49 protein-coding genes and 8 pseudogenes (1 of these 57 running past the window's edge) are annotated in these 57,671 nt (G+C 60.5%); 31 read left to right on the top strand and 26 right to left on the bottom strand.

Annotated elements, in window-relative coordinates; genetic code table 11:
• Positions 1-297: 297 nt before the first annotated feature.
• Positions 298-2,200: pseudogene (locus QA637_RS21650) on the bottom strand (potassium transporter Kup).
• Between the two features lie 126 nt (positions 2,201-2,326).
• Here QA637_RS21650 and QA637_RS21645 point away from each other — a divergent pair.
• Positions 2,327-2,672: pseudogene (locus QA637_RS21645) on the top strand (response regulator transcription factor).
• 21 nt (positions 2,673-2,693) lie between these two features.
• Here the strand turns inward: QA637_RS21645 and QA637_RS21640 are convergent.
• From QA637_RS21640 to QA637_RS21630, 3 genes and pseudogenes are all read right to left on the bottom strand, one after another.
• A pseudogene (locus QA637_RS21640) lies at positions 2,694-2,909 on the bottom strand (integrase core domain-containing protein); the annotation flags it as partial.
• Between the two features lie 255 nt (positions 2,910-3,164).
• Entirely contained in the window at positions 3,165-3,935 is a 771-nt protein-coding gene (locus QA637_RS21635; protein WP_283066826.1) for a sensor histidine kinase, read from the bottom strand.
• On the bottom strand, positions 3,862-4,290 hold the full coding sequence (locus QA637_RS21630; RefSeq protein WP_283067297.1) for a PAS domain-containing protein: 429 nt from the start codon (positions 4,288-4,290) through the stop codon (positions 3,862-3,864). The genes QA637_RS21635 and QA637_RS21630 overlap by 74 nt, the downstream gene beginning before the upstream one ends.
• Between QA637_RS21630 and QA637_RS21625 the strand changes: the two genes are divergently transcribed.
• Positions 4,270-4,422 (top strand): hypothetical protein, encoded by a 153-nt coding sequence (locus QA637_RS21625; RefSeq protein ID WP_283067400.1) that lies wholly within the window; start codon positions 4,270-4,272, stop codon positions 4,420-4,422. The genes QA637_RS21630 and QA637_RS21625 overlap by 21 nt on opposite strands.
• On the opposite strand, the gene QA637_RS21620 is transcribed toward QA637_RS21625, so the two are convergent.
• From QA637_RS21620 to QA637_RS21610, 3 genes and pseudogenes are all read right to left on the bottom strand, one after another.
• Positions 4,401-5,231 (bottom strand): PAS domain-containing protein, encoded by an 831-nt coding sequence (locus QA637_RS21620; protein ID WP_283066824.1) that lies wholly within the window; start codon positions 5,229-5,231, stop codon positions 4,401-4,403. The two genes, QA637_RS21625 and QA637_RS21620, sit on opposite strands and share 22 nt — an antisense overlap.
• Positions 5,204-5,496, bottom strand: a pseudogene (locus tag QA637_RS21615) (type II toxin-antitoxin system RelE/ParE family toxin). Before QA637_RS21615 ends, QA637_RS21620 begins: the two are co-directional and overlap by 28 nt.
• Positions 5,493-5,801, bottom strand: a complete 309-nt coding sequence (locus QA637_RS21610) for a type II toxin-antitoxin system RelB/DinJ family antitoxin (protein ID WP_283066822.1) — start codon at positions 5,799-5,801, stop codon at positions 5,493-5,495. Before QA637_RS21610 ends, QA637_RS21615 begins: the two are co-directional and overlap by 4 nt.
• 379 nt (positions 5,802-6,180) lie before the next feature.
• Between QA637_RS21610 and QA637_RS21605 the strand changes: the two are divergent.
• Positions 6,181-6,431: pseudogene (locus QA637_RS21605) on the top strand (hypothetical protein); the annotation flags it as partial.
• Positions 6,432-6,514: 83 nt separating this feature from the next.
• A complete protein-coding gene (locus tag QA637_RS21600) occupies positions 6,515-7,156 on the top strand; it encodes a peroxiredoxin-like family protein (RefSeq protein ID WP_283066820.1) in 642 nt (213 codons plus the stop codon).
• Positions 7,157-7,603: 447 nt separating this feature from the next.
• Here QA637_RS21600 and QA637_RS21595 read toward each other — a convergent pair whose 3' ends face one another.
• Positions 7,604-8,245 carry an Isoquinoline 1-oxidoreductase subunit gene (locus QA637_RS21595; protein WP_153439773.1) on the bottom strand — a complete coding sequence of 214 codons (642 nt, stop codon included), beginning with the start codon at positions 8,243-8,245 and terminating at the stop codon, positions 7,604-7,606.
• 2 nt (positions 8,246-8,247) lie between these two features.
• Positions 8,248-10,032, bottom strand: a complete 1,785-nt coding sequence (locus tag QA637_RS21590; RefSeq protein ID WP_283066817.1) for a xanthine dehydrogenase family protein molybdopterin-binding subunit — start codon at positions 10,030-10,032, stop codon at positions 8,248-8,250.
• 89 nt (positions 10,033-10,121) lie between these two features.
• Between QA637_RS21590 and QA637_RS21585 the strand changes: the two genes are divergently transcribed.
• On the top strand, positions 10,122-11,360 hold the full coding sequence (locus QA637_RS21585; protein WP_283066815.1) for a PDDEXK nuclease domain-containing protein: 1,239 nt from the start codon (positions 10,122-10,124) through the stop codon (positions 11,358-11,360).
• A 376-nt stretch (positions 11,361-11,736) separates the two neighbouring features.
• On the opposite strand, the gene QA637_RS21580 is transcribed toward QA637_RS21585, so the two are convergent.
• Entirely contained in the window at positions 11,737-12,774 is a 1,038-nt protein-coding gene (locus QA637_RS21580; RefSeq protein ID WP_153439716.1) for an IS110 family RNA-guided transposase, read from the bottom strand.
• A gap of 726 nt (positions 12,775-13,500) precedes the next feature.
• Here QA637_RS21580 and QA637_RS21575 point away from each other — a divergent pair.
• A complete protein-coding gene (locus QA637_RS21575) occupies positions 13,501-14,151 on the top strand; it encodes a pyridoxamine 5'-phosphate oxidase family protein (RefSeq protein WP_283066813.1) in 651 nt (216 codons plus the stop codon).
• A gap of 572 nt (positions 14,152-14,723) precedes the next feature.
• Positions 14,724-16,136 (top strand): hypothetical protein, encoded by a 1,413-nt coding sequence (locus QA637_RS21570; RefSeq protein ID WP_283066811.1) that lies wholly within the window; start codon positions 14,724-14,726, stop codon positions 16,134-16,136.
• Positions 16,137-16,560: 424 nt separating this feature from the next.
• On the opposite strand, the gene QA637_RS21565 is transcribed toward QA637_RS21570, so the two are convergent.
• The gene (locus QA637_RS21565; protein WP_283066809.1) at positions 16,561-17,403 is read right to left on the bottom strand and encodes an SDR family NAD(P)-dependent oxidoreductase; all 843 of its coding nucleotides are present in this window, start codon (positions 17,401-17,403) and stop codon (positions 16,561-16,563) included.
• A 397-nt stretch (positions 17,404-17,800) separates the two neighbouring features.
• Here QA637_RS21565 and QA637_RS21560 point away from each other — a divergent pair, with 397 nt between their 5' ends.
• The 11 genes and pseudogenes from QA637_RS21560 to QA637_RS21505 all read left to right on the top strand — a co-directional run bounded on the left by QA637_RS21560 (position 17,801) and on the right by QA637_RS21505 (position 31,050).
• On the top strand, positions 17,801-19,384 hold the full coding sequence (locus tag QA637_RS21560) for an integrase catalytic domain-containing protein (protein ID WP_283066807.1): 1,584 nt from the start codon (positions 17,801-17,803) through the stop codon (positions 19,382-19,384).
• 510 nt (positions 19,385-19,894) lie between these two features.
• Complete coding sequence (locus QA637_RS21555) at positions 19,895-20,560, top strand: DUF1684 domain-containing protein (RefSeq protein ID WP_283066805.1); 666 nt, start codon at positions 19,895-19,897, stop codon at positions 20,558-20,560.
• A 489-nt stretch (positions 20,561-21,049) separates the two neighbouring features.
• Positions 21,050-21,211, top strand: a complete 162-nt coding sequence (locus QA637_RS21550; protein WP_283066804.1) for a hypothetical protein — start codon at positions 21,050-21,052, stop codon at positions 21,209-21,211.
• Positions 21,212-21,279: 68 nt separating this feature from the next.
• Complete coding sequence (locus tag QA637_RS21545) at positions 21,280-22,296, top strand: aldo/keto reductase (protein WP_283066803.1); 1,017 nt, start codon at positions 21,280-21,282, stop codon at positions 22,294-22,296.
• Positions 22,293-22,748, top strand: a complete 456-nt coding sequence (locus tag QA637_RS21540) for a carbohydrate ABC transporter permease (RefSeq protein ID WP_283066802.1) — start codon at positions 22,293-22,295, stop codon at positions 22,746-22,748. Before QA637_RS21545 ends, QA637_RS21540 begins: the two co-directional genes overlap by 4 nt.
• Positions 22,749-22,771: 23 nt before the next feature.
• A complete protein-coding gene (locus QA637_RS21535; RefSeq protein WP_283066800.1) occupies positions 22,772-23,233 on the top strand; it encodes a carbohydrate ABC transporter permease in 462 nt (153 codons plus the stop codon).
• A complete protein-coding gene (locus QA637_RS21530) occupies positions 23,230-24,045 on the top strand; it encodes a carbohydrate ABC transporter permease (protein WP_283066798.1) in 816 nt (271 codons plus the stop codon). The genes QA637_RS21535 and QA637_RS21530 overlap by 4 nt, the downstream gene beginning before the upstream one ends.
• 275 nt (positions 24,046-24,320) lie before the next feature.
• Entirely contained in the window at positions 24,321-25,334 is a 1,014-nt protein-coding gene (gene tauA / locus QA637_RS21525) for a taurine ABC transporter substrate-binding protein (protein WP_283066797.1), read from the top strand.
• A 55-nt stretch (positions 25,335-25,389) separates the two neighbouring features.
• Positions 25,390-26,178: a taurine ABC transporter ATP-binding protein gene (locus QA637_RS21520; RefSeq protein WP_283066795.1), complete on the top strand. Its 789-nt coding sequence runs from the start codon at positions 25,390-25,392 to the stop codon at positions 26,176-26,178.
• Positions 26,175-27,029, top strand: coding sequence for an ABC transporter permease subunit (locus QA637_RS21515; protein ID WP_283066794.1), 855 nt, complete (start codon positions 26,175-26,177; stop codon positions 27,027-27,029). The genes QA637_RS21520 and QA637_RS21515 overlap by 4 nt, the downstream gene beginning before the upstream one ends.
• A gap of 656 nt (positions 27,030-27,685) precedes the next feature.
• Positions 27,686-31,050 (top strand): annotated as a pseudogene (locus tag QA637_RS21505) (adenylate/guanylate cyclase domain-containing protein).
• A gap of 791 nt (positions 31,051-31,841) precedes the next feature.
• On the opposite strand, the gene QA637_RS21500 reads toward QA637_RS21505, so the two are convergent.
• On the bottom strand, positions 31,842-32,531 hold the full coding sequence (locus tag QA637_RS21500; protein ID WP_283066790.1) for an isochorismatase family protein: 690 nt from the start codon (positions 32,529-32,531) through the stop codon (positions 31,842-31,844).
• A 132-nt stretch (positions 32,532-32,663) separates the two neighbouring features.
• Here QA637_RS21500 and QA637_RS21495 point away from each other — a divergent pair, with 132 nt between their 5' ends.
• Both QA637_RS21495 and QA637_RS21490 read left to right on the top strand, forming a co-directional pair.
• Positions 32,664-33,569, top strand: coding sequence for a LysR family transcriptional regulator (locus tag QA637_RS21495; RefSeq protein WP_283066789.1), 906 nt, complete (start codon positions 32,664-32,666; stop codon positions 33,567-33,569).
• A 112-nt stretch (positions 33,570-33,681) separates the two neighbouring features.
• The gene (locus QA637_RS21490; RefSeq protein WP_283066788.1) at positions 33,682-33,843 is read left to right on the top strand and encodes a hypothetical protein; all 162 of its coding nucleotides are present in this window, start codon (positions 33,682-33,684) and stop codon (positions 33,841-33,843) included.
• A gap of 322 nt (positions 33,844-34,165) precedes the next feature.
• On the opposite strand, the gene QA637_RS21485 is transcribed toward QA637_RS21490, so the two are convergent.
• The 4 genes and pseudogenes from QA637_RS21485 to QA637_RS21470 form a co-directional block, all read right to left on the bottom strand.
• The gene (locus tag QA637_RS21485; RefSeq protein ID WP_283066786.1) at positions 34,166-35,197 is read right to left on the bottom strand and encodes an IS110 family RNA-guided transposase; all 1,032 of its coding nucleotides are present in this window, start codon (positions 35,195-35,197) and stop codon (positions 34,166-34,168) included.
• Positions 35,198-35,479: 282 nt separating this feature from the next.
• A pseudogene (gene tnpC / locus QA637_RS21480) lies at positions 35,480-36,542 on the bottom strand (IS66 family transposase); the annotation flags it as partial.
• Positions 36,543-36,598: 56 nt separating this feature from the next.
• Entirely contained in the window at positions 36,599-37,018 is a 420-nt protein-coding gene (locus QA637_RS21475) for an HK97 family phage prohead protease (RefSeq protein WP_283066784.1), read from the bottom strand.
• A gap of 313 nt (positions 37,019-37,331) precedes the next feature.
• Positions 37,332-37,544, bottom strand: coding sequence for a helix-turn-helix domain-containing protein (locus QA637_RS21470; RefSeq protein ID WP_346283779.1), 213 nt, complete (start codon positions 37,542-37,544; stop codon positions 37,332-37,334).
• Positions 37,545-37,624: 80 nt separating this feature from the next.
• Between QA637_RS21470 and QA637_RS21465 the strand changes: the two genes are divergently transcribed.
• Positions 37,625-37,753, top strand: coding sequence for a hypothetical protein (locus tag QA637_RS21465; protein WP_283066780.1), 129 nt, complete (start codon positions 37,625-37,627; stop codon positions 37,751-37,753).
• A gap of 335 nt (positions 37,754-38,088) precedes the next feature.
• Here the strand turns inward: QA637_RS21465 and QA637_RS21460 are convergent, their stop codons facing one another.
• The 3 genes from QA637_RS21460 to QA637_RS21450 are packed head-to-tail and all read right to left on the bottom strand — an operon-like array spanning position 38,089 to position 39,508.
• A complete protein-coding gene (locus QA637_RS21460) occupies positions 38,089-38,544 on the bottom strand; it encodes a DUF6283 family protein (RefSeq protein WP_283066778.1) in 456 nt (151 codons plus the stop codon).
• Complete coding sequence (locus QA637_RS21455; protein WP_283066776.1) at positions 38,532-38,822, bottom strand: hypothetical protein; 291 nt, start codon at positions 38,820-38,822, stop codon at positions 38,532-38,534. Before QA637_RS21455 ends, QA637_RS21460 begins: the two co-directional genes overlap by 13 nt.
• A complete protein-coding gene (locus tag QA637_RS21450) occupies positions 38,819-39,508 on the bottom strand; it encodes a hypothetical protein (RefSeq protein WP_283066774.1) in 690 nt (229 codons plus the stop codon). Before QA637_RS21450 ends, QA637_RS21455 begins: the two co-directional genes overlap by 4 nt.
• Positions 39,509-39,719: 211 nt before the next feature.
• Here QA637_RS21450 and QA637_RS21445 point away from each other — a divergent pair, with 211 nt between their 5' ends.
• The 3 genes from QA637_RS21445 (at position 39,720) to QA637_RS21435 (ending at position 41,050) form a co-directional block, all read left to right on the top strand.
• On the top strand, positions 39,720-39,893 hold the full coding sequence (locus tag QA637_RS21445; RefSeq protein ID WP_283066772.1) for a YlcI/YnfO family protein: 174 nt from the start codon (positions 39,720-39,722) through the stop codon (positions 39,891-39,893).
• Between the two features lie 117 nt (positions 39,894-40,010).
• Positions 40,011-40,166 (top strand): hypothetical protein, encoded by a 156-nt coding sequence (locus tag QA637_RS21440; RefSeq protein WP_283066771.1) that lies wholly within the window; start codon positions 40,011-40,013, stop codon positions 40,164-40,166.
• Between the two features lie 230 nt (positions 40,167-40,396).
• Entirely contained in the window at positions 40,397-41,050 is a 654-nt protein-coding gene (locus tag QA637_RS21435) for a DJ-1/PfpI family protein (protein WP_283066769.1), read from the top strand.
• A gap of 232 nt (positions 41,051-41,282) precedes the next feature.
• On the opposite strand, the gene QA637_RS21430 is transcribed toward QA637_RS21435, so the two are convergent.
• The 4 genes from QA637_RS21430 to QA637_RS30900 form a co-directional block, all read right to left on the bottom strand.
• On the bottom strand, positions 41,283-42,542 hold the full coding sequence (locus tag QA637_RS21430; protein ID WP_283066767.1) for an adenylate/guanylate cyclase domain-containing protein: 1,260 nt from the start codon (positions 42,540-42,542) through the stop codon (positions 41,283-41,285).
• A complete protein-coding gene (locus QA637_RS21425; protein WP_283066765.1) occupies positions 42,539-42,928 on the bottom strand; it encodes a response regulator in 390 nt (129 codons plus the stop codon). Before QA637_RS21425 ends, QA637_RS21430 begins: the two co-directional genes overlap by 4 nt.
• A complete protein-coding gene (locus QA637_RS21420) occupies positions 42,925-46,512 on the bottom strand; it encodes a GAF domain-containing protein (RefSeq protein ID WP_283066764.1) in 3,588 nt (1,195 codons plus the stop codon). Before QA637_RS21420 ends, QA637_RS21425 begins: the two co-directional genes overlap by 4 nt.
• A 317-nt stretch (positions 46,513-46,829) precedes the next feature.
• Positions 46,830-46,955, bottom strand: coding sequence for a BA14K family protein (locus tag QA637_RS30900; RefSeq protein WP_346283785.1), 126 nt, complete (start codon positions 46,953-46,955; stop codon positions 46,830-46,832).
• A gap of 141 nt (positions 46,956-47,096) precedes the next feature.
• Between QA637_RS30900 and QA637_RS21410 the strand changes: the two genes are divergently transcribed.
• On the top strand, positions 47,097-47,321 hold the full coding sequence (locus QA637_RS21410; protein ID WP_283067399.1) for a hypothetical protein: 225 nt from the start codon (positions 47,097-47,099) through the stop codon (positions 47,319-47,321).
• Positions 47,322-48,362: 1,041 nt separating this feature from the next.
• Here QA637_RS21410 and QA637_RS21405 read toward each other — a convergent pair.
• Positions 48,363-48,881, bottom strand: coding sequence for a hypothetical protein (locus QA637_RS21405; RefSeq protein ID WP_283066762.1), 519 nt, complete (start codon positions 48,879-48,881; stop codon positions 48,363-48,365).
• A 288-nt stretch (positions 48,882-49,169) separates the two neighbouring features.
• Between QA637_RS21405 and QA637_RS21400 the strand changes: the two genes are divergently transcribed.
• Together QA637_RS21400 and QA637_RS21395 are read left to right on the top strand one after the other, a co-directional pair.
• Positions 49,170-50,165, top strand: coding sequence for an AraC family transcriptional regulator (locus QA637_RS21400; RefSeq protein ID WP_283066760.1), 996 nt, complete (start codon positions 49,170-49,172; stop codon positions 50,163-50,165).
• A 186-nt stretch (positions 50,166-50,351) separates the two neighbouring features.
• Positions 50,352-51,182, top strand: coding sequence for an oxidoreductase (locus tag QA637_RS21395; RefSeq protein WP_428843165.1), 831 nt, complete (start codon positions 50,352-50,354; stop codon positions 51,180-51,182).
• Between the two features lie 352 nt (positions 51,183-51,534).
• Here the strand turns inward: QA637_RS21395 and QA637_RS21390 are convergent, their stop codons facing one another.
• Positions 51,535-52,182, bottom strand: coding sequence for a TetR/AcrR family transcriptional regulator (locus QA637_RS21390; protein ID WP_283066757.1), 648 nt, complete (start codon positions 52,180-52,182; stop codon positions 51,535-51,537).
• A gap of 200 nt (positions 52,183-52,382) precedes the next feature.
• Here QA637_RS21390 and QA637_RS21385 point away from each other — a divergent pair, with 200 nt between their 5' ends.
• Positions 52,383-53,276: an NAD(P)/FAD-dependent oxidoreductase gene (locus QA637_RS21385; protein WP_136509800.1), complete on the top strand. Its 894-nt coding sequence runs from the start codon at positions 52,383-52,385 to the stop codon at positions 53,274-53,276.
• A 21-nt stretch (positions 53,277-53,297) separates the two neighbouring features.
• Positions 53,298-53,779, top strand: a pseudogene (locus QA637_RS21380) (methyltransferase family protein).
• A 347-nt stretch (positions 53,780-54,126) separates the two neighbouring features.
• On the opposite strand, the gene QA637_RS21375 reads toward QA637_RS21380, so the two are convergent.
• Positions 54,127-56,004 (bottom strand): hypothetical protein, encoded by a 1,878-nt coding sequence (locus QA637_RS21375; RefSeq protein ID WP_283066754.1) that lies wholly within the window; start codon positions 56,002-56,004, stop codon positions 54,127-54,129.
• Positions 56,005-56,306: 302 nt separating this feature from the next.
• On the opposite strand from QA637_RS21375, the gene QA637_RS21370 reads away from it, so the two are divergent.
• Positions 56,307-56,552 (top strand): hypothetical protein, encoded by a 246-nt coding sequence (locus QA637_RS21370; protein WP_283066752.1) that lies wholly within the window; start codon positions 56,307-56,309, stop codon positions 56,550-56,552.
• 95 nt (positions 56,553-56,647) lie between these two features.
• Positions 56,648-57,671 carry the 5' portion of an arylsulfatase gene (locus tag QA637_RS21365; protein WP_283066750.1) on the top strand. Its footprint extends 593 nt past the window's final position, so the window shows 1,024 of its 1,617 coding nt (coding positions 1-1,024); it begins with the start codon at positions 56,648-56,650; the stop codon falls past the right edge of the window.

Genomic DNA, 57,671 nt, shown 5'->3' with positions numbered 1-57,671 from the left:
CAAAGACTGAAACCCTTTAGTTCGAAGACCGTCGCATCAGGAGCCGGAAAGTCGCCTCTTACCTAGCGCAAATCGCCCACCATGCCCCTGAATGCGGCCGCCCGATGAAGGTGAATGCCGGGTCTCCGGCAACCTTCGTGCCGGTACTTGTCGCGGAAATCTCCATCCGATCGCCTTCGGCAAGTACCAAGTCGGAGATCGAGTCGAACGACGTCAGCGAGGATTCTTGAACAGGAAGTCGTCAGCGCCGAGGCCGCCACAAACCTGGTCGGTGCCCCAGCGTCATGCGTGGCTACGCTAGACGATCACCTGCTCGCCTATTTCGACAACGCGGTTCGCAGGCAGATGGAAGTAGTCGGTCGGATCGATCGCCGCTTCCGCCATTGCAATGAAGAGCTTGTCCTGCCACTTCGGCATGCCCGACTGGGGGTCTGAGACCAGCTTGCGCCGTCCGAGATAGAAGGACGTCGTCATGATCTCGAATTTGAACCCTTCCTTCCGGCAGTGCGCCAGTGCCCTCGACACATTCGGATCATCCATGAAGCCGAATCTGAGCTCCAGTTTGCTGAACCGATCGGTTAGCTTTGTTAGCGTGTGCCGATCCGTTTCCGGGATATAAGGCACTTTGGCGGTCTTGATGGTGAGGATGACATTATGCTCATGCAGCACGTGGTTGTGCTTGAGGTTGTGCAAGAGAACCGCTGGGGTGGTGTCCGGTGATGCGGTCAGGAAGATCGCGGTTCCCGGCACTACGACCGGAGCGTGTTCGGACTTTCGTTCGACCGCCGCTATGAACCGGTCGAGAGGGACATCCTGGCGGCTTGTTTTTTCGCGCACGAGCCTGGTGCCCACTCGCCAGGTCCACATTAGCGTCATCAAAGTGGCGGCGAAAAGAATGGGCACGTAACCACCGTGGTGGATCTTGAATAGGTTGGCCCCGAGAAAGACCAGTTCGAGAAGGAACAGAGGAAGCAGGAACGCAGTCGCGGCCATCGTAGGCCAGTTCCACAGATAGCGGACAAACGCGAAGGCGAGAACTGTGTCGATCACCATGGCGCCGGTGATTGACACGCCATAGGCCGGGGCTAGAGACTCGGAACTGCCGAACACGAACATGAGAACAAGCACGCCGGTGAGGAGTGCAGTGTTGACCAAGGGGCAGATAAATCTGCCCGGTTTTCGTTTCCGAGGTGTAGCAGATCTCGAATCTTGGCAGGAACCCGAGGTGGATCGCTTGCCGCACGAGCGAAAAAGCTCCGGTGATCACTGACTGGCTGGCAATGATTGTTGCGGCAGTGGCAAGGATCACCACCGGCAATAGGGCACAGGTCGGGAACATCAAGAAAAATGGATCGGAAATAGCATCGGGATGCGACAGCACCATCGCGCCTTGTCCGAGATAGTTCAAAGTCAGTGCTGAAAATACGATCGCAAACCAGGCCGCCTGGATCGGTTGCCGACCGAAGTGGCCGAGATCGGCATAAAGCGCCTCGGCTCCTGTCACCGTGAGGAAGACGGCGCCGAGCACGATGAAGCCGACGAGGCCGGCATTCCACAAAAAGGTAATGGCGTAAACAGGATTGAATGCCGCGAGGATTGCGAGATCGTCTCCGATATGGGCAACACCGGCGGCTCCCATTACGAGAAACCAGACGAAAGTGATCGGGCCGAAAAAGATCGAGACTGCCCCAGTGCCACGGGACTGCACGGCAAACAACAGCACCATGATGGCGGCCGAGATCGGCAGAACGTAATCGTGGAGGGCTGGCGTGACGAGCTTCAGCCCCTCAACGGCCGAGAACACTGAAAGCGCCGGCGTGATCATCGCGTCGCCGATGAAAAAAGCCGCGCCCAGGATACCTGCTACGAACATGCCCGTCGTATACTGCGGTGCCTTTTTTAAGAGCAGGGCAAGCAGGGATAGCGTGCCACCCTCGCCGTCATTGTCGGCACGAAGCAGGAACAGGACGTATTTGCAGGTGACGATCATGGTCAGGGTCCAGATCACCAGTGAAATGAGACCGACGACCTCTTCGCGCTCTACCCCACCTGCCGCAAAGGGGCGAAGTGCTTCACGGAAGGCATAGAGCGGGCTTGTTCCGATATCACCATAGACCACCCCCACCGATCCAAGGGTCAGCGCCAGGAACTGACGGAGATTGCTTGGCTGTGCAGGCACATGCTCGAGAGTCGCGGCCATGGGTCCCCCTTCGTCGCAGCCGCTTCGTTATAGCACGGATGCCAGTGTGAAAGGCGGCTGCTTTTCCACCCTAGAGAACGTCTGATGTGACAGGAAGTTTCCGACTTTGGCGCGCCGGCCACTTCGATGCGCGAGGCTAACCAGGGGCTGATGAGGTCGCTGGGATTTGATGCCGAGGCCTTTTCATCTGCCGACGATTTCTTAAAGTTCCCCCAGCTTCGCCGGACGACCTGCCTGGTAACGGACATCCATATGCCCGGAATGAGCGGGCTTGATCTCCCGCCGCCTCGTCGCTTTGGGCGAGAGCATTCCGACCGCTCTGATCACTGCCTATCCGAACGAGAATCTGCGTGCACGTGGGTTGGGCCCGGACATTGTCGGGTATTTGGCAAAGCCGTTTGGTGAGCAGGAGCTATTGAACTGTATCCATTCTGCGCTGGCGCGCGGGAACGACGGCGAAAGTGATCAATGAAGGAATCGAGCGGATTCTACTCTAGCTGTGGAGCCTCAACAGGTGGCCGAGTCTACTGATAGGCGGTTTGGATTGTAGGCTGCCATGCGGACGGTGCCAATTGTAGCGGTGGAGCCACACCGGTAGGTTGGCGGCCCGCTGCTGCGAGTTTTCGTAGGCCTTGGCATAGGCCCATTCGCACAGAGCGGCCTGAACCAGGCGTTCGGCCCTCCCATTTGTCTTGGGCGTATAGACTGGCCGCCGGACGTTCGACAGATCCTTGCTGACCTCGCAGTCGATATGGCCACAGAAGCCTCGCGGACCAAAGCCATTGTCCGCCGGCTCGCGTCTAACGGAGGACTGAAGAATCGCGTGGTAACAGCGTGGCGATATGCGACAAGACACGCACTCCCAATAGAATTTACATTTCGGTCAGTGGATTAGCGGACGATGATCGCTCGTTTTGGAGTCGCTCCCCCATCCAACGAAAGAGCTTTCATGTCCCAATCCCCGTTACCCTCCGGTTTGCGACAGATCCGTACGAAACTCGTTCGATCCCGGCCACGCGTGAACAGACGGACCGGGGGCTATGACGGGCAGCGTAAAGACAAAGTTTGCGCCGTTCGGGTTGCCTTGTTCAACCCAGAGCCGGCCGCAATGGGATTCGACGATCGATCGGCAGATTGCCAGCCCCATACCCAAGCCTTCGCTCTTGGTCGTGAAAAACGGTTGGAATATCATCTCAGGCGACTCGACGCCGGGACCCGTGTCGCTGATCTCAACCTGCACCATGTCGCCGGCCCGAAAGGCGCGAATTGCAAGAATTCTGTTGTCGGCAACAGCCTCCATCGCCTGCATCCCGTTACGGATCAAATTGATCAGAACCTGTTGAACCTGCACGCGATCAAAGGCAAAAAGCGGCAGTTCGTCGTGCATCTCCACGTCAATTCGAACGCGGCGATATACGGCTTCGTCGGCCAGAAGACCACATGTCTCGTCGATGACGGCGCTGAGGGCCGCTGTCGTCCTTCCGTCGACCGAATGCTTGAACAATGCGCGGATCCGCGCCACCACATCACCAGCGCGGTTCGCGCCGCCCTGGACGCCTTTCAAAGCCATCAGCGCGCGCTCAATGTTCGGAGGATCCATTAAGAGCCAACGCCGGCACGCGTCCGAACTCGTCGATACGGCAGTCAATGGTTGTGCTATTTCATGAGCAATTGATGCGGAGAACTCGGCAAGGCTTGCGGCCTTGGCTGGCGCGCGCGAGGTTGGCCTGGGCAAGGCTCAGGGCTTCCTGCATTCGGACGTCGTCGTCAACGTCAATCGCAAGCCCAAACCATTCAACTGTCACCCCATCCAGGTCCCGCCGAGGCTCAAACCTGGTCTCCCGCCATCGAAAAGCGCCATCCACAGAACGCCGATATCGCACCCCAAAGGCATCCCCAGCCCGTAAGCCCTGTGTGATCGTTTTTCGGAATCTTTCTACATCTTCGGGATGAACTAGCGCCAGGACCGCGGCAAAAAAACCTTCGAACGTCATGTGCGGGAGTCCGAGCGCCTCCACGAACCTTGTATTGGTGTAAGTTATTTCTCCGGTTGGGGTCCAACTGTTAATGTGTATTGGCAATGCGTCCACCAGCCGTTGAAGGTGGCGCTCGCCAAGTTGCCTCGCCTCCTCGGCACGGATCTGATCGTCGATATCGAGGCACATGCCGCACCAATGCACGATACGGCCATCCTGGTCTTTCACCGGCTCGGCGTGAACTGACTTCCAGCGAAAGACCACGTCTGCGCGCCGCACGCGATAACGTCTCCCAAGGCTCTGTCCCGTGGCCAGACTTTCGCCAAGTGCGGCCGAACGCCGTCTGCATCGTCGGGATGGATTGTATCGAATATCGCGTCAAGTCGCGGCTTGTCAGGTTCATCCGCAGCGGTGATGTCCCATCCAACGTAGTCGACCATCCGTTTGTTCATAAACGTCGGTTCGCCATCCGCGTTCAATCGCCAGAGATGGCAAGGAACCAAGTCAACGAGGTGTGAAAGGGAATTTTCTCGCTCCTGCAGCGCCGCTGCAGTCCTCCGATGGACGTCGATGTCGATTGATGTGCCATACCAGCCGGTGATCTGGCCCCGCTCATCGAAAACAGCGCGGGCGGCGCTCCTCGCCCATGCAAATCCGCTCTTTCGCCGGATGCGAAACTCGGCATTGAACATCTCGCCGGTGCGCAGGCAATGCCTCCACTTTTCCGCCACCGCCTCGTACTCATCGGGATGGAGCAGTTGCTTCCAACTTATGTCTCCTTCTGCAACTGAAGCGTTGAGCTCGTCCGGTGTCTTGCCGAGCGTGGTTTGCGCGAACAGTGGCAAATAGCTCCAACGGCCTGTCGCATCGAATGCCCAGCCGTTACCGAAGAGTTCTTCGACAACTTTCGCGGCCTGGATCGGATCAACTTTGCCGGCTGCCGCAGCGCAGCGCCCGGACGACGTCGATCGTTCCTTTTCCGTTACAAGGGCTTCTAGGGGCCACGACGCGACAAGTGAGGCTGCTTCTACTCGTCGTCGAGCTCGCTGGGCCACTTCTGGGCGCCATGCAGGACACGCAGAATTCGAATTCTATCCGCCATTACCATGTAGGCGGCAATGTAGGGGGCCGAGGGATAACAAGCTCTCGAGTTCCGGCAACCCGGCCAGGGCGGCCGCTTTCCGGAAAATCAAGCAGACGACGTACCGCGCTGACGATCTCCTCGTCGACGTGGACCGCCGCCGTCGGATTCTCCCTTTCGATGTAACTGAAGATGGTGTCGCGATCGTCAAGCGCATATCGCGCCCAGACAAGCCTCATCGATCACCCGCCGCAGCCTTGCCCAAAGCTGCCGCCCGGCGCTCTCGAAAGTGCGCATCGGCGTCGGCATCGTCGACGTCGGGTCGGGTATCCTCGAGTGCCCGCAACACTTTGGCGCGGAACCAAGCGTCGTGCGCCTCGCTGTGACTGAAGAGTTCCAGCGGTAGGGCGCCCTCATTCGCCGTCCGAGTTAACAGGATTCGAACAGCGTCCGAGACCGTCAGACCCATGTTCTCTAAAACCGCCGTGGCGCGCTCTTTGACCTCGGCATCGATCCGGGTCTGAACAAGTGCATTTGAAGCCATGTGCAATCTCCTTCATCGCCAATGTAATGCACATGCATGACACATTCTAGAGCCGCCGCGACTGTCTCATGCCGAATTCACATGGACTCGGGCCGGCGACAGCGGCGTTCCTGTTGATACATTATGCGATCTTCGAAGCACAGAACGGAACATCGCTCGTCGACGAAGTAAAATTTGTGCATGAGCGTCTGTCGGATCAACGGCCGCCCTCGACCCGTTGATGACCTTGGTCGTCTCAGACTTGTGCGTCCAAAACGAGGTCGGGAACCGGACCTTCAGCGCAATAGCATTCGGGAGTGCTCTCGTGTGAGGTCATTCGCCACATTTGGCATCCGGTCACATCGAGGCCGCCCGAGTTTCAAGACGTTGAACACTGGGAGGTGTACCGGCCGCCGAGAAGGCAATCGAGATCCACTGTGCGCTCGACCAACGAAGCATCTGGCGGTGCCGTTGATCGTCCTGGCGCTGGCGCAAATCCACCAATCCACGGAAGCCGGAACTCGCTGTCCGTTATTATAGCGAGCGCTCATGACGGCTCGGGAGACGGGCGAACCGCAGATGCTTTTTCCGTGTTAAGATGGGCTTGCAACGCTTAATCTCGACCTCGGCAATGTGGCTGAAGCCAAACGCTAACTTTCTCTGGCGCGGGAGGTTTGCGCCCAGCACGGGCTCAAACCCGAAGCGCTTTGCCTTTTCTTGCGAGGAGGTTGTCCATGTCCACGAGTAGTGTCGACCGCCCGCTGCAGCCGGGCGTCCGGGCACCAGATGTTGTACTCGATGCCATCTCGCGCGAAGGCAAGGTCGCGCTCAATGATTTTCGAGGCCGTAGCCCGTTACTGATCGGTTTGTTTCGAGGCCTGCACTGTCCGTTCTGCCGGCGCCATGTCGCGGCGATGGCGCAGCTCAAACCGGCCCTGCATGAGAAAGGCGTCGAATGCCTGGCGGTGGTCAACACGCCGGTCGAACGCGCGCGGCTCTATTTCCGGTACCACCCGATGTCAGATCTTCTCGCGGCGTCCGACCCGGAGCGGGCCTCGCATCGTGCTTTCGGCTTGCAAGAGGTCGGGATGGAGACGGCCATGGCGATACGGGTCCATCTCCCGCGCGAGTTGCCCGAACCTATGGACGTTATGGCAATGAACGAGTTTCTCAACAGGAAGGAAGGATATGAGATTACGGAAGCCGATCAGCGGATGATGGCTTCCGGCCAGGCGCAGCTTGTCGGCCAGTTCCTACTGGACCGGGCGGGGATCGTACGCTGGAGCTTCACTGAAGTTCTGGAGGAGGACTATACATTCAAGGCACCGAATCCCAAGGAACTGATGTCGGCGGCTTCCCAAGTCGCACATCAATAGGCTGCTGAAAGCTCGCTCGACGACCACCGTCCTGTGGCAATTCCGTGGGTTTGAGCCATCGTCAAGGTAGTCAGCTCCTAGCCTGCGCTGCCGAGATTTCAATTTTGGCGGATTACCTGTCTCGCCCCGCGCCGATCGAGTCGACCAGGTCCCAAAGTTGATCTCGCAAGCTTCCGCAATGCAAACGCTTTTTCAACGGTGCAACATTTCACTTAACTCTACATGCGAACGCTACCCCTCCTGAAGAGCGCTGTTTTCCCGTCGAGCCACGCTCAGGGCTGCCGCACCTTGTGGCCGCAGGAACAGCCCGCGATGGAGCCGTCGAATCCCGTGCGCGGCATCTCGGTTCGGCAAGCACTAAGATATCCCTGCCTCACCGTTGTGAATGATGAAACTGGCGGGTTTTTCGCAAAACGGTGATTGGTCTCCCTGTGCCCCCTCAGCCCCTCAATCGGGACATTCGGCACCGGTGCTGACCCAGGCATCGATCAATGCGGCAAACGTCTCCTGCGAACCGGGAGGAGCACTGCGACCTTCGCCAGGGTGCCAGGCCCAGCCGACCAGATGGTCTTCACCCATGTGGCGGATGAGATCGGCAAGGGACCGATTGCCGTTCCGGTTCGTGTCCTTCACCTGCCGGCAGATATCACCCACCGTCAATCCTTGCCACGCCATGCTGGCCGGCGCCAATGACCAGTGCGCGTTCCCCGGAATTGATTTCATGCGGCTGCCGACCACCGGACGATTCTCGGCTCCGTGGCAAGTGCTGCAGACAAGTCCCGCCGGACCCAGCGAGCTTTCGGTGGCATTCATCAACGGCACATGCGGGTGCATGTCTTCACCCTGCGTCGGGCTGCGCGTCGCCGGATGGCAGTTGATGCAGCGCGGATGCGTGATGACACGGCTTGCCTCCTCGAAGATGGCCTTCGAGCGCGCGCCGGTGTCCGCAATCGCCTCAAAGTCGGAGACGGACTTGAGGGCTCCACCATCCGACGGTTCAGCATAAGTCTGCAGGGATCCCATACCGGCAACGATACCGGTCGCAGCGAGAACGGCGACGAGCGGGATGGCGAAAATCCGCTTGATCATGATCACGCCCTCCGCAATTCGTTATGGTCGATCGGGAGCGACCGCAGTCGCTTACCGGTTGCCACAAAGATCGCATTGAGGAGCGAGGGGGCGACGCCCGGTGTGCCGACCTCTCCTATGCCGCCTGGCGCCTCGGAACTTGGCACGATGTGAACCTCTATCTTCGGCGTCTCGTTTATTCTTAGAACGGGAGAATCGTCGAAGTTGCCCTCCACGACGGCGCCGTTCTGGACAGTGATGCGTCCATAGAGAGCGGCGCTCAGACCGTAAATGATGCCGCTCTGTATCTGGGCTTCGACCGTGTCCGGATTGATGACCTGGCCGCAGTCGACGGCGCAGATGATGCGCTCGGTCTTTAGGCTTCCGTCCTCCCCGACGCTCATTTCCGAGATCATCGCGGCGAAACTGCCGAAATCCTCCGAAAGCGCGATGCCCCTTCCCTTCCCAGGGGGCAGAGCAGTTGCCCAACCGGCCTTCTCCGCCGCGAGATCGAGCGCGGCGAGGAGACGCGGCTTATGCTGAAGCAGGCGTCTGCGGTATTCCAGCGGATCGACGCCGGCGGCATGGGCCAACTCGTCGATGCCGCCTTCTATGGCAGGAAGGTTGCGTGTGGCACCGACGCCGCGCCAGTTGCCCGTCAACATGCCCTCCGGTGCCTCATGGCGCACGAAGTCGGTGTATTTGTTCGGGATCGCATAGGGGGTTTCGGCCCCCGCCATGATGTCGAGGTCGATGCCATCGCGGGTGAAGGCCGGCAGCCAGCGCGCCATGACGGCAGGGCCGATGACGCGGTGACGCCAGGAAGCGGGCATGCCGTCGGCGCCCAGAGTCGCCGTGACCTTGCTGTAGTTCAGGTAACGATAGCAGTCGCGGCGGATGTCCTCCTCGCGGCTCCAGGTAACCTTGACGGGGCCCTCGACCTGCTTTGCGATTTTCGCCGCCAAAATGATCCCGTCGACATCAAGCCGCCGCCCGAAACCGCCACCCAGCAGGTGGTTGTGCACAACGACCTTCTCTAAGGGAAGCCCGGTCACATCGGCGACGGCTTGCCGTGCTCGCCCCATGACCTGCGTACCAACCCACACGTCACAGCCATCGCTGCGAACGTGCAGCGTGCAGTTCATCGGCTCCATTGCCGAATGGGTGAGGATCGGGAGGCGGTAGACGAACTCCAGCGCAGGTCCGTGCTCGGCTTCGGCTTTTGCAATATCGCCCTCGTTGATGTGCGGCAGGGCGTTGCCGTCAATCGCCTCTTCCGCGCGCTTCTCCAAGTCCACCAGCGAAAGAGTGCCATTCGGGCCTGGCTCCCATTCGATGGAGAGAGCAGCGAGCGCCTTTCGTGCGGCACCCGTGTTGTCGGCCACGACGGCAACAGTATCCTCGATCCGGACAACTTGTTTGACGCCTTTCACCGCCATTGCCGGTCCGTCTTCGACCGCGCGCAGCTTGCCGCCGAAGTGGGGACAGATTGCGATCGCCGCGTAAGACACGCCTTGCGGACGTGCGTCGATGCCGAATTTCGCGGTACCGTTGACCTTTTCCGGACTGTCAAGGCGCCGGACGGACTGGCCGATCAGCTTGAAGCTGGACGCAGGCTTCAGTGGCATTTCCTGTGGAACGGCTTCGGATGCCGCAGCCCGTATCAAACTGCCATAGGCAGCGCGGCGGCCGCTTGCGGCGTGAACGACATGCCCGGCCTCGGCACTGCACGTCTCGGGCGCGACGCCCCAGCCTCGCGCTGCAGCGTTCACCAGCATGATGCGGGCGGCAGCGCCCGCCTTGCGCATGGGCTCGTAAACAGCGCGGATTGCGATGGAGCCCCCGGTGATCTGGTCGCCGAGCAAAGGGTTTGCATACCGTGTGGGTCAGCAGGCGCATGCTCCAGCTCCACCTGATCCAGGGTGACTTCCAATTCTTCGGCCAAGAGCATAGCTACCGAAGTGTAGATCCCCTGTCCCATCTCCACGGACGGCATGAAGGATGGGGCACGCGCGTCATCGATCGGCTCGCCACGGATCTTCGGCGCGATTTTCCCGAGATGACGGGGCTTTCGCCGCGGAACCTCAAATATATGCGCGCCTTTGCTGAGGCGTTTCCGGATGAACAAATCGTGCAACAACTTGTTGCACAATTGCCCTGGGGCCATAACGTCAAGCTCATCGAGGCGTTGAAAAGCTCCGAAGAGCGGCTCTGGTATGCTCGGCAAGCGGTAGAACATGGGTGGAGCCGCAATGTTCTCGTACATCAGATCGAAAGCGGCCTCTACCAGCGGCAGGGCAAGGCACTCACCAATTTCGCCCGGACACTACCTGCACCGCAATCCGATCTGGCGCAGGAGTTAATCAAAGATCCTTACAGCTTCGATTTTCTTGCCCTCGGTCCGGCAATGTCCGAGCGCGAACTTGAGCAAGGACTACTTGAGCGCCTACGCTCTCTCATTCTTGAGCTCGGTAAAGGCTTCGCATTCGTCGGCAGCCAGCATCATCTCGAGGTTGGTGGGCAGGACTATTATCTGGATCTTCTATTCTATCATTTGCGGCTGCGCTGTTTCGTCGTCGTAGAGCTGAAGATCGAGGACTTTAAGCCGGAGTTCGCTGGGAAGATGAACTTCTATCTTTCCGCGGTCGATGCCCAACTTCGACACGAGTCAGACGCCCCGAGCATCGGCATCATTCTGTGCAAAGGAAAGAATGAAGTGATCGTCGAATACGCGCTTCGAGACTCCACAAAGCCGATGGGCGTTGCGGAATATAGGCTCTCTGCCGCCCTCCCCGAGCCATTGCAGACAGAGCTACCGACAGAGGCGGAGTTTGCGCGGGAATTCCCGTTGATGGCGCTCGTGAAGCTACGCATAGAGGTTGAGCGTGAAATCCGACTACTGATGGCCGATCAGACCGAATCCGAGCGTCCGCTGGCTCTCGGACCGATGCTAACGGAACTGCAGCGACTCGGTTTGGCCCACCAAAGCGCAGATCGGTTCCGGAATGCTCTACAGACCATGAACCGCGCTGCGCACGGTTTGGATGTCGAATCCGCGGATGCGTCTGAGGCAACCGAAATTGCAACGGCATTCCTCGCGGAGCTCCGGGCGATCCGCGATAGACGATCATCGTGATACAGAACATCTGCACCCAGCAGATTCCGACAGCCACGCAGGGTAAATGAAACGGCTCCGAAGGACTGCTTCCTGCCCCTCGCCCGTTTCGACCGGGCGTTCCTGTTGATACATTATGCGATCTTCTGCAACGGGCGTTGCGTCAATCCCTTGTGCGCTTGATCCCTCGCCGAGTGCTTGCTTCTGTCCGCAGTCGGAGCTTTGCCGCTGCTCTATGGGGTCTGCTGAGGACCGGTTGGCCAATCTTAGAAGCGCAGTCACCGGGTGCTGCTGATCGCATAGCGGCCTAACCCATCCATCGTCCCGGCGAAGGGACCTTGCTGCGGCGGGCTGATGGCTGTGCCCGTCCGAAAGCCTGTCTTGTCGTCTCCTCCGATCAAGCCGCCACGGCTGGCGCTCCCTTATGAGCAATGAAGTTGGTTCTGTCCCTGAGCAGGCAATGCAACACCACCGCGAGCTTGCGGGCCAGCGCCACGCGCGCCTTTCTGGGACCGGCCCGTTTGGCGACCGCCAACGCCCAGCGCTTCAGATCGGAACCTTTGACCGGTCGCGTCAGGATGACGTTGGCCGCCTCGTAGAGCGCGGTGCGCACGCTCCCATCGCCGATCTTCGAGATGCGACCGCTATGATCGGTCTCGCCCGATTGATATTTCTTCGGCGTCAATCCGAAGTGCGGCCCCACCGCGCGTGATGAGCGGAAGCGCTCCGGCGCATCGACGGCCGCCACAAACGTCAGCGCCACCAGGACACCAACGCCTGGCGTCGTCATCAACCGCTGTGCGTTGTTATCCTGGCGGGCGATGGCGCGCAGCTGGCGCTCAAGCCCTGCAAACTCATGCACAAGCGCGTCGCGCACCTTCAGCAGCGAAGCGGCGATCGCTTCCAAGGTCGAATGGCCTGCAATCAGCTCGCGGATGCGCCCCGCGTAAGTGCGCCGCGTCGTCGGCCCGACCTTGAGGCCGAAGCCGCGCAGGATGCCCCGGATGCTCATCTCGATGTCGTGAAGCTTGCCTTGAATGAGCTTGCGGGCGGTCAGCAGCGCACGCACCTCCTGGGCCGCAAGAGATTTGCAGTGGACCGGCCTGAACCAGCCAAGCCGCATCAACTGCGCAATGCCCCGAGCGTCCTTCTTGTCGGTCTTTACCGGCATTGTCTTGAAGGCTGCACGCACGTGGCGCGTCTCGATCAGCTCGACCGAGAGACCGGCTTTCACCATCCCGGCATGGAGCCACTGCGACAAGGGCCCGGCCTCCAGACCAATTCGCTCCATCGCAACGCCGTGCGCGCCGAACCAGGCGATCAGCGCAGCGGGCTCGCTGAGGATCTTTGCTTCCCGCACAATGCGGCCATCCGCATCCACCACGCACACACTTGAGTATTCCAGGGATACGTCTATGCCGGCATACTCTTTCATGGTCGTCTCTCCGTGCTGCTATGGAGCAGGCCACTCCTGACTCCGCGACACCATCATTGTGAGGGACGACCACCGGCCCTTCAAACCTGCCGGCCCGGGTCGGCCCGTTACACCATCTTATCGGCCCAAAAGGTGAACATCGCAGCAACCCGCCGTGCCGGGCTTGTGGGAGCACAATTCCGTCCACCCCCTAAGGCGACGTCCACGCTTAAGTCTGTGAACGGCAGCATTGCGCCCTCAAGTCACACACTGTGCAGAGCACGTTGGTATCCCAGAAGCGGACATGCATAGATGCCGCCGAGCTGCAGGTTTGCGCCACTTCCAGACCTACCTCGGAAGCTGCGATCGACGCGTTTCGACCCCTTGCGGCCGTAGGGGACGAGGACCGGGAATGGCTCGGTTGAGCCCTATGCGGTCTTTCTAGGTGTCGAGTTCAGCGGCACACATGCGCCAGAAGCGGACCTTAGTAGCTTCTTCACGCGTCGTTATCGCAGTCACCCGAGAAGCGATATGCAAACGCGGAAGCTTCGCCATCCGAGGTCGTCGTTATAAACCACCGCACCTTATCGCCAAGAAGGCCTACAAACTACATTGATCCTGCAATCAAACTAAGGTACCAAGCTTGATGTACGTACCTCATATTCGCATAGAGGAAGCGGACAGTGAAGGTCTGAGGTGCGCGGATAATGACTAAGATACAAATGGGAGCAGCCTGGGAGGTGGATCATGGCGGCATTTCAGCTCAATCCCGATTTCGCGATCGAGGATGAACGGTCACTTCGGGGGCTGTTCGAACCGACACACTCCCTGGCTATACTGAAGTGTCAGAATTCGCTTGGTGAGCATGCGCGAGAGTTTATCAGGCGCTCGCCGTTCTTGTGCATAGGTTCCCAGCATCTGGATGGAAACGCCGATGTCAGTCCTCGTGGCGATCCTCCTGGCTTCGTGAAGATTCTTGATGAGCTTACCCTCGCGATCCCCGATCGGCCCGGCAATAATCGTCTTGATACCCTAAGCAACATAATCGCCAACCCGAACGTCGGACTGCTGTTCGTAATTCCCGGTTTCGAGGACACATTGCGCGTAAACGGGCGAGCCACTCTGACTCGTGACCCTGAACTCCTGAAGAGCATGGGGGTCGCTGGTCGCATCCCAAAACTTGCTATCATCGTAAGCGTGAGCGAAGTGTTCATGCACTGCGCCAAGGCATTCCGGCGCTCCCGTTTGTGGAGCGCAGATCATTTCCAGGACCGCACCGAGATGCCCTCGCTCATAAAGATGATTCTGGATGAGACTACAGGGGCCCCCACGGACAGGGATGAAATGCGAAAGATGGACGAAGGACTGGAGGAAGACTATCGAAGGACACTCTACTAAGGGCGTTCTGCGGTCAGCCGATAGCTTCTTGTTGGTGGCACGGGAAGCGATCAGTTGTACGGCGATGCCACCTTCACCGGCGGCGCCGACCAGTTCCTGTTCGCGTTGGGCAGCGGCAAGACAGTAGGGCAACTCTCTCATCGTCGCCGCCATTTCTACGGCACTGGCTGTCACAGCCGGCGCGCTCGCTGCTTACGCACTGTCGCGGATCCAATTTCGACCGCGGCTATTGTTGATTGGCGTCTTTCTCCAAGTGATGTCTGCTGCCATCGTTGCGGTCGCCCATTCCGGCGCCGATTGGCGCATTGCTGCGGTATCGCTCTTCGTGCTTGCAGCGCCCGCGACCCGAAACCATCCATTCTGTTTGATCTCTACGTCCTAACCCGCGTATCAACACCACGGCATGCGCTGGCCGGTTCACGCGCGGTAACTCGTTTGGGCGACGCTCCTAATCCTTGACTGCAACCTGTGCAATGAGCACCCTACGGCCTCTCGGTTGTAACACCTAAGGCGTAAACGGCAGTTAGACGATCGAGGGTGCAACGATGAGGTCGTTTCGCGGTGCTGCGTCGTTGATCGCGTTTTTCCTTGCGACTGTGCAGTCCGCACAAGCGCTCGACACGTTTCCGGGCGCTTCGGGCGCCGGCAGGGCCACGAGCGGCGGGCGCGGCGGCGCCGTCTTCATTGTTACGAACACGGCAGACAGCGGGACGGGCAGTCTTCGGGCCTGCATGCAGGCGACCGGGGCCCGCACCTGCGTGTTCAGGGTGAGCGGAACGATCCAGCTTGCGTCTCCGATCGTTGTAAGCAGTGGCGCCCTGACGGTGGCGGGTCAGACAAGCCCGGGCGGCATCCAGATCCGCCTGAAGTCCGGCATCGCTGCGACTGCCGCGAAGACCCCCATTCGCATCCTGGCCAGCAACGTGTTTCTGAGGCACCTGCGCGTGCGCCCGGGGAACGAGGCCGCATGGGCGAGCACACGGGGCAGTCGGAGCGGAATCGGCATCGAGAAGGCAGGCACAGTGGATCCGCAGAACATCTACCTCGACCACATGTCGGTCGGGTACGGTTCCGACCAAGCAATGTACTCGTTTCAGAGCGGTAAGAACATCACGATCGCATACAGCCTGTTCGCCTACCCGCTTTCCCCCTCACATCATGATTATGGTCCCCTCATCTGCTCAGATCAGCACCGGGGAGACTGCGGCAAGACCACTCTCTGGCGCAATATCATCAGCGCGCATCGGTGGCGCAATCCGGCGTTGAAATCGGTGGGATGCGGCACCGCGAACGAACGGGTGCATGACGTCATCAATAACTTGATCTCGAACCCGGGCGAGTTCGGCATCATGGTTGTCGACGATCACCCTGACGCGAACAACGTCGGCACCTGCGCGAATGTCGCAGCCAACATCATGGAGCGCGGTCCGAAATCGACGGGCCCGATCGCGCTCGTCAACCAAAGCAACGAGACGGCTGCCACGAACAGGTGGTATGCGCCGGTTGGGACGGGTACCGGCAACGACAACGTGCTCCTGGGTTCGCCGGCCATCCCCCAGTGCCGACTGACGCAGATCAGCCCGGTGGCGCCGTGCACCGAAACAAGCAGGGCTGCTCCCATCGGAGCGCTGAGTGCCCCGGCCAACAGCACGGCGACGCTCAAGAGTCACCTGACGCAACAAGTCGGGGCCTTTCCCCGCGATAGCCTGGACGCGAGGTGGATCGGCTTTGTCAGCAATGTGTCGACGGCCCCTGCCAGCAACCCGATTTATACGACATCGGCCTCTTTCCCCGTGATCACCGGGGGGTCACCGCCGACCGATAGCGACAACGACGGAATGCCGAACAGCTTTGAGCAGGCAAACGGTCTCAGCACGACCAATGCAGCCGATCGAAACAATATCGTCCCATCGGGCACGTATGCCGGCTATACATGGCTTGAGCGATATCTCGACGAACGTCATCAAACGATTACGCCGCCCTGACATCTGCGCAGAGTAGGTGGTGCTGACTTGAACGGGGCAACACGAGGAGCCGCCGGCCCTTCGATTTGGCCGCCCCCTTTGGCACGCTGAGTAGGCACTCCGGACGCCGTTATTTCAGATGTCGATGCGAATGCATCGCCCGCAAGGACCGGGGCTGAAGGCATTCGCCGTCTGCTTCATCCGTCGTCGGACTTCGTCCGGAAACGCCCCCACTTCGGTCATAGAGGCCGGCACGCGCCTGCCTGAAAGCAGACATCGTCTTGCAAGCGGCATCACGTCTCCAAAGAGCGTGGCTCCATGCCACGGCAGACGGAGCCAGGAGAAAATTGACGTGCAAGATCGCCTCGGCGGAGCGCCAAGGTTTTCCACGAACTGTTTGAAAGATCAGCCGACTAACCGGGTCGTTGAAAAGACCGACACGAATTCAGCTTTTCACAAAGTCCGCCGCGCTGAGGGGAACAGGTCTGTAGCCGTCGACGTCGGCAATGTCATACTCCCGAGCCAGCTCTGCCGCGACCAGGACACGCCCGGATTTCGACATCAGCGCAGGGTCCCGCCAAAGTCCGGCGATGACATGGCCGATGAACCTCGGGGATTCGGAGTTGGACAAGTCGAAATATTCGGCGTTCTGCATGACGGCTTCGGTGCGTACCAGCCCGGGATAGAGTGCGACGGCGGCGACTTTATGTGGACGCAGTTCATGTGCGAAGTCCGCGGCCATCTTGTCGGCGGCGGCTTTGGCCATGCCGTAGATCGCGTTGCCGTCGTAGAATTGAGCTGCCCAGAACGAAATATTGACGATCAGACCGCGCTGCGTCGAGATCATCGTCGGCGCCACTGCGCGCGACATCATGAAAGCCGCCCTCAGCGCGGTGCCGATCATTGCGTCCCACCGCCAGACGGGCTGCTCCCAGAAAGGGCGCGGCCAAGTAAAATCGCCATCCTCGACCATGTTTTCATAGCCGGGCCATGCATTGTTCACCAGAATGTCCAGCCTGTTGGCGGCCCTGATCTCTTCAGCCACGCGCTCGGTTTCGGCGTCGTTGCTGTGGTCGCAATGATGAACGACCAGTCGTCCGGGTAATGCCGCAGCCTCAAGCGCAAGCCCCTCCAGCGATCCCGCGCGCTTACCTCCCAGGCTTGCTTCCGCATCGGAACGGGACCTGCCGGTAACGTGGACCGTGGCTCCCTCGGCGAGCAGCGACAGCGCAATCCCGCGGCCGACACCGCGGCTTGCGCCCGTAACCAACGCGACGACATCTTTCATACTGGCTAGCCTCCCATACGATGGCTGTTGCAGGCAGGGGACATCGGAATTTTGCTGCAGGCAGAAAACGGATGCTTGCCGCATGAAACCTTGGGGAGCAGTCAAATACAATCTCGCTGCCCGATTAGGGCCGATGGGAGATCTTGGCAGCTTCGCGCCCCCAAGTCGGACACTGAGCAGAGCACGGTGGTATCCCAGAAGCGGACATGCATACATGCCGCCGAGCTGCAGGTTTCGACCAGATGCCGCGCTTCTGAACTGTGTCCGCGCGCGGCGCACCGCACACCGTGTCAAGCGAATCGAGGAATTGACCGCATTGCCTCAAGCAAAATGTTACCGATAGTGTTGATGCTCCCGATGGGACGGTCATGGTTCGCTGTCCCGGCTCGGGGGATGGATGGCACGGCGGATCAGCATGGCGACACGGACGGAACTGGTTGAGGCGATCATCGAGCGATATCGATCGAGCTGTCGGGCGGACAAGCAAAGAATCCTCGATGAGTTCGTCGCGGTTACCGGATATCACCGCAAACATGCGATCCGAGTGCTCCGCCCTAGGGAGACCGGCCCGCCTTGCGCGCGACAATATGCTGTCCAGTATGGTTCCGAGGTTCGGGAAGCGCTGGTAGCTCTATGGGAAGCGTCCGATCGTCTCTGCTCGAAACGTCTGAAGCCGCTGATCCCCATTTTACTGCCAGCCCTTGAGCGCCACGGCCGGCTCGACCTTAGCGCCGCGCTTCGCGATAAACTACTGACGGTCAGTCCGGCGACGATGGACCGGCTGCTGTCAGAGGTACGTGTGGTGGCTCGCGGTGGCCGGCGTCGGCGCGCTGGAATGAGTTCTGCGGTTCGCCGATCGGTCCCGGTGCGCACCTTCGGGGACTGGAACGATCCGCTGCCCGGTTATGTCGAGGTCGACTTCGTGGCTCATTCGGGTACCTCTTCGTCCGGTAGTTTCGTGCAGACGATGGTGCTGACCGATATCGCTACGGGCTGGACCGAGTGCGTGCCAGTGCGCACTCGCGAAAGCAGTCTCGTTATCGCTGCTCTCAAACAGGCTCGCTCGCTGTTCCCATTCCCGCTGCTGGGCGTGGACTTCGACAACGATAGCGCCTTCATGAACGAACTTGTGGTCTGCTGGTGCCTAAGTCAGGGATTGGAGGTGACCCGTTCGCGCGCGTATCGAAAGAACGATCAGGCTTGGGTCGAGCAGAAGAACGGCGCAATCGTGCGACGGCTGGTCGGTTACGGAAGGCTTGTCGGCGCGGAGGCGACGGTTGCCCTTGCGCGACTCTACGAGGTGGTGCGTCTGTACGGCAATCTGTTCCAGCCTTCGTTCAAGCTGCGAGAGAAGACAAGGATCGGCGCCCGCGTCGTCAAACGCTACCATCCGCCCGTGCCGCCCATCGCGCGGGTACTGGCCCATTCCGGTGTGGCCGAGGCCGACAAGGAGCGGCTGCAGGCGATGCTGGAAAGGGAAGATCCGGTGACGTTGTTTGCCGGGATCCGTGCCGCCCAGGAGGAGCTCGGAAAGCGGGTCGATCGCCGTGGCTCGAATGCGCGGCCCGAAGAACCGGTCGCCATCGATCTCCAGCGATTCACCGCGAGCCTGAAGACGGCCTGGCAGGCCGGAGAGAAACGACCGACACATCGGCGGCCATATCGACGGACCAAGCCTTACCCGAAAAGGCCGAGCATGCTGGAGCCATTCGAGCCCCAGATTCGGGCGTGGCTTGAGGCGCATCCGGCGCTCTCGGCAGCCTCGGTCCTGCAGCGTCTGATGAGCGCCGATCCGTCACGCTTCACGGAGAAAAGCCTGCGGACGGTGCAGATGGCAGTCAAGGCTTGGCGCATGGAAATAGCCGAGCAGGTCATACTCAATGGCGACTGGATGGAGTGCGCGCCCGTATCTCCACCCGCCGCGGCGGGTGGAGATACGGGCCCTCTCGGTACTCTCAACTTCAGTAACATGCTTGGGTGAGGCAATAGGGGGGGTCAGTTTTTCATTTCGCCCGACACACCGCACTGGGCTAAATGCCTATGCGCGTCGGCCTCCGTTTTTGACACTCGGGCGACTGCCGTTCATTTTCCGCTGAAGGACGCCTCTACTGCAACTTAATCCGCAGTTACGTCACGTTTCTCATGGCTGAACATTACCGGATGAGCCGGGGCACTCAGGAATAGCGGGCATGAATTTATTCACGTCAGCGTCTACAAAGCCTGTTTAGTCTTGAGCCGTCCACCACCCTCACTCCGGGACAGAGTGATCGCCGCATCGAGCATATTGGGAAGCCGCCCCCTGCTTTGCTACCTGTCTGGCTGGTATCTACGCATTGCCCGGCCGCTAGACCCATAAGGCGTGAGCCGATGCGGAGGCGCGTGGTTCATTCATCGGTCAGATAAGCCGTTCGTAAGCGGTGTTTAGACCGCACCTTTCGGATCAGTGCGTGATTGATTAAAGTTGCGCCGCGATGATCGGGCGAGCGTTTTGATGAGTGAGACCGGCGTAATTTCCGACATGAGAGGAAATGATTTGAACGAGACTCAACAACTGTGGGAATGGCGCGAGAAGATCGCAAATCTCTACTACGAGGTACGTTCTAGCCCGGACGTGGTTGCTGCCTGGGGGCTTTGGTGCGACACCCGTTCGACCCTGTTTCGCGACCATCCTCAGTCGCCAATTGAATCGGCGGACCGCAAGACGTTCGAAGGGCCGACGACATTTTCTTATGATCCCTCGTTGCGCTTGACGGTACAGCTTGTCCCGGTAACGCCGGAACGGATAACCGTCGCAACAGGAGTGGATGGTGACCTGTCGATGCATGCGTTCTCCCGTACAACGGGGCTGGAGGCCAGATTGGGTGGCGAATTAACCCTTTACTGGATTGAGGGCTACGGCGGTGGCGTGTTCCTGCCGTTTGTCGACGCGACCTCAGGGACCGAGACGTATGGTGGTGGCCGATATCTCCTCGACACCATCAAGGGAGCGGATCTCGGAGTTGTCCGTCCAGACGGCGCACTGGTGCTCGATTTCAACTTCTCCTATTTTCCTTCGTGCGCCTATTCTTCCCGCTATGTCTGTCCATTAGCGCCATCGGGCAATCGACTGAAAGGCGCGGTGAGAGCCGGAGAACGGCTACCTGTCTCGAAACGATAAGTCGTGCCTGCTTCCTCCGTTTCCAATTATTTGGGCGGATTCCGTTCTTCGTTAGCGCTGTTTGCCTCGCACCTTGGCCATGCGCGTATTGCCGTTTCGAATAATACCGCTATGACAGAGACGGCAAAAATGCGCCTCCAAGTCGGACACTGAGCAGAGCACGGTGGTATCCCAGAAGCGGACATGCATACATGCCGCCGAGCTGCAGGTTTGCACCACTTCCAGACCTTACCCTCTGAAGCTCCGATCGACGCGTCTCGACCCATTGCCGCCATCGACGGCAAGCAGAATGAACGCCACGACATAGCCCAGCAGCAGTCCTAGCAGACTGAATTTTGCGGGCTTCGGTCAGTTGCTGCCCGCTCTCGACAGCCAGTCTGTGAGCACTCACGGACGCCTGATGCCCGCGCGAACGCTACCGATCCCGGATGATCCGAGAAGTTCAAAACCTTCCAACCGCTGGTGCAGCCGCTGCTCGACGACGGCGCCTTGGAGAACAGCCTTGCCTGGCCGACGGCCGTCTATGCGCCGAAGCTCGAAAACGCGCTGACCGACGAATTGGCGCTGGCGCTCGCCGGTACCAAGAGCGCCGAGCAGGCGATCGCCGATACACATCGGGCCTGGACCGAGATCATCGAAGTCAACGGCTGATCGCGCGCGGGGCGCAATTATTCCTCCCGGCGGCGCCCCCGCCATTTTCTTCAACGAGGCGAGAAACCATGAGCGGACATTCCTTGCCGAAGCGCAGGCTCGGCCGCACACCCGTTGGCCTTGGAGCCTGGGCTATCGGCGGCTCCGATTGGGGTTGGGGCTGGGGGAAGCAGGACGATGCCCAGTCGATCGCGGCCATCCGGCATGCGGTTGCGCGCGGCATCAACTGGATCGACACGGCCCCGGTCTACGGTCTCGGCCATTCCGAGGAGATCGTGCGGGAGGCACTCTCGACGATCCCCAGATCCGAACGTCCACTGGTGTTCACCAAGGCCGGTCTTGTCTGGGACGAAGAAAACCGCAACGCCCTTCCCGCCCGTATCGGTGATGCAAAGTCCTTGCGTCGCGAGGTGGAAGATTCGCCGCGGCGCCTTGATGTCGAGGTGATCGACCTCTACCAGATGCACTGGCCGGCCAATGACGGCACCCCGATCGAGGAATACTGGGCCACGTTTGCCGACCTCAAGGCGGGGGGCAAGGTCAGAGCCATCGGGCTTTCGAACCATGACCGGGACCTGTTGCAGCGAGCAGCGACAGTTGCCCCCGTAGACGTGGTCCAGCCACCCTTCTCGGCTATCAAGCGCGGATTCGCGGAGGAAGACCTCGCCTGGGTGCGGGCGCATGGCGGCGGTGTCATTGCCTACAGTCCGCTGCAGTCAGGTCTGCTCACGGGCGCCTTCACGCCGGCGCGCGCTCGGGCGCTGCCGGAGAACGACTGGCGATCGCGCGACGAGGAGTTTGGAGGGGAGGCCCTGTACCGCAATCTTGCCTTCGCAGAGGGACTGAAACCCGTTGCCGCGCGGCACGGCACGACCGTTGCGGCCGTCGCGGCGGCCTGGGTTCTCGCCTGGCCGGGCATTACCGGAGCCATCATCGGGGCACGCAAGCCGGGGCACATCGAAGGTTGGATCGATGCCGCCACGATCGCCCTCTCGCCTCGCGACCTCGACGACATCGAAGACATGCTTCTCGCGACTCAGGCCGGCAGCGGGCCGACACGTCCCGGCCTCGCGGAGGCAGCATGACCGCATTCGCCGCCGACGACCTGCGGCTTGGCGAAACCCGCCACCCGGCACGCCGGAGCATCCTTCCCGCGCGGCTCGGCCGTGCGTTGTGGATCGCGCCGCTCATCCTTGCGCTCAGCGTGACGACGATTTACCCGACCATATTTCTGGTCGCGCTCGCCTTCAGCAAAAGCACGCTTGGAAAGCCGTTCCGCGGCTTTATTGGCATCAAGAATTTCGCGACGACCTTGCACGATCCACTGTTTCTCTCGGCGATCGGGAGAAGCGTCGGCTATGCGCTTTCGACGTCGCTCATACAGCTCGCTCTCGGCTTCCTGATCGCGCTTCTGTTCGCCTCTCTCCTGAAGGCGGGACGCTTCCTGATGAGCCTTGTGCTGCTGCCGCTGATGACGCCGCCGGTGATGATCGGCGTCGCCTGGAAGCTCATTCTCGCGCCGCCGGAGGACTGCTGAACGGTACTCTGATCAAATACGCGGTGATCGCCGAACCGATCTCCTTCCTCGGCCACCCCTTGCTCGCCTGGCTGGCGATCGCCATCGCCGATCTCTGGCAATGGACGCCCTTCATCGTCATTCTCTGCTTCGCGGCACTTTCGACGATACCGGAAGGCGTGCACGAGGCGGCGCTCGTCGACGGCGCCAATGCCTGGCAACCCTTCCGGCACATCACGCTCCCGCTCGACGCCGCTCCGCTCTCATCGATCTACCTTCTGAAACTCATCCTCTCGTTCAAGCTCTTCGACCTCGTCTACATCCTGACTTTCGGCGGACCGGGTTTTGCAACGACATCGGCCGGATTTTCCATCTACCGGCGGGCAATCGAGCAGTTCGACGTCGGCCGTGCGGCGGCCGAGACGGTCGTCTACGGCCTCGTCATAGGCTTGGCGACGCTCCCGGTCATCCGCACGCATCAGCATTTCGAAAGGCGGGAATCATGAGGCTCGGCGCTCGACATCTCTGGCTAGCCTTGGCGGCGGCGCCGATCGTCGGTTTCTTCGCCCTGCCCATCCTTTACCTCGTCGCCGTTTCCTTCAAGACCAAGGACGACGTGCTCAGCGGCCATTTCTGGCCGACGGTGCCGACGTTCGCGAACTGGCCAGACGCCTTCGAAGCGGCCGACATTGCGGGTTTCATATTCAACTCCGTCGTGGTCTCCGTGTTTGCCGGCATCCTCACCATCGCGCTGACGTTGCCCTCGTGCTACGCGGTGTTGCGGCTCAAGATTGGCGGCAGGTGGCTGGCGGACGTGACGCTTTCCAGCTACATGGCGCCGCCCATCGTCGCGCTGATCCCCCTGTTCTTCCTGCTGAAAGCAACCGGCCTTCTCAACACCCGCGCTGGCCTTATCATCGTTTACGGCTTCGCCAACGTGCCCGTCGCCTTCTGGCTGCTGACGCCCTTCCTGCGGCGCATGCCGATCGAGATCGAGCAGGCCGCTGCAATGGACGGCGCAGGACCGTTTCGCACGCTTTTGCAAATTGTTGCACCGATTATCGCGCCCGGCGTCGCGGCGACCCTGATCATCGTCACCGTTCTTGCCTACAACGAATTCCTCTTCGCCTCTGCGTTCACCTTTTCCGACGCCACCCGAACGCTGCCGGTCGGCATCTCGCTCTTCCAGGGTGACCGGCTGGTGAATTTCGGCCAAATGGCCGCGGCCTCACTCGCCGGCATCGCACCGGTCTACCTGATCGCGCTCTTCATGCAGCGCTACCTGGTGAGCGGACTCGCACATGGCGGCGTGAAATAGGAAAGGGCTTACCGCGGGTCATGACAAAGCCGGTTTGACTCAAGCCTGCGTGGCTCAGCGGATTGTGCATCGGCCACGCTAGCCGCATTAGGCTTGCTGCCGAGCGTTGATGAACTCGTGGGCCTCGTGGGTGTGCCCCGCTCAGGAGAAAAATTCCCTACATACCTCATAAATTTAGTGTATTATTCCTGTGAAAACGGCTGCCCTTGCTTACGCTCTCACCTGTTGAATTCACGAGATCACCGAAGACATTTTTCGTCGAACAGGGGCAAAACATGAATCTGAAGAGTGTTATCACTGCAATCGCGGTCGGTATCGGCAGCCTCTCTATGGCTGCCGCAGCTGATGCCACCGATAAGAAGGTCGTCATCGCCTACCAGACGGATGCGCTGCCGTCCTCGGTGGCCATAGCCAATGGCGACTTCGCCAAGGCCACGGGTTACGACATCGACTTTCGCAAGTTCAATTCCGGCGCCGAAATCTTCGCCGCTATCGCAGCCGGCGATGTGCAGGTCGGCTATGTCGGGTCCAGCCCCTTCGCGGCTGCGGCGTCGCGAGGACTCGAGGTCAAGGCGTTTTATCTTTCCTCCATCTCCGGTACCGACGAAGCTCTGGTCGTGCGCAACGGGTCGGGCATAGAAAGCCTGACGGATCTCAAGGGCAAGAAGCTTGCGGCGGCACCCGTCTCAACGGACCACTATCAGCTTCTGGCACTGATCAAGTCACTCGGCCTCACGGAAAAGGACGTTCAGGTCTTTGCAATTCCGCAGCCTGAGATCGTCGCCGGTTTTAACCGCGGCGACATCGATGGCGGCTTCGTCTGGGATCCGGCGCTGACCGAATTGAAAAAGAACGGCAAGGTGCTCGTCACCTCGAGGGACGTGGCCGACAAGGGCGCGGCGACGTTCTCGGCCTGGGTGGCGACGTCTCAGTTTGCCGCCGACAATCCGGATTTCTTGAAGAGCTTCGCCTCCGTCATCAACAAGTACTACGCCTCGTTTGCGTCCGACGAAGGCGCATGGAGCGCCGACAGCGAAAACGCCAAGGCGCTCGCCAAGTTGCTCGGCGGTACCCCCGCGCAGCATGCGGCCGCATTGAAAAACCTCTCGTTGCTGACGCCTGAGGTTCAGGCTTCGGACGCCTGGCTCGGCGGCGGAGACAAGTCCGGTGCTGCCAGGATCCTGAAGGAAACGGCAGCTTTCCTGAAGGATCAGGGGAAGGTCTCCGAGATCCTGCCGAACTACGGTGCATTCGTCACTGCCGACGCGCTGACAAGCGCGAGCAACTGATCCTCCCCGATACCGGCGCGCCAGCCGCGCCGGTATCGAACCTACGAGAGAGCACATGCTTAAAGTCGATCACGCCAGTGTCTTCTTCGCGGCGCGCGACGGCAGGACCGTCCATGCGCTTGACCGCGTATCTTTTGAGATTCCCGAGAGCGGCTTTGTCGTTGCCCTCGGCGCCTCGGGATGCGGCAAGTCGACATTGCTCAACGCCATTGCCGGATTCCTGCCTCTCTCGGATGGCGCCATCATCCTGGATGGGCGACCTGTTCGCGGTCCTGGTGCCGACCGCGGCGTGGTGTTCCAGAAGGACTCCCTTCTTCCGTGGAAGACGGTGATCGACAATGTCGCACTTGGTCTGAAATTCGCGGGCGCGAGCAAAAGCGAGCGAAGGGCACGCGCCCATGAACTGCTTCGGCTGGTCGGTCTCGATGAATTCGCCAAGGCTCTGCCCTATGAACTGTCGGGCGGCATGCGCCAGCGGGTCGGCATTGCGCGCGCCCTTGCTACCGAACCCGACATCCTTCTGATGGATGAACCTTTCGGCGCCCTCGACAGTCTGACGCGCGAGCAGATGCAGGAACTACTGATCTCCATCTGGCACAAAACGGCAAAGCGGATCTTCTTCATCACCCACTCGATCGAAGAGGCCCTTTTCCTTGGAACCCAGGTCCTGGTGATGTCTCCACGGCCGGGCCGCGTCGTAGCCCGCTTCGATCTGGACTTCGTCCGCCGCTTTGGCGCGACCGGAGATGCACGATCGATCAAGTCGTCGCCCGAATTTGCTAGCCTGCGCGAAGAAATACGGGCCATTCTTCACAGCGCCGAAGACTTCAGGAGCGCGGCGTGAGCGACATTGTCCAGACGACCACCGTCTCATCCGCCAGCGAGCGGTCGGAGCCAAAGCTTGTCAAAATGGTGAGCTTCGGCGCAGGCGAGAAACCCACGGCCGCCATAAGCGTTGCGACTGCTCTGGCCGTTGCGGCTCTATGGTGGCTCGTCGCCGAGCTCGATTTGGTGCCACACCTCTTTTTACCGCGTCCTGGGGAGGTTCTGACCCAAGTCGGAATACTCTATTCTGATGGTTATGCCGGCGCATCCTTGTCCGAGCACATTATCGCAAGCCTCTTCCGCATCGTCGTGGCGGCGTCGATTGCCATAGCGGCGGGAATTCCCCTGGGCCTGCTCATGGGCCTGAACCGCTGGGCAAAGGGCATCCTGGACACGCCGATTGAATTCTACTGGCCGCTCCCGCCTCTCTCCTATCTACCGCTGATGATCATTTGGCTCGGCATTGGTGAAACATCGAAAATAACGCTGCTGGTGCTGGCGATGTTCGCACCGGTCTGCCTGTCTGCCCAGGCGGGTGTCCGTTCGTTACCCATCGAGCGCATCAATGCGGCCCGATCGCTTGGCGCCCGCCCGCTTCAGCTCTTCACCGACATCGTGTTGCCGTCGGCCCTGCCCGAAATACTTACCGGCGTCAGGATCGCGCTTGGCATCGGCTGGGGCACACTCATGGCCGCCGAGTTGATCGCGTCGACACGCGGGATAGGTTTCATGATCATGTCGGCTGCACAGTTTCTTGCTACCGACGTTGTCTTCGTCGGGATCGGCATCATCGCGGTCTGCGCCTTTGCCTTCTCGGCCGCCATCCGGTTCATCGAAGCTGTTCTCGTTCCCTGGAAGGGAAAGCTATAAATGGCCACCGTTGCCGATGGCCATGTCCAAAGCCACTCAGTGCAAAGGTCCGGTCACTGGCGGGGAGCAGAGCTTAACTGAGGACGTGGCCAAACTTCGGCGCTACATCCTCCTGTGACCTCTGAGGGCTTGGTTCGACCCATTGCTGCCATTCGCAGATAACGCTGGGGATTTCCGGTGCCGGCCCATTCCTGTCGTTTGGGCCAAAGCCCGCAACATTGCAAGTCGATCTATGGCGGACATCTACCTGACAAACAGCCTTAAGCTGCGGGGCGTGCACTTAGTGTCGCCTGTGTAGGGGCAACGAGGGGGAGTTGAGCGACCAATGGAACAAAATTCTCGTAAAAGTGCCGAAGGTAACTGCAACGGGCGCGTTTTTACAATAAAGTGCTAATACATCCAGATTAGGCGACTGGGGCATCAGTCGGCGGGAATTTCAGATGCTTTCAATCCGGCTCCGAAGGATTTTGTTTCACGGGGGCAAATCGTGAAGGCGGACGCGCCTGAACCGCGGTGGTGGTCGACCGCGTGCTTCTCGTGCGATTGCATTGTGACGAGGACTGAGCAGGTAACAGGAGTAAGCTGTATAGCCCGGACCCGTGGGAGAGCGCATCAGAATAAGCCGTATTCGACTATGGCAAATGGGATGCTAGGTCATGCCCGACATAGGAGACTGGCTCGCCAGCATTAGGCTTGAGCGGCATCGCGAAACCTTCTTGAACAATGGCATCGATGTCGATGTTATCGGCGATCTCGCCGATGCCGACCTGAAGGAGCTCGGACTGTCCCTTGGTGACCGCAAGCGGTTTCTCAGGGCGGCCGCGGCCCTAGCTCAGCAGTCGCCCCCTGCGGCGGCGACACCGCCCCCGCTATCCCCAATCCATAGCGAGGCGGAACGGAGACAGCTTACGGTGATGTTCTGCGATCTCGTTGGATCGACAGCACTCTCCACCCGCCTCGATCCAGAAGACCTGCGGCAGTCAATTGTCGCGTACCGTACTTGCGCTACCGAGATCGTCGGCCGGTACGACGGCTTCGTTGCCAAGTATATGGGCGACGGAGTCGTCGTATACTTCGGCTATCCGCAGGCTCACGAGGAGGATGCCGAGCGGGCCGTGAGGGCCGGCCTCGCGGTAATCGAGGCGGTCAACCGGCTGGATGCGGCAGGCGAACGCTGGCTGTTCGGATCGGAATCGCCACTGGCCTGGTGGTGGTGGGCGACATCATTGGGGCCGGTGAGGCCGAGGAACGCAGTGTAGTAGGTGAGACGCCGAACCTAGCGGCCCGCCTGCAGGCGCTCGCCGAGCCCGGCACAATCGTCATTGCCGAAGCGACGCGCGTTCTGCTGCGGGGCCAGTTCAAGCTCGAGAGCCTTGGGATGCGACCGATCAAGGGGTTTGCTGAGGCGACAGAGGCCTTTCGGGTACTCGGTGAAGTGCAGAGCGAGGACCGCTTCGAGGCCGGTCACGCGACGGTGCTGCCGTTGGTTGACCGCGATCGGGAACTCGCACTGCTGGTCGATCGCTGGAGTCTGGCAAAGGCCAACAAAGGTCAGGTTGTTCTGCTCGAGGGCGAGGCCGGAATCGGCAAGTCGCGCCTTGCGCTAGCACTTCGCGAGCGCCTCTTTCGAGAACAACATCTGCTACGCCGCTACTTCGCCTCACCCTACCACGTCAACAGCGCGCTTCGTCCGGTAATTACCGAGCTCGAGCAGGAAGCGGGATTTGAACGCGATGATTCATCGACCGTCAAGCTCGCCAAGCTCCAGGCACTGCTCGCAAAACAGGTGGATGAGGTGAGTGAAGCGGTCCCATTGCTGGCAGAGCTTCTCGGAGTCCCAAGCCGCGACCGCTGTCCAATACTCAATCTTGCGCCCCAGCAGCGTAAGAATCTCACCTTTGAAGTGCTCATCGCCCAGCTTGCCAGATTGGCTGCGAAGCAGCCGGTGCTCATGGTACTTGAGGACGCGCACTGGCTAGACGCAAGCAGCCTTGAGCTGTTCGGCTTATTCGTGGACCGCATCCGACAGCTCTCGGTGCTGCTGGTCATTAGCTACAGGCCCGAGTTCGTGCCGCCTTGGCGCAGTTTCCCGCACGTGACAAAAGTGGTCCTGAATCGTCTCGATCGGGTGCAAGCTCAATCGCTGGTCGACCAGCTGACCGGTGGAAAGCCACTGCCTGCCGGAGTGCTCGATTACGTCCTGGCCAATACCGATGGCGTACCGTTGTACCTTGAGGAGTTGACCAAAACCATGCTCGAATCTGGTCTCCTGGACGTGGCGGGCGATCAGTTTGGACTGGCTGCACATATACCGCCGCTGGCGATCCCGGTAACGCTGCATGACTCCCTTATGGCCCGTCTCGACCGCCTCGGCAGGGCTAAGACTGTGGCCCAGATCGGTGCCTGCATTGGGCGCGAGTTCTCCTATGAGTTGATTGCGGCGTTAGCAGTGCTCGACGAACGAGAGCTGCAGCGGGGGCTCGATCAACTGGTTGGTACTGAGCTCGTTTTTCGGCGCGGAAGGCCCCCTAAAGCGATCTACACCTTCAAGCACGCCCTCGTCCGCGATACGGCCTATCAGTCCCTCCTCAAGAGCTGTCGCCGGGAGCTCCATCGCCGTATTGCCCAGGTCTTGAAAGAGCGGGCCCCACATGTGGCGATCGCACAGCCGGAGCTCTTGGCGCATCATCTGACGGAGGCCGGACAGTTGCCGCAAGCGGTCGCGTTCTGGCACCGTGCCGGCGGGCACGCCAATGAGCGGGCGGCGAATGCCGAGGCTGCCGGCCATTTGGCCAAGGGCCTCGATTTGCTCGCTCAGATGCCCGAGAATCCGGAGCGCACCGAGCTTGAGCTGACCTTGCTGACTACCCTGGGACAAGTGCTTACCGCCGCGAAGGGCTACGGCCACCCGGAGGTCGAGCTCGCCTACAATCGTGCCCTCCGCCTGGCTGAGGGGGTCCAGGAAACGCCCAGGCTGTTCCCGGTGCTTCTTGGCCTCACCATCCACCATGCAGTGCGGTCTGAGCTTTCCGCGGCTCGGGGCCTGGGCGAACGGCTCCTGAAGTTGGCGCAGCAAATCTCCGATCCCGTGCTCGTGGTGGAAGCATCCTACGCGTTGGGCATTACCTGCTCCTGGCTTGGCGAATTCGCCTCGGCATGGCAGCACTTCGAACACGGGATCAAGCAGTACGACATCGCCCAGCACCGGGCACATTTGGCGCTTTATGGACAGGATGGCGGGCCGATCTGCCTGTGCCGCGGCGGCATGGCGCTGTGGTATCTCGGCTACGAAGGCCGGGCGCTGGAACTGATGGACGAGGCGCTCGCCATGACTGCGAAGCTCGGACATTCGTTCAGCCGCGCCTACGTATTGACATGGGCGGCAATTCTCCACGTACATCGACGGGACGTCGCGAAGGCGCAAGGGGCGGCGGAGTTGGCGTCAGCGTTCGCGGCCGAACACGAATTTCCATTCTGGCACACCCAAGGGGTTTTCCTGCAGGGGTGGGGGCTGGTCGAACGGGATCAGGTCACGGCAGGCATCGAGCGGTTGCGAGAAGGGCTGGCTGGCATGCGGGCGATCGGGTCAGGAATGACCGAGCCTTGGGCGATGGGCTTGCTCGCCGAAGCGTATGGCAAGGCCGATCGTGTTGTTGATGGCCACACCTTGATTGACGAGGCGCTTACCATTGTCTCGCGCACCCACAATCGCTGGTGTGAGGCGGAGTTACATCGGCTGAAGGGCGAGCTCATATCATCGCACTCGGAGCGCGATCCAGCCGCAATCGAGGCGTGCTTCCGCCGTGCCCTTCACGTCGCTCGCATGCAAGATGCCAAGATGTGGGAACTGCGCTCGGCGGTGAGTTTGGCCCGGCATTGGCGAGCACAAGGTCGTAGAGCAGAGGCTTGCGAGCTGCTCGCGCCGCTCCTCAACTGTTTCTCGAACGGCCAAGGGACGCTCGATCATCATCATGCTCAAGCTGTCCTTGAGAGCTGCGGAGGTAATAAATTGAGCACCTGAACACGGTGTCTGCGAATCCGACATTTGCGATGTCGCAAGATAGGAGTGACGCACCGATTGACGAAGTTTGCGACGACCGCTTGTTGGCGACAAACCAGACCTGAGCCGAGAGGCAGTCGAACTTCCACCCAATTGTGACAGAGAAGGCCCAGCACCACCGCCGAGCGAGGCAGAGAGGATTCGGACCGTGTTTTGGAGGGTGAACCCCTCTGATGACCGATGCCCTCAGCTTGATTGTCTGCCGTGCCCGGCTCCGATGTTTTCCGTGACCGGCCGCAGCATGCGCGTGTTTTGACGCCGGGTTCTTTGCGGCGTTGACCATGTCGACTAGGCTGTCGGGCGAGGCCGAGCCATAGGCATGGGCCTCGATGCCGATCTCGCGAATGACGTGCTTTACCGCCGGACGAGCTACAGCGCACGCTGCCGGCTCTGATCGAGCTCGCAAGCCCGATGCCGATCATCGGCCGCCGATCCGGCCTTCGCGAAGTCGGTCGACGACGCCCACAGTCGGCTGCTTCTTTTCTCAGGCTTCGCTCAATGCCTATACAGGCGATGGCGCCGAATGGGCCCGCGACATGGAGCTGCTGCTGCGTGTTGAACCGGACAATCCCTACTATCTCTGGTTCGTTGCGCCTTCCGATCGGTAAGGGGGTGTCATCACGCAAACTCCCGGTCCTTTCGGAGGGCCGGGATTTTGCACCGAACGCGGCAACGGCTGTCTTCGCAATTCCAGGAACATGTGTAGCGGCTTTCCGTCCGGAATTGCGTCATTTCAAAGTGTCAGCTCATCGCTAACCACGAGCGCTGTCGAGCCGTTCGTGATCCTTCTCGACCTGCTGAGCCTTGAGATAGCTTTCGATCAAGAGCTGATACTCCGGGAAGATCTTCGTATAGATCTCTGCCCACTGCTGGGCATCTTCGCGATGCCAGGTCTTCTGAAGTTCGGAGGCGACCGCCGCCGTGTCCATCGGCACGACACCGGCCTGCACGATACGGGCAAGCGTGATCTCCTGTGCCATCTTCGAGTAAGTGCCGGATGCGTCGACAACGGCGAAGACCTTGTATCCCTCCTGCACCGCGCTGATCGCCGGGAAAGCCATGCAGACGCTGGTGATCGTTCCGGCAATGATCAAGGTCTTGCGACCCGTTTCCCTGACGGCGGCGACGAAGTCCGGATTGTCCCACGCATTGATTTCGCCGCGGCGCGCCACGTATTTCGCATGCGGCGCGTTCTCTTGGATCTCAGGGATCAGCGGACCGTTCGGGCCCTGGGGCACCGATGCCGTCGTGATCACGGGCATCTTCGTGAGGGTCGCCATCTTGGCAAGGGCTGCCGCATGCGCGCGAACTTTCGGCATCGGCATGTCATTAACCGTCTGGAAGAGGCCGCTCTGATGATCGATCAGCAGCATTACGGCGTCGTTCGGGTCGATGTTCGGGCGGGCGCCGTCGAAATTGGCGATCGTATTGGGCGTGGCCATGCGTGTCTCCTTTTCAAATTATTTCCGGATGCGGGCCGGAAGGGTTGTGTTCCAGAAACATACTTCCGCACCAAAATCGCCAGTAGACGGCATTATTGCGCTATGGTGTCCTAAAAACAGGACAATACACAAATGCAGGACCTCAACGATCTAAGACTGTTCGTCGAAGTGGTAGATCAGAGCGGCTTCGCCGCGGCCGCCCGCAAGCTCAACCTACCGCGCTCCCGCGTGAGCCGGCGCATTGGCCTGCTCGAGGAGCGCCTGGGCGTTCGCCTGGTGCAGCGCTCGACACGGCATTTCACGGTCACCGAAATCGGCCGCGAATATCACCGCCATTGCGTCGCCATGCTCGTGGAGGCGGAAGCGGCACAGGAGGTGATCGACCGGATGCGTGCTGAACCGCGCGGCGCCGTGCATGTGAGTTGCCCCTCCTCGGTGCTGTATTTCCAGGTGGCCGAGATGGTCGCCGGCTTCATGGCGCAGCATCCTCAGGTCGAGGTGGTTCTCGAGGCCACCAACCGGCGCGTCGATGTATTGCGCGAGGGGATCGACATCGCCATCCGTGTGCGCTTCCCTCCGCTCGATGACAGCGACCTCGTCGTTAAGCGACTCGCCGAAAGCAGGCAGCGTCTGGTCGCCAGTCCCGCCCTGCTCGACGAGATGGGGCGGCCGCAGATCCCCGCCGATCTCGCCAACCTGCCGAGCCTTGCTTGGGAGCCGGCGAAGCCGGAGCACGGATGGTTGCTTGACGGCCCGGATGGCGCAACAGCGATCGTTCGTCACCGGCCGCGACTCATAACGGAGGACATGATCGCACTGCGGCTTGCCGCGCTGAAAGGCGTAGGCGTTGCCCAGTTCCCTGCCATGGTCATCCGGCAGGACCTAATCGATGGAACACTCGTCGAGGTTCTACCGCAGTGGGCGCCAAGGGCCGGGATCATTCATGCCGTCTTCCCTTCAAGAAGGGGGCTGCTGCCGTCCGTCAGAGCGCTTCTTGACTATCTGGCCATTGGATATGCGTCGCTGGCAATGCCATGAGTTGGTCGAGCGCCCTTTCGCAAGATCGAGGCGACGGCTTGGAAGGTGAACCCCCTCTGGTAACTGATGCCTTCAGCTTGATTGTCTGCCGTGCCCGGCTCCGATGTTTTCCGTGACCATCCACCGCTTCAGGTTCTCCTTCGTGCCGTTCCATCGGTTGCCGTCGACCAGGGCGGAGATGCCTGCGACCGCGAACTCGTCGGTGTATTGCCACAGCGACCATGCGGGCCATGTCGCCTTCGGCCACGACGGCGAGGAAGCGGTGGTTGTCTAATCGCATCCCGGTCGTCAAGGTGCTTTAGGCATTCGGCGACCTCGCCGGGTTGCGGGTAGGCAACGCAGATTAAATTGATCGGTGGATCGGCGCTCAGCGGCATGTCCTTCGGAGCTATCCGGTGCTGGGGAGCAGGGTTGTCTTCGCGGTCGACAAATGTCGCCGCACAATGGGCTTCGCAGGCAGGACCTTCCCATGTGTAGCGCGCAGTCTCAACGAGCTGCAGCCACTCGTAGCGGAATGATCCAACCGACGTCCGCAGCAGGGACGCTCAGTGCCTCAAATCAGGTTTGACGCGCTGAGGGCAGAAGCTGGCGGTTGCTTATGCGATGGCGCCAGCCGATGCGTTGAAGACTTCTCCTGTCCTGAGCATGCTGTGCATGATGACCGCAAGCTTCCGGGCGACTGCCACCGCAGCGCGCTTGAAGCCCAACCGCTCACGCAGCTGAAGCCCCCAGCTCTTGAGGCTGCTCTCGGTCCTGGCACTGGCGCTCGTGAGAAGCACTGTCGCCGCTTCATACAACAGCCCCCGCAGATGGTTGTCACCTCTACGCGAGATATGGCCGTTATAGTCGACCTCACCTGACTGGTAGCGCCGCGTTGTTAGCCCGAGCCAGGCACCAACCGAGCGCGACGTTTTGAAGTTGTCTGGATCTTCAATCGCTGCGATGTAGGACACCGCCGTAACGGCGCCAATTCCTGGGATCGTCGTCAGAAGCTTCGAAGCCTGGCTCTGCCGTGCCACTGCGAGCAACTGGCGATCAAGATCGGCCGCGCGCTTGCGAATGTCGCGCCACGCCTCAAGCAGGGGCAATATGATCCGTGCAAGGTCATCATTCCCAGCCAAAAGCTCTCTCACATTGCCATCAAACACCCGACCCGTTCCTTTAGGGATGATAAGGCCGAACGTCTTCATCAGGCCGCGGATCTGGTTGCTAAGTTGGGTTGAGATGCTCAGGAGCTGATTGCGGGCGCCGACCAGCGTGCGCGTCAACATACTGTCAAATGACTTTACCCGGACCGCCTTGTAGAAGCCGGCTTCGGCCAGCTGGGCCAAGCCATCTGCATCATTGGCATCTGTCTTGTTGAGCGTCTCGTTCAATATCTTTTGCGCGTGCCGCGCTTCGATGCAGATAGCGGGGATCCCCTCCGCCGTCAGTGCGTGATAGAACCACGTCGACAGCGGCCCCGTCTCGAATATGACGCGTTTTGCGTTCGGGGCATGCTTGCGGATCACCTGCGCCAACACCTTTGGATCCGAAGCGCGCTTCCCCCGCCAGATCCGCTTCCCGTCCTCCCGGATCGAGATCGCAGTATCTTTCAATGAAACGTCGAGCCCTATATATTGGTCCATGGTTGCCTCCATTCGATGTTTGGGCCCGGTTCCAATCGTGAGCCCGTATTTCCATCCTATCGGGGGCAACCAACCCAGACAGCATCATCTTGCAAATAAGTTGCCGGGGGCAGTCGCACCGCGATTACCCCATGTGTAGTGGGCGATCCAGAGCGACGTGTTATGCGCCAGATAGTCGTTCTTAGTGTTGCCGAGCTGCTCCTTGATCGTAAGCGCAATTTTCCCCGCACGTTGACGCCGGCGATTTCGACGGACCGTCTTGGTGTCGGGAACGGCATCTGGTCAGGCAGTAGCAGTCCGTGTGAAGTTGAAGGGCAACAAATCGTCGATATCAGCATCGCCCGCGCGTTGAGGCAGTTCGGTAAGGACGTAGCGCAACCACGTTAACGGCTCGACGCCGCAGGCACGGCAGGTCAGCATAAGGCTGTAGATGACGGCGCTGGCCTTGGCTCCATCGGCGGTATCGCTGAACAGCCAACTCTTTCTGCCGGTCGCAAAAACTCTGATGTCGCGCTCCAGGATGTTGTTGTCGATCGGCATCCTGCCGTCTTCGGTGTAGCGCGTCAGATAATCCCACTGGTTCAGGGTGTAGGATACAGCATCGCCGAGCTTGCTGTCCGGCAAGACCTTTGGGGCGATTTCGTCGAGCCATGTCTTGAGAGCGGTCAGGATGGGAACGCTGTGTTGCTGGCGAAAGCGGCGAATGCTGTCGGCCCGCGTCTCGCCGTCCTCCGGTTTTTTGTCCCGCGCCTGCCTTTCAACCCGATAGAGCTGTTCGAAGAACCGGAGAGCCTGCTCTGGCGGTCCGCCGGGTTTGTTTCTCGTCTTGAGAGCATTGACAAAACGTCGTCTTGAATGGGCCATACATCCAAGGTGGTTCGCGCCCTCCAGCGTGCCGCCAGGCGGAATAGCCGTCGCTCATCAAGATGCCGCGGTAATCGCCGAGGAAGGTCTGCGGGTGTATCTGGCCGCGGCCCGGTTGATAATCGAGCAGCACGATCGGCTCGTCACTGTCCTCGCCACTCCGATAGGCCCACATATACGATGTATCGGTGGCCTCTCTATTCTTTTCCTTCAGGACCTGAACCGTCGTCTCGTCGCCATGGATGAGAGGTTGCGATCTGAGCCGCAGTTTTAAGGCGTCATAGATGCGGGAGAGATGTTTTTCGCTCGAGCCGATCACCCAGTGACCCAGAGCGCCACGGCTGACAGGAACCCCGGCGCGCTCGAATGTCTGCGCCAGACGGTAGAGCGGCGTGCCATCGACATATTTGTGAACGAGCGCGACGGCCAGCGTCGAGGCCGTGGCTCCCGGCAAGGGTTGTGCGGGCATCAGAGCCGCGACGCGCTCGGAAACGTCGAGGATGATCGTCTTGTGCTCAGCGCGCAGCTCGGCAAGCGTCAACGCCACCTGATCGGCAAGCCGAGCTGATCGCGCATCGCATTGATGCGCTTCTGTGTTTCCTCGATTCGTGTGGAGAGCTTCGACATGGGATCCCCCATCGGTGGGGATTGCGTCTGGCGAGCTTGCCGGGGATTGCCTGGACGCGGATGCGGCTGGTCTTGTCGGGCGAGCTTGCCGAACAGCTGCGCCTGCGCTTCGGCAGGGAGCGCGCCATAGGAACGCGCGATCTGGAGTGCGTTGGGATTGGCGGGGATGGCGACGAGCGAGCACTCGGCGAGTTCCTGCTGCAAATAGCGGAACGGCCCCCAGTCGGGAGCCGCCTTGTCGTCGAGCGGCTCGGATTTCAACGCCCGGAAGCCGACCGAAACGGCCTTGAGGATCTTCTGCTCGACCAGCCGCCGCACTTCGTCGACCATTCGGGAGGTGCCGGGCGCGGCAAGCTTCAGCCGCCCGAGCAGGCGCTTGGTCTTCCTGTCGACGCGGACGTTTTCCCATGTGCGATGACGGCGTTGGCGTTGTGGTTGAACAGCGCCACCGGATTGCGGTCGGCGGCGAAATTGGAGAGATCCCAGCCGTCGGCAACGATCACCTAGCCGTAGCGGTCGACGGTCTCGTCCGAGAGCACCCATTCGGAGGGGGCGGCTTCGGATTGTTTGGCGGCGCGGTAGATGAGATCGCTGGCCATCGGCTGGCAAGTCCCGTTTTAGACTTGGCCAGCCCATTTACGCCCTAACGGCGTAACATGTCCGTTACAGCGGCGTTGCGCCGAGCTGCGAGCGATTTGAGGCGGGTGACGGTTTCATAGGAGGGGCGGGAGGTTTCGCCATTGGCGATCCGCCACACCGTCATGCGCGAGAGGCCCGCTTCGCGGGCGATCTCGGAAGGTGTCATGCCTTGGCTTTCCAGCCCCTCAATGATGGCGGCAAACTCTTGAGGGTTCATAAGCCCCGATTGTAGCAGCAAAATCGTGTCAAGCGAAAACCGTGCTAGATTCTCGGGCGCGGAGCGACAACGGAGGAACGATGCTTTCCGCGCTCGTCTATCTGCTGATCGTGGTGGCGGTCGCCGCGCTGAGCTATTGGGCCGTCGACACCATGGGCACGTATGTCTTTGTTTATTGGCCGGACGACCAGAAAGATTTAAAAACATGATCGTCATCTCGGGTTTCGTCAAAAAATCGCGGTGACAGTAACGCCGTCGATGCCTTTCGGAGCTTCGGCGGCGTTACTCTGCGGCGCCGGAACCGATCAACCGCGTCATCAAGGTGGTGGCGGTCGTGGTGGCGGTGATCCTCATCATCATGGTGGTGCTGCAGCTGTTCGGGCTGGCAACGCCTCTCCAGCCGCCGCCGCTGACATAGAAAGGGCGGCTCTATCGCCGCCCCGGCCTGCGTGATACTTTTTTGAGGCACCGGCGGCCCTCTCTCCACTATCCCGTCGGCGTTAATCCTCCTCTGGTTGGCCCGTTTGTTCGGCGGGCCGTTTTTTTATCGGCGCGGCCAGCGCTCGTCGACGCCACGGCATGGTTCCAGCGCGGGATCGTCCGGCGACACGCCATTTGCCTCGGCCATCTCGCGATAACTCTTGTAGAGCGGCACGTCCGAGCGGACGGTGCGCGGATCGTAGCGCCCCGCGATGATGGCCAGCCGGACGCCGAGATTGTGCTCAGCACCGCGCAAAAGAAAACCGGCACAGGTGGCCGGTTTTTCCTTTCCAGACATTTGGCAGGCGAAAGAGTTCGGTGCCATGTCGTAAGCGGTGGATGCCGAGTGCCGGAACGCCTCGGCGGGGAAGACGCCGGTCCGGCGATCCTCGCGCCATGGACACTCTTCGCACGGCTCGTGGCGGTGCAGCAGCTTCTCCTCGGCGCTGGAGGAGAGCGATACCACTTGGTGCTCGCCGTCGCCGCAATCGAACGCGCTGGTCTGCTTCACCTTGCGCATGGCGGCACCGCCCTGATGGTCATTTCCGTCGACGTGAAGGTAAATTTCATCATTATTCCTCGGTTGGGATTGGGGGGCTGGTATTTCGCCTCGCCAGAAAAGCCGAGCGCCCGCGACCAGTGATAGGCGGCGGAGTTGGCTTCCTCGTCGATTGCGAAGCGCTGGAGGACGGTATTGCCGGTCATCGATCGGAACCGTTCGAGCTGCTCGATGCGCTCGGCAATCGGCAACGGCTTTCGCCGCCGCCAGAGCGGCACGGTGACGAGCCAGTTCTTCATGGCTTGCCAGCCGCGATGGAGTTTGCGTGTTTTTCGGCTTGTTCAACTTTGGCGAAGGCGCTGCCGGTGTCGCCGACCAGAAAAAGCTGGCCGAAGCGGCTGCTATCGACGATGCGGATAGAGTGGCCGTTGACCACCTTGACGGTCATCTCGTCGAAACGGTCGGCGAGGCGGGCATTGTATTCTTCGACGCCGACGGCTTCGATAAGCGCGAGGCGCGCGGCGGGATCGTTCCAGTTCATTGTTATGCGTTCTCCGTGAGGATTTCGAAGCCGCGCGAGCGGTAATGGCGGCGAAGAAGGAAGGCTGCGAAACGGCGACACGATGACGACGTTCACCACTGCCAGCATGAGCAGCGCCAGAGGCGCAAAGCCGTTCGTCAAGGCGAGCAGGGTTGCGAAGATCACTCCAAAAAGCCACAGCGCCAAGAAGGTCGGCCATGCGCCTTTCAGCAGAAAGTAGAAGGGACCGAGCAGCGCCGAGCCAAGAAACGCGGTAAAGCCGTTCACTTTTCGGCGGTGACCACTTTGACGAAGGTTGCCATCTATTTTTTCTCGACTAGAAGGCTGCGTGTCACCTGTAGGTTCCCTCGTGCAGCTTGCGGGCGAGTACGCCCATGTCGATGTAGCTGCCGGTGCCGCCGCCGCGATTTCGCGCTCAATGATCTTGCCATCGGCCGGCCACATGCCCTCATGCGGGTGAAGAGTTCGTCCATCTCTTCCGGCAGGTATTGCGGGACGTATTCCTGCGGGTGCGGGCCGTCGATCTCGCGGTAAAGCAAGTAAGTGGTTGTGCTCATTTCTGGTTGTCTTCCTTATACGGCGGCTTGTGCCTGCCGGGTAAGGTTGATATATACAATCCCAGAGTGAGTTACAACGATTGTATATACGATTAAGCATGAAAAGAGCTGAGTACCGAAGCATCGCCGAACGCATCATCCTGCCGCTACCGAAGGGAATGCGCGATGCCATCGACGCCGCCTGCCTGGACGGCGAGGTGCGGGTCGCCTTCATCCGCACCGCCATCAAAAACGAGCTGGACCGACGGCGACGGGAGAAGGACGCCACCTGACCTGCAAGGAACGGGAGGAACGCAAATGAGGGCGGGAACAACCACCGGCCTCGACATCTACGTCATCTGCCACAATCCCTCTGATTTTCCGGGCAAATACACCTGCGCTGCCAGACCGTGCTGCACGGCGGCGACGGCGGCACCGAATCCTCGTCAGAGGTGCTGGTCGCGGATCGCCTCGAGCCGATCCGGGCCGAAATGCAGAAACAGGGCCTGTACCGATTGCCGCGCTTCCCCAATGACGACCCGGCGGTCGTCGAATGCTGGCTTTGAAGGGGCATCGCCAAGTATGGTGGAACTCGTTACGCGACAGAGCTACACCATATCGCTGGCCTCGGATTTGAGGAAGTGGGACGCCTTCCCGGTGCATTCCTGCATCCCGCAAAGGGCTATGTAGACGCGTTGGTCATGTACCGAACCGCTCTGACTCGATCTATCTGAGCAAGCCATGTGCGTGCTATATTTCCCCTCCCGAAGCGCACGGCCGAGGCAGGGGGAGCGAAATGACACGACGAGTCGCCGTTCTGTTGTTCGACAACGTAGAAGTGATGGACTTCGCAGGGCCTTTCGAAGTGTTCGGAGTAACGGGGCAACGGGAAGGCAAGCGCCTCTTCGACGTCAACACCGTCGCCCGGGAAAGCAAGCCTGTCCTGGCCCGGAACAACCTCAGCATCAATCCGGACTATAGCTTCCGCGACTGCCCCACTACGGACATCCTTGTGGTTCCAGGAGGCTTCGGAACGCGCCGGGAGAAGCACAATCCCTCAGTTCTGGATTTCGTTCGCCAGCATGCTGGCCAGGCTGAGCGGGTTTTGTCGGTATGTTCTGGTGCGCTGCTGCTTGCCAAGGCCAACTTGTTGGACGGATTGCGTGCGACCACGCATCGTGGAGCCCTTGCGGAACTCCAGGTGGATGCTCCGACCGCGAATGTTCTTCCGGATGTGAGGGTTGTAGACAATGGAAAGTTTGTCCTCTCGGCTGGCATTTCCGCTGGGATCGACGCTGCACTCTACCTCGTCGCCGAACTGCATGGGCTTGAACAGACAACTGAGACAGCAACGTACATGGAGTATGACTGGCGATATCATCCGAATGCGGCCAACTCGGCCATTCGCATGGTGGAGACATCTTCGGAGACGCCGCCACACTTTCAATGAAATCTCCCGGCCTGTATGTCATGCATGTATGAGTTCAGGTGGAATGATTCAGCATTCCTCAGGTGGCTTAAGGTGCCGAAATTGCAGCAGCAACAGGAGGTCGTAGGTGATCTTCAACGTGGCGCAGATGAGGAGCGGAGCTTCGCGTGCCACTTGCGGACATCGGCAATATGTGCCTCCCAGTTCCGGGGCCGGTAAATCCGACAGGGTTTAGGATGCATGCCGTGGGCGGTCAGTGGAAATTGTTGAGGTTGATGGTTGTGCTGAATTCGCCGTTCAGCAGTCGCTTTAGGTGAAAGCCAGCGAGGGCATCCTCCGGATTGCGACCAACCAGTGCAGCAAATGACGCTACGGCACGAGGATCGCCGGTCTCCAGCTCTTCGAAGGCAGCCATGTATGCCTGCATTGTGCCGCTGGCATAGCTTTCGGCCTCAAGCGGCTCGAAAGCGCGGATCGGCTCCGCCCTGCCTCTGAGCAGGAGGTCGCCAACAGGGCGACCGCAGAACCCCGGCATGTTCGCTGCGAGGCTGCCACTCACGCAAATACGCGTGCCAAGCGACTTGTTAGCCGCTTCCAGGCGCGCGGCAACGTTGATGGTGTCGCCGTAGGCGCTGTAGTCGAAGAACTTTCCTCCGCCGAAGTTGCCGACCACGGCCGTGCCGGCATGCGCACCAATCCGGGTGTGGCCAAGGGCTATTCCCTTTCTGCACCAGTGTTCACGGAAAGACCGTGCGAAGGCGTCAAGTGCGAATGAACAGGCGACCGCGCGGCTGGCATGGTCCGGCTGATCGACCGGTGCGCCGAAAAGCACGTGGAGTGCGTCGCCAATGATCTTGGCGACCGTGCCGCCATGGGCGAATACGATGTCCGTCATGCCGACGATGTAATCATTGAGGAGTTGGCCGAGCACGTTGGGCTCGATCGTTTCGACCAGCGTGGTGAACCCCGTCAGATCGGTAAAGAGCGACGCAACATCCCGGCGTTTTCCGCCAAGATCGAGGGCGTCGGCGCTGCTGGCCAGGCGTTCGGCGAGATTTGGCGAAAAGTAACGGGAAAGCGATGCGCGCGCCTGCTCGGCCGCCGACTGCTTGCGCTGCGCCTCACGCAACGTCTCCACGTGATGGATCGTCTTGACGATCGTCGCCTCCAGGTCGGGAAAATCGATCGGTTTCGTTACAAAATCATAGGCGCCCCGGTTCATCGCGATCCGGATGTTGGCCATGTCGCTGTAGGCGGAGACGATTATCGTGGACAGATCCTCGTCCCTCTGCTGAAGCCTCGCCAGCAGCGACAGGCCATCCATACGCGGCATGTTGATGTCGCTCAGCACGATATCCACGTCGTGGTTGGCAGCAAGCACGGCCAAGGCGTCAACTCCGTCGTGGGCGAACAGGAAACGCAGTGCTCCCTCGCGGATCTGCTTCCGGAATTTCTGGAGAAGAAGCATCTCCAGGTCCGGCTCGTCGTCCACAACGAGTATGCTTGTGCTCATGCGGCGCGCCCAACTCGACTGTCGATTTCTTCTCGCAAGGCGGTGAAGTCGATCGGCTTGGTCAGCAGCGCTTCCGCGCCACTTTCCATGGCTCTTCGCTTCGTGTCCGAATCGCCATAGGCAGTGATCATGATCACCGGCACGTCAGGCCGTATGCTCCTCGCTTTCGGCAACAGTTCGAGCCCGCTCATCCCTGGCATGTTGACGTCGGACAGGATGAGAATGAGCGTGACGTCGCCTGCATCGGCGATCCGCTCGAGTGCGGATGCCGCCGATCGCGCGAACTCCATGACAAAGCGGCCGGCGCGCAGGTCATGGCGGAACTGTTGTTTGAAAAGCAACTCGACGTCGGGCTCGTCATCGACGACCAGGATGAGGAGGCTCATGCTCTGCCCTCCGGCGTCGTCCTCACCGGGGTCATCCGCGGCAGTCGAATGCGAAACTCGGTGTAATGACCAGGTTCTGTGTCCACCTCGATGGAACCGGCATGCTGCTTGACGATGATGTCGTGGCTGAGCGACAGGCCAAGGCCCGTCCCCTCGCCAGCAGGCTTGGTTGTGAAGAATGGATTGAACATCTTCTCTCTCACCTCTGGCGGGATTCCGACACCATTATCACGGATGATGATCTCGACGCTGTCTCCCAGGTCTCTGGTCACCGCCGCGAGCGTCGGCTCGTAACTGTCACCGGGCTCGGATGCCTTGCGCTTGCTCGTCGCATAGAAGCCGTTCGAGATGAGGTTGAGAAGCACGCGTGTGATCTCCTGCGGATATAGGTCGACTTCCCCGGCCACCGGATCGAGTGATTTCTCCAGCGTGATCGTGAATCCTTGCTTCTCTGCTCGAGCCCCGTGATAGGCGAGATTGAGGCTCTCCTCGACGATGGCGTTGATATGGGTCGGCCTGCGCTCGCCCGCTCCCTGACGCGAATGCATGAGCATGTTCTTGACGATTGAATCGGCGCGTTTGCCATGCTGGACGATCTTTTCGAGATTGCCCTTTATCGTCTGGGCGAGCATGTCGATCTCGGAGCGTGGTGCACCGTCGGCTACGGCGCCGTCGAGCGCCTGCTGAAGCTCTTCGAGCAACTCGACCGACAGCGCCGAGAAATTGTTCACGAAATTCAACGGGTTCTTGATCTCGTGCGCAATTCCGGCGGTCAGTTGTCCGAGCGAGGCGAGCTTTTCCGTCTGGATCAATCGGTCCTGTGTGGCCTTGAGTGCTTCGAGGGAGCGGGACAGTTCATCGGTTCTCGCCTGCACTTCCTGGAAAAGACGCACATTTTCGATGGCAATCACGGCCTGATCAGCGAAGGTCGATGCCAACTCGATCTGCTTGTCAGTGAAGGGTCGCACGGTGGAGCGGGTCAATGCGAGCACCCCGATCGGGCTTCCTTCACGCAGGAGTGGCACGCCAAGCACGGTACGAAACCCCCCAAGTCTTTGCGCTTCCGGCATGGCGTACTCGGCATCATCGAGGACGTCGGCGACCTGAACCGGCCGCACTTCAAGCAGCGTTCGCCCCACAATAGTGCCGCGCCCCGGCTCCAGCGGGAGAGCCCGAAGATACTGGCCGAATTCCTGCGACAGTCCGTAACTGGCGACTGGATAGTGCGCGTCTCCCATCGGCCGGGTCATCGTAGCCATGTCCGCCTCGCAAAGACGGGCAGCGGACGCTACGAGGGTATCCAGGACCGATTGCAGGTCGAATGCGGAACGGCTGATAACCTTGAGCACGTCAGCCGTCGCGGTTTGCTGCTCCAGCGCCTCCGCCAGTTCGGCGGTCCGCGACTTCACCTCGTCGAACAGCCGCACGTTCTCGATCGCTATGACCGCCTGATCGGCAAAGGTCTGCAGAAGGTCGATCTGCTTTTCGGCAAATGGCTTGACTTCAGTCCGGCGTATGACGAGGCCACCGATAGCTTCCTGCTGCCGCAGCAAAGGAGCTGCCAAGATCGTGCGATGCCCCAACCGCACGGCCATGCTCTGGCCGGCCGGGTATTCGTCGGCAGCGGCCGTCAGGTCAGGCACATGGATCGGTCTTCTGTCCACGACGGCCCGTCCGGTAACCCAGTCCCGTGACACTGGCCAGCCGACGAAATCGATCGGTATTGGTCCGTGATGCGCCCTCAGGTAGAGCATGTCTCCATTCTTTAGGAAAATGGCCGCGTCATAGGCCTCGCAAAGCCGCACGGCAGATTCGACAAGCGTATCGAGCACCGCCTGGAGGTCGAATGCTGACCGACTGATGACCTTGAGGACATCCGCTGTCGCGGTCTGCTGCTGCAGCGCCTCTTTCAGGTCGTGATTCCGTTCCTCCAGATCGGTGAACAGCCGAACATTCTCGATTGCTATCCCGGCCTGGTCGGCGAAGGTCTTGAGGAGTTCGACCTGGCGATCGGGAAACAATCCTGGTTCGGTTCGCGCCACGACAATGGTTCCGATCGGAACACCGCCGCGCATGATAGGTGCGGCCAGCAGGCTTCGGTGGCTCGAGGCTTGAGCCCTGATGGCGGGGTGCATCACGTATTCCGGATCGGCGAGCCGGTCCGGTATCTGTTCCACCGATCGGCTGAGGATCGAACGCCCGGCCGCAGTGCCTCGACCCGGTGGGGCTGGAAGCACCGCGCTCTCGGGTTCCAGCCGGTGATGCGCCACGAAATGCAACAGTTCGCCATCATAGCGAAACACGTGGCAGAATTGCGCGCCGCAAAGCCGGGCGGCACGCTGCGCGATAATGTCGAACACGGGCTGCGCATCGGTCGGTGAGGTCGAGATGACGCGAAGTATTTCGCTGGTCGCCGTCTGCTGTTCGAGCGCCTCGGTGAGGTCTCGGTTGTGCGCTTTCGCCTCGTCGAACAGCCGGACATTCTCGATGGCTATCACCGCCTGATCGGCGAATATTCGTAGGAGTTCGACCTGCCGCTCTGGAAAGAAGCCGACCTCGCGTCGAGTGACGGCGATCGATCCGATCGGACATCCGTTCCACAAGAGCGGTACGCCAATGGCGCTGCGGTAGCACACGATCTTCGCGAGCGGGCGCATCTTATAATCAGGGTCGGTAAACACGTCGGGGATCTGCTCGATGGTACCACTGATAAAGGCTCGGCCCGTGACATTGCCTCTATTTGGCTGCTGCGGAAACTTGGCGCGTACGGCTTCTATGCCCTCGCGCGAAATGCCATGATAAGCAACCGGATGTAGCAGCTCTCCGTCGAACCGAAATACGAAACAGAATTCTGCCGCGCAGAGCCTTGCTGCGCTCTCCGCTATCGCGTCGAACACCGGCTGCACGTCGTCCGGTGAGGTAGAGATTACACGCAGGATTTCGCTCGTGGCCGCCTGCCTTTCGAGCGCCTCGCCAATCTCTCGGTTGCGGGCTTGCGCCTCCTCGAAAAGGCGCACGTTCTCGATGGCGATCACGGCCTGATCGGCGAAGGTTCGCAGGAGCTCAATCTGCCGTTCTGGAAAGTATCCGACCTCACGTCGACTGACGCCGATCGCTCCGATCGCCCGCCCGGTCAACATCAACGGCACGCCGATCGAGCTGCGATAGGACACGAGTTTCGCCAGCGGCAGCAACTGGTATTCAGGATCGGCAAATACGTCAGGAATCTGCTCTATGGCACCGCTGAGAACGGCTCGCCCCGTTACGTAGCCCCTGTAGGGTTTCCGCGGGAAACTGGCGTGGGCCGCTTCAATGCCTTCGCGCGATATGCCGTGATAGGCGACGGAATGCAGGAGCTCACCGTCGAACCGAAACACAAAGCAAAATTCTGCCGCGCACAGCCTCGCTGCGCTTTTCGCGATCGCATCGAAGACGGGCTGCGCGGAGCTGGTCGAGATCGGAATGACCCGCAGTATTTCGCTCGTCGCCGTCTGCTGCTCGAGGGTCTCGTCAAGCTCTCGCTTCAGCAGTTCGACCTGTTGTCTGAGACTGGCGCTTGATTCATCCGCCTCGTGCCCCTCCACGGCAGAATCCCCCCTGCGATCAGCTTGCGTCGAGTGCTACCGTCCACCACCGGGTGGGCCCCACGTCCAATCCGATGGCCGGAACGGCTAGAATACTCCATCTGATCAGTTGTGACGAGGTGATCTCGCTGCGATGCGCAGTTGAACCTGGAAGAGGTAATGGCTGCCGCAACAATCCCGTTCGGGCGGGCGAACGAACAACGGGTCGAAACAAGCCAGCGCCGAGTTCAATTTTGTGATTAGTACGAATGAGCGCGCTGTGCGTTTATGGAGATCTGAAAAGTGTGAAGCCGCTTTCCGCCGTGGTCACGCCCTGTTTAATTGTAAGGCGAGTTGCACGCACGGCGCGGACCGTCGAAAGGCTGGAAGGTGTTGTCGCTGGAGCGATACGATCTATAGCGGTCGTGGCACCACCGTGCATGCGCATTTCCGCCGGATAACACCGTTTGCCGCCGACGTGAGCGCAGTTCGTTGATTGTACCGAGCGACGGCCCAAGAGTTACACCTGCATCTATGTTGACGTCGGGTCCAGGTGCGAAACGGGGACCAGAGTTCAAGTAGCGGTTCAGCAAGAACTGCTGATATTGCCGCTCGACAAAAAGATCGTGCCGGTAGGTGCCGCAATCACCGATGCACGTCTGGGTCTGGGCCTGAGACGCGCTCGTAGCCGCAGCCAGAACCGTCAAGACGATGGTGGTCGCAATCCTCATCGACTTCACTTTTCTTCTTTCAACGAAGGAATGACCAATACTCACTATACCACTACGCCAGGCAAGCGTGGCGCCAATTTCATTGTGAGCGCAGATTGACTGGTGAGCCAGAAATCCTCTTCGCCCGAGACGAACGCGACAGGGCTATGATTGCTAGCCTCTTCACCGCTGAGTACGGCTGTTGTGCCAAGGCGTAAGCGGCGATCATGCTTATTGATCGCCTGCCCGCTTGCTATTTCTTCCCAATGCCCCGCTTGATAGTGGCGATCGAGCTGTAGAAAGGATTAATGCTATGGCTAAACGCACCCTCCGTGTGCGTGCTTCGCAACGGGCGCTGGCAAGAATGACACCCCGCGCTGCTAAGTTGGCGCTCGCTAAGGCACGCGCCACAGGCCGCACTTATCCAACATCAGGTCAGCGCCGCCGCGCTAAGCGCCGCACCCGTTCGTCTTGATGGAAGTTAGGCCACAAGTCGTCAGGCGCGACGCAACTAATTGAGAACCGGCATCAATGATTCGCCATTCGGATTCGTTGAGGCTGTGTCGCGTGTTCTGGGCTCTTTTTTGAAGCTTGAATCACTAAGGAACACCGAAGTTCAATGTCCGCTTCACCTCAAGATACTTGAAGGCGGATGACAGCTCTGAGCCCTATCCAGTCATTTCCGGCCACGCTTCGGAACGACCGCTGTGCGCCCCCGTTTCGGTCATTCCCCAGGATCGGATCGAGCTCCTGAAAGCCGACGGTCTGCTCGGGAGTGATCGCGTCCCGAAGGCGCCTGAAGCTGTCATGAGCAAGCGCGCACGGGTTGTTCGACCCAAAGCTGGCATTCACCGATAGGGCCCTTTGGTGCTGGCCCCGTTGCGGATACCCTGACCACAACACACTTGGCCTTCAATGAGGCGATCACGAGGTTGGGTCCTCGGTCCTCGTAATCTAGCACATAGGAGAGCGGAAGCAGGTTGCGGCAGGTAACAAGAGGAAGACGAGCCTCTATCCGACCTGCTCCGTCAGGCACCACCTTGCGTTCGCGCTTGGAAATCCGCACATCCAGTCCGCGGAGCTGGAGGCGGGCAGTTGTTGCAGCTTGCCCCATGGCGCAATCAACCCGATGCTGCGTCCGGGCCCGGAGCGCCTCCTGGATTATCTGTCTGGCAACGCGGGCTGAGCCGCCGCAATCGCCTCCTGATAGGCGATGGTGCGGTTGTCGATGAAGATGTCCATGCAGAACGCCATGGCGGCAAAGGCCATCAGCGGCAGGGCAAGTCCGATGGACCAGTCGCGGCGGGCAGTGAAGAGCAGGATGAAAGCCGCGACCATCAGCGTGCCGTAGAAGGCGTAGTAGCCGTAGGAGCCCCGCAGGATGCTGTTGATCCGCTCGGCCTCCGATTGCAGCATCAGGGATGGATGGGCTGCATAGGAAGAGAGGGTTTCCGGCAGGTGGTTGCCTGCGTGGATTGCAAAGCCGACTCCGGCCACGACGCCGATCAGCCCAACAATGCCCAGCCCGGATCCGCTCCAGAGAGTGAAGGTGTCGCGAGGGCCGCGCAGGAGCAGCAGAGTGGCGAAGCTCAGCAGCACCAGCCCAATGGGCAGTAAGCCATACAGGCCCTCGTTGCGCATGCCGGTAAAATAGGTCTGAATTGCCGTTTCAAAAGGCATATTTCTGTCCTTTCAATGTGCGCCGGGATCACTACAGCGAGGCCGGGCTGAGAAAAAAGGGTCGGCCCCGTTGCCAAAGCCCGAGGATGCGCCCGTAATGAGGATGGTCTTGGCTATGGGATGTTTCGGTGTGCGGTTGGAGAGAACATCGCACTGACATTTCCCCCTTGCACTCTCACCTCGCGCCAAAGCACTATCAGAATGTGCCAATCCGCCATCAGGCTCTGGCGCGTCTCTATCCCTATGTGCAGGTAAAAGGGAACGATGAACCCAAGACAGGAGACGACCATGTCAAGCCGTCTTTATCCCGTGGCCAAATCCATCACTCAGGTCGCCAAGCTGCTGAAAATCTCCACCGAGCAGGCGGTGCGCCGGGCCGGGCTGCCGCGTGATATTCTTCGCAACGAGGGCAAGGGCCTGACGCCCGCCCAGGTGTTCGCCCTGTGGAGCGCCATCGAGGTCGAGGCCGATCGGCCCGACCTGCCGCTCTATCTGAGCAAGCTCTTTGCCCACGCCCCGTTCACGCCGGCCATGTTCTCTTTCTCCTGTTCGCCGGACGTACGCATCGGCTTTCAGCGCCTGTCGGTGTTCAAACCGCTGATGGGACCGATGAAGCTGGACGTATCCGAGGATGATAGATGCCTGCATATCGCGATCGGTTCGGTGGACCCGGCCGTTCCGGCGCCGCCGCAACTGGTCTGGTTCGAGGCGCTCTACCTGCTGGAATCTGCCCGCTGTTACACCGCGGAGTTTATCCGGCCAGTGCAGGTCCAACTGCCCGAGTTGACCAATCTGGGCGAGGACGTGTTGGAGTTCCTGGGCTGTGAACCGGACCTTGGCGGCGGAGCGCGCCTCTCCTTGCGCAAGGAAGATGCCGATCTGCCGCTGATCACTGAAAACGAGGAATCCTGGCCCGAGTTCGAGAAGAAGTTGCGCCGCGACATGGAGGCACATGAAACCGAGACCCCCATCGTGCTGCGCGCGAAGCGGGTTCTGCATGACATGCTGCCGTCGGGCGAGGCCAATATCGAGGCGATGTGCAGGCGGCTGGCCATGTCGAAACGCACCCTGCAACGGCAGTTGAAGGAGGAAGGTGAAACCTTCCAGACAGTGCTGGCATCGACCCGCGCGGAACTGGCGATGCATTATCTGGGCGAAGACGGGCTGAACGTCGAGGAAATCTCCTATCTCCTGGCCTACCGCGAGCCGAACTCTTTCTATCGCGCCTTCCAGGGCTGGACCGGCATGACGCCGGCCGAGGCGCGGGGAATGGTGGCGCACTGAGAAGGTCAGCCAAGACCGGGGAAACGGGTGACCATCGGGCTGCCGGTTCCGCGTTTGTGCCGGGAGATAGCGGTTTGGCACGTTCTGATAGTTTGTTGGCACGAAGCGATTTTGTAAAAACGCGTGCCATGCGCCAGATTGATCTCCAAGGAACAACGGGCACGACGCCCGCAATGATTGGAGAAGATCATGGCAAGCGCACAGAAAACCGCTCTCGTCACCGGCGCATCTTCGGGCATGGGCAAGGTCATCGCAAAGCAGTTAATCAAGGACGGACTGACGGTCATCGTCGCCGCTCGCCGGGTGGAACAGATGGACGATCTGAAGGCGCTCGGTGCGCATCCCGTCGTGCTGGATGTCGCTGACGAGGCCAGCCGAAAATCCGCGGTGGCCACAATCACTGAGAAATTCGGCGGTGTCGACGTGCTGGTCAACAATGCAGGCTTCGGGCTTTACGGGTCGGTCGAAGACGTGCCTCTGGACGAGGCTCGCTATCAGTTCGACGTGAACCTGTTCGGTGCCGCCGCGCTGATTAAGGATCTGGTGCCCTATATGCGCAAGAAGCGCGCTGGCAAGATCATCAACATCACCTCGATGGGTGGCAAAATCTACACCCCGCTGGGTGCCTGGTATCACGCTTCGAAACATGCGCTGGAAGGCCTGTCGGACTGCCTTCGCCTGGAACTGCAACAGTTCGGCATCGACGTCGTGGTCGTTGAGCCCGGCATCATTCAGACCGCGTTCGCCAACGTGCTCGAAGGCCCGATGATGAAGTTCTCGGGCAATACCGCCTATGGCCCCATGGCGAGAAACGTCGCCAAGGCCACCGCCGGCAGCTACAAGGACGGCGGCGGCTCGTCCCCGCAGGTCATCGCAGACGTGGTTTCCGAGGCCGTGAAGGCCCGCAAGCCCAAGACCCGCTATGCCGCCGGCAAGTTTGCCAAAATGATGATCAACACCCGCAAGTGGCTGGGCGATCGTGTGTTCGACCGCATGGTCCTGCGGACCGTCCGCTGATTGGCGCGACGCGATAGAGCCTTGATGCGAGATTAGCGCGACTCGCGCTGGGCTTTTCTCCCCATCCTTGCGGGACGGGGAGAGTGATTCCACCTCGCGCCCTATATCCTGATGTCCGCTTTGGGAGCCAGCAGCGGTCATCTAACCTTCGTCCGCAATGCGCCCACATTTCCGCCATTCAGACCACCGTTGCAGCTTCCCGAAAGCTGACGGTCTGCTAAGCCGGCACTAAGGCCTCGAATGGGGTGGTAGCGGTTACGCCGCCTGTCACAGGTCCTGGAACACCGCCCAAGGCGTTGATGTCAATGCGGGCATCCAAAATATCAAGTACTCCTTCGCGGCCTCGTCTAGGCTATCCGCCCGCGTGGTCGCTGCCACCGTGCGCGGCGATGAACATGGCGACGGCCGACCGGCAATAGGATTCGATCTCGTTATCGTCCTCTGCTCTCGCCTCATCGAAGCGTGCGACAATCAGGAGATCGGAGCCTTTGAAAAGTGCGGCAAACAAGCGGGCGGACCGGAGAGGATCGGGCACGTTCAAAGCCGCCTTCGCGTCCAACTGACGCAACAGGGCCTCGATTTGGGCGGTGATCTGGGCGGGGCCGGCTTCGTAATAGACCTTGCTCAACGACTTTTGGTTCGGCGTGTCGGCCATGACCATGGCTTCGACGTTGCGGACGTCCGGGCGCAACAGCGTGCGAAGCAGCGATGATCCCACCGCCATGAGCTGATCTTCGGCCGAGCCGTCGACGCCTTCAAAAAGGGCCTGTGGTATTAACTGTTGGCAGCGGGCCGCAAAGGCCGCTCCAAACAGCGCCTCTTTGTTCTCGAAGTGCCTGTAGATGCTAAGCTTGGATATCTTCGCTCGCTGGGCGACCTTGTCCAATGTCGTCGCTTGAAAGCCCAACTCCGCAAAGAGTTCGCCCGCGGCGTCGACTATGGTTTGGCCGAGCGCCTCATTGGCGGGCCGGCCTCTCCTGCCTCGACTATTTTCGCTCACGATAATTACAGTCCTTGACAGTATCGTAATTCGTGAATTACGATACTACGCAGTCTCGGAAATTCCAAGGGGTGATTTTATCGTGTCCTCCAGATCAGGTTTGCCTTGGCCGCAAGGCGATATCCAATGCGCATCGCTGGACGATATTGCGCGCCAGGCACAGCCTAAGTCCCTCCATCCGCAATACGGAGCCCATCACCATGGATGACGTCATCATCGTCGGCGGCAGCTTTGCCGGTCTCGCCGCCGCCCTGCAGCTCGGCCGTGCCCGTCGGAAGGTCACCGTTCTCGATACAGGCCTGCCGCGCAACCGCTTCGCCGGCCACTCGCATGGCCTGCTCGGCCACGATCACAAGCCACCGCCGGATATCCTGGCCGAGGCGCGGCGGCAATTGGCGCGTTATCCTGCGATCAATTTGGTCAATGCCCGGGCCGACAGCGTTTCCGGCGCTCTCGACGATTTCTCTGTCGTCACTGGCGGTGGCGAACGCCTTGCGGCGCGCCGCCTGATCCTGAGCTATGGCATCACCGACCAGATGCCCGATGTGCCGGGCTTTGCCGAAAGCTGGGGCACGTCCATCGTGCCCTGTCCCTATTGCGATGGCTTTGAAGTCGCAGGCCAACATTGGGGCCTCGTCTGGTCCGGCCCGCAGTCACACAACCAGGTCAGGCTGTTCCACGATTGGACCGACAGGTTGACGGTCTTCGCCGATGGTCACGACATTCCGCCCGATACCCGGGCCGATCTGGAGCGTCGCAACACACCCATCGTCGACGGCCGGATTACTGAAATCACCCGTCATGGGGGCCATAACCCCACCCTCAAGCTCAATGTCGGCCCCGATGTCGCCGTCGACATCCTGTTCGCGCATCCGCGCAACAAGCCGTCCGCAAGCCTGCATGAATCACTGGGTCTCGCCACGGTCGATACGCCCCTCGGCATCGTCCTCAAGGTCGACGAGCGCCGCGAAACCAGCATGCCCGGCATCTACGCCGCCGGCGACCTCGCCAACCCCCTCATGGCTTCGGTCACCACGGCATCATGGCAAGGCGCGATGGCGGGTATCTTCGCCCAGCAGTCGATGCTGGTTTGAGAGCACAAATTGGAGATGAGCATGGCCGTCGAACCGGACAGCGCGGGTGTGCGCTTCCCTCCGCCCTTCGTCTATCTGGGAGCGCTGCTGTTGGGGTTGGCGGCGGAGCGGTTCGTCACCCTGCGCTCTTTCGGCATCGACTGGCGGTTGCTGGTCGCGACGGGCGCGCTGCTGTTCGTTGCCGGCGCGGCGATGATGCTTTTGGCGGCGGGGCTGTTCCGACGGCTGGGCACCAACATTCCGCCGTCGCAGCCAATGACCCTCATTGCAACGACCGGTCCTTATCGGTGGACCCGCAATCCCATGTATCTCGGCATGGCGCTTATCTATGCCTCTATGCCGGGCTTGCGATCGGCTTCGACGGGCCGATCGCCTTCGCCTTGCTCCCGTTGGTGCTGATCGCGATCCAGACGCAGGTGATTGCCCGCGAGGAGCGCTATCTCGAAGCGAAGTTCGGCGACGACTACCGCCGCTACAAGGCCGAGGTTCGCCGCTGGCTCTGACTATTTGGTCACCGCTTGCCGCCACAAATGAGCCGTCGACGCACCGCACGCCGATGTCTGCTTTCGAGAAGCGGTAACCAAGAGCGGACGGACCGCCACCGGCCCCAGTCCGGAAATGATTTCCGCTTCGCGCCCCCACTTCGGTCATAGAGGCCGGCACGCGCCTGCCTGAAAGCAGACATCGTCTTGCAAGCAGCATCACGTCGCCTGTGCGGACTTTCAAGACGTTCGAACTGGCGGCTGGTAGGGCCGAGTTCGGCCCGTTGCGGACATCCCGCCGACTGACGAAAACGACGGCCATGCAGGAATTGCCGACCTTGAGACGTGGAGGTGACGGCGACCCGCCGCTATGGTTGGGATGGTACTGATGACCTCGGCTCCGTCCAGCCGGCCTTGCGGAGGCCAGCGACGAGGCGGTCGACGATCGTGTCGATGGCCTGGTGGCGGCGATAGGCGGCGGCGGGGTCGCGCGCAAGGAGCGGGGACCGCGCCGCCATCTCGGCGAGCGCCTGTCGCGCCGCGTACTGGTTGCCGAGCGCGCCATGGGCTATCGCCAGGAAGGACCAGCTCAAGCCGGAACCATCGATCCGCGCGCGTTCGGCGGCGGCGAGGGCCTCCCGATAATGGCCCTGCAGGTAATGGTGGACGACGATGAGGTGAAAATACCAGCCTGGCGGACTGACGGTCCGATCGATGGCGCGCTGAAGCAAGGGGATGCCTTCGTCCCATTTGCCGCGGGCCGCGAGCCGCCAGCCGAGTTGCGCAAGCGTGTCCGGGTCGTTCGGATTGAGCTTCAGCGCCTTCCGCTGGATGCGTTCGGCTTCGTCATGGCGCCCGGCGTAGTAGTTGATCGAAGACAGGGCCTGGAGCGCAAGCGCGCTTGTCGGATCGAGCGCCACGGCATGTTCGGCGGCCCGGAACGCCTGCTCGAATTCCGCTTCCCATCGCCCTTCAGGCGCCCAGTCGAACCGCGCGGCATCGAGGTGAAGCCACCCCAGCATCGCCCAGGCGGCGGCATATTGCGGGTCGCGGCGTACCGACTCTTCGAGACACTTCAGGGCCGGTGCGTAGAGTTCGGCACTGAATGTCCGCCGATATGCATAAGCGCGCAGGATGCAGTCGTAGCTGGGCATGCTCGGGGCGTCGCCTTCGAGCAGATGGCTGGCCGCGTCATTGTTGACGATACCATAGGGCTGACCGAGCATTGCCGCAATGCGGGTCGACAGATCGTGCTGCACGCTGAGCAGCGCGTTCGGCGTCATCGAGAGGTCATAGGTTTCGCTCCAGAGCAATTGACCGCTCCGCGTCTCGATGAGCTGAACGCCGACCCGTACGATCCTGGCGTCCGAACGCAGGTTGCCTTTGACCACATAGGAGGCCGCAAGCCTCTGCCCCAGGGCCACCGGATCGGCATTTGCGTCCTGCCGGAAGCTGGCTGGCAGTGAAAAAAGCCTGAAGCCGCCGAAGCGCATCAGATCGGTGATGAGTTCCTGCGTCAATCCGGCAGCGAGGAAGCGATCGTCCTCGCCGGAACTGAGCGCTTCGAACGGCAGAACGATGACCGCCGGCCCGCGCGCGAGGGCGTCCGTGTACTTGTCGCGCAGGAGCCAGAACCAGGCGGCGCCGGCGATCCCGACCACGAGGATGGCGACGAGCGCTGCAGCCACGAACGCGCTATGCTGGATGGCGGGGCGGTGGGGATGATCGCCTGCTCCGTTATCGACCGTCCGCTCTGTTGACAACTCGGCGGCTGCTGCGTGAGCGACTTCCGGAACGGCCTCGGCGTTGGCCAAACCGCCACGCTCGGGCTGGCCTTCCAACGGTGAGGCCAGCGATCGGGCTTCGCCCTGCCATGCGAAATGCGTGACATAGCCGCCTTTGGGGATGGAAATCCGCAGGCGGTCGTGGCTGCCGGCACCGGCATAGTAGCCGTCGAGATCGCGCCGCAGGCGTCGCGCCTCGAGCCGAACCACCGGATCGAACTGTGGATCGAATTTGTCGTCACGCCCAAAAACGGCGAGCGCGATCGCATAGCCCTTCAGGCGATCGGCGCGGCCGGCAAATGTCTCTTCGACGAGATAACGAAGCAGCGCCCGCCGGCGTGGGCTCGCCTGAAACGTCGGATCCGCCAGGATGCGTTCCATCTGCTCGTGGCCCTCGGCCGCAGTTGGATGAACGAATGCGCTGCCCACCTGATCATCGGATGGTTCTCGTGTCGGCGCCATCGCTCGCCCCCTCGTCGAACAACGTGTGCCTTGCAACTTTAGCGGAAATCGTCAATCGCGGGAAGTCGCGCGGAGAATGAAAAGCACCGTCACCGATGTGACGAACAGAACCTCATGATCGGCAGCAAAGTCTCCGCGAATGAGCACTCAACGGAAAGATTTCGCCCCTCAGTGCAAAGCGCTCTTCCGCTGAAAATCCGGCCGTCCGGAAGGGAGAGCGAACATGTTCGTACCTTGATCCGGCGTTGATTGCGCGTAACCAAATGCTGCGGTTTGGTCGAAGTTCATCGCAGGACAAGCCCATGCCAGGAGTCGCTTTTCTCGTCAGCCGGTTCCCGCAACACGAACTGTTGATCCACCGGCTGCATGCGCGAAACGCCGACTTCATGGCGATTTGCGAAGACTACAGCGAAGCCCTGAGTGCGCTCAGACGCTGGGAGGAGACCCCTGGTGGAGAAACGAAGGTCGCCGAGTATCGAAGTTTCCTGAAAGAACTCGAAGCAGAAGTCGCGCTGTTTCTGGATCGCCAAGGACATCTCCCTGGCTAAGAGCCGAGAGGCCGCGCGGAAAGTGATATGTCGCGCGGCAATCTCACCTGATTGGCATGCCCAGACCGTTTGAAGCAGTCAAGAGGAACCAGATCATGAACAGAATTGGAAACACTTTGTTCGGTCTAATAGCTTGCGCTTTCGGCGCCACGGCGGCAATTCCGCCAGCGGCGGCGCAGGAGCGACCACCTAACATCGTCGCCATCATGGGCGACGACATCGGCATCTGGAATATCGGTGCCTACCACCGCGGCATGATGGCGGGCCGCACGCCCAACCTCGACAAGCTCGCGGCCGAGGGCATGCTGTTTACCGATTACTACGCCGAGGCGAGCTGTACCGCTGGACGCGCGGCCTTCGTCACAGGCGAGCTTCCGATCCGCACGGGCATGACCACGGTCGGCCAGGCGGGTGCAAAGATCGGCATGCCGGCTGACGCCATCACAATCGCGACGGCGCTCAAGTCGATGGGCTACGCCACTGGCCAGTTCGGAAAGAACCACCTGGGCGACCTCAACGAATTCCTTCCCACCGTCCACGGCTTCGACGAGTTCTTCGGCTACCTCTACCACCTCGATGCGATGGAAGATCCTGCACACCCTGGGTACCCTCAGGAACTGCTGAATGTCGTCGGCCCACGCAACATGGTTCATAGCTGGGCGAGCGATACGGACGATCCGACCGTTGACCCGCGCTGGGGCAAGGTCGGCAAGCAGAAGATCGAAGATGCCGGCACGCTCTATCCCGAGCGGATGGAAACCGTGGACGACGAGATCCGGGACCTGGCCTTCAAGTTCATGGACAAGGCCAAAGCCGACGACAAGCCGTTCTTCGTCTGGCTCAACCCGACACGCATGCACATCGTCACGCACCTTTCCCCGAAGTACGAGGCGCTGCGCAACTCAAAGAACGGCTGGTCACTCCAGGAAGCCGGGATGGCGCAGCTCGACGACGTCGTCGGCGCCACCATGCAGAAGCTCAAGGACATGGGCGTGGACGACAACACCATTGTCCTCTTCACCACGGACAACGGCACGGAGACGTTCACCTGGCCGGATGGCGGCACGACGCCGTTCAAGGGGCAGAAGGGAACGATCTATGAAGGCGGCTTCCGCGCGC

This window comes from Sinorhizobium terangae (assembly GCF_029714365.1).
Lineage (GTDB): Bacteria > Pseudomonadota > Alphaproteobacteria > Rhizobiales > Rhizobiaceae > Sinorhizobium > Sinorhizobium terangae.
This window is presented reverse-complemented; position numbering and strand designations above follow the sequence as displayed.

Excerpts from the sequence above, each read along its gene's own strand:
- QA637_RS21485 (WP_283066786.1), bottom strand. The coding sequence starts at position 35,197 with ATGGACCAATATATAGGGCTCGACGTTTCATTGAAAGATACTGCGATC.
- QA637_RS21495 (WP_283066789.1), top strand. The coding sequence starts at position 32,664 with ATGCAGGACCTCAACGATCTAAGACTGTTCGTCGAAGTGGTAGATCAG.
- QA637_RS21385 (WP_136509800.1), top strand. The coding sequence starts at position 52,383 with ATGGATGACGTCATCATCGTCGGCGGCAGCTTTGCCGGTCTCGCCGCC.
- QA637_RS21470 (WP_346283779.1), bottom strand. The coding sequence starts at position 37,544 with ATGAACCCTCAAGAGTTTGCCGCCATCATTGAGGGGCTGGAAAGCCAA.
- QA637_RS21435 (WP_283066769.1), top strand. The coding sequence starts at position 40,397 with ATGACACGACGAGTCGCCGTTCTGTTGTTCGACAACGTAGAAGTGATG.
- QA637_RS21370 (WP_283066752.1), top strand. The coding sequence starts at position 56,307 with ATGCCAGGAGTCGCTTTTCTCGTCAGCCGGTTCCCGCAACACGAACTG.
- QA637_RS21445 (WP_283066772.1), top strand. The coding sequence starts at position 39,720 with ATGAAAAGAGCTGAGTACCGAAGCATCGCCGAACGCATCATCCTGCCG.
- QA637_RS21575 (WP_283066813.1), top strand. The coding sequence starts at position 13,501 with ATGGCGGCATTTCAGCTCAATCCCGATTTCGCGATCGAGGATGAACGG.
- QA637_RS21520 (WP_283066795.1), top strand. The coding sequence starts at position 25,390 with ATGCTTAAAGTCGATCACGCCAGTGTCTTCTTCGCGGCGCGCGACGGC.
- QA637_RS21610 (WP_283066822.1), bottom strand. The coding sequence starts at position 5,801 with ATGGCTTCAAATGCACTTGTTCAGACCCGGATCGATGCCGAGGTCAAA.
- tauA (WP_283066797.1), top strand. The coding sequence starts at position 24,321 with ATGAATCTGAAGAGTGTTATCACTGCAATCGCGGTCGGTATCGGCAGC.
- QA637_RS21425 (WP_283066765.1), bottom strand. The coding sequence starts at position 42,928 with ATGAGCCTCCTCATCCTGGTCGTCGATGACGAGCCCGACGTCGAGTTG.
- QA637_RS21555 (WP_283066805.1), top strand. The coding sequence starts at position 19,895 with ATGAGTGAGACCGGCGTAATTTCCGACATGAGAGGAAATGATTTGAAC.
- QA637_RS21565 (WP_283066809.1), bottom strand. The coding sequence starts at position 17,403 with ATGAAAGATGTCGTCGCGTTGGTTACGGGCGCAAGCCGCGGTGTCGGC.
- QA637_RS21460 (WP_283066778.1), bottom strand. The coding sequence starts at position 38,544 with ATGCGCAAGGTGAAGCAGACCAGCGCGTTCGATTGCGGCGACGGCGAG.
- QA637_RS21595 (WP_153439773.1), bottom strand. The coding sequence starts at position 8,245 with ATGATCAAGCGGATTTTCGCCATCCCGCTCGTCGCCGTTCTCGCTGCG.
- QA637_RS21465 (WP_283066780.1), top strand. The coding sequence starts at position 37,625 with ATGCTTTCCGCGCTCGTCTATCTGCTGATCGTGGTGGCGGTCGCCGCG.
- QA637_RS21545 (WP_283066803.1), top strand. The coding sequence starts at position 21,280 with ATGAGCGGACATTCCTTGCCGAAGCGCAGGCTCGGCCGCACACCCGTT.
- QA637_RS21405 (WP_283066762.1), bottom strand. The coding sequence starts at position 48,881 with ATGCCTTTTGAAACGGCAATTCAGACCTATTTTACCGGCATGCGCAAC.
- QA637_RS21530 (WP_283066798.1), top strand. The coding sequence starts at position 23,230 with ATGAGGCTCGGCGCTCGACATCTCTGGCTAGCCTTGGCGGCGGCGCCG.
- QA637_RS21400 (WP_283066760.1), top strand. The coding sequence starts at position 49,170 with ATGTCAAGCCGTCTTTATCCCGTGGCCAAATCCATCACTCAGGTCGCC.
- QA637_RS21500 (WP_283066790.1), bottom strand. The coding sequence starts at position 32,531 with ATGGCCACGCCCAATACGATCGCCAATTTCGACGGCGCCCGCCCGAAC.
- QA637_RS21375 (WP_283066754.1), bottom strand. The coding sequence starts at position 56,004 with ATGGCGCCGACACGAGAACCATCCGATGATCAGGTGGGCAGCGCATTC.
- QA637_RS21580 (WP_153439716.1), bottom strand. The coding sequence starts at position 12,774 with ATGAAAGAGTATGCCGGCATAGACGTATCCCTGGAATACTCAAGTGTG.
- QA637_RS21560 (WP_283066807.1), top strand. The coding sequence starts at position 17,801 with ATGGCACGGCGGATCAGCATGGCGACACGGACGGAACTGGTTGAGGCG.
- QA637_RS21600 (WP_283066820.1), top strand. The coding sequence starts at position 6,515 with ATGTCCACGAGTAGTGTCGACCGCCCGCTGCAGCCGGGCGTCCGGGCA.
- QA637_RS21450 (WP_283066774.1), bottom strand. The coding sequence starts at position 39,508 with ATGTGGCCGGCCGATGGCAAGATCATTGAGCGCGAAATCGCGGCGGCG.
- QA637_RS21475 (WP_283066784.1), bottom strand. The coding sequence starts at position 37,018 with ATGGTCGACGAAGTGCGGCGGCTGGTCGAGCAGAAGATCCTCAAGGCC.
- QA637_RS21455 (WP_283066776.1), bottom strand. The coding sequence starts at position 38,822 with ATGAAGAACTGGCTCGTCACCGTGCCGCTCTGGCGGCGGCGAAAGCCG.
- QA637_RS21430 (WP_283066767.1), bottom strand. The coding sequence starts at position 42,542 with ATGAGCACAAGCATACTCGTTGTGGACGACGAGCCGGACCTGGAGATG.
- QA637_RS21585 (WP_283066815.1), top strand. The coding sequence starts at position 10,122 with ATGCTCCAGCTCCACCTGATCCAGGGTGACTTCCAATTCTTCGGCCAA.
- QA637_RS21540 (WP_283066802.1), top strand. The coding sequence starts at position 22,293 with ATGACCGCATTCGCCGCCGACGACCTGCGGCTTGGCGAAACCCGCCAC.
- QA637_RS21590 (WP_283066817.1), bottom strand. The coding sequence starts at position 10,032 with ATGCGCAAGGCGGGCGCTGCCGCCCGCATCATGCTGGTGAACGCTGCA.